41 protein-coding genes, 2 pseudogenes and 1 riboswitch (1 of these 44 cut by a window edge) are annotated in these 57,671 nt (G+C 43.3%); of the genes and pseudogenes, 18 read left to right on the top strand and 25 right to left on the bottom strand.

What is annotated here, in order from left to right:
- The 6 genes in view from CGC64_RS17865 to rseP are tightly spaced (at most 59 nt apart) and all read left to right on the top strand, a layout consistent with a single transcriptional unit that may run on beyond the window.
- On the top strand, nt 1–17 hold the end of the coding sequence (locus tag CGC64_RS17865; RefSeq protein ID WP_032855592.1) for a DUF4290 domain-containing protein. It extends 619 nt beyond the left edge of the window; the window shows 17 of its 636 coding nt (coding positions 620–636); its start codon lies beyond the left edge, outside the window; its stop codon occupies nt 15–17.
- Nucleotides 18–56: 39 nt separating this feature from the next.
- Nucleotides 57–1,361, top strand: a complete 1,305-nt coding sequence (gene murA, locus CGC64_RS17860) for a UDP-N-acetylglucosamine 1-carboxyvinyltransferase (RefSeq protein WP_005679607.1) — start codon at nt 57–59, stop codon at nt 1,359–1,361.
- A complete protein-coding gene (rimM, locus tag CGC64_RS17855; RefSeq protein WP_005679606.1) occupies nt 1,358–1,897 on the top strand; it encodes a ribosome maturation factor RimM in 540 nt (179 codons plus the stop codon). The genes murA and rimM overlap by 4 nt, the downstream gene beginning before the upstream one ends.
- Nucleotides 1,898–1,956: 59 nt before the next feature.
- Nucleotides 1,957–2,817 carry a M23 family metallopeptidase gene (locus CGC64_RS17850; protein ID WP_005679605.1) on the top strand — a complete coding sequence of 287 codons (861 nt, stop codon included), beginning with the start codon at nt 1,957–1,959 and terminating at the stop codon, nt 2,815–2,817.
- Nucleotides 2,818–2,819: 2 nt separating this feature from the next.
- Nucleotides 2,820–4,010 (top strand): 1-deoxy-D-xylulose-5-phosphate reductoisomerase, encoded by a 1,191-nt coding sequence (locus CGC64_RS17845; protein ID WP_032855590.1) that lies wholly within the window; start codon nt 2,820–2,822, stop codon nt 4,008–4,010.
- 30 nt (nt 4,011–4,040) lie between these two features.
- Nucleotides 4,041–5,396, top strand: coding sequence for an RIP metalloprotease RseP (gene rseP, locus CGC64_RS17840; protein ID WP_005679603.1), 1,356 nt, complete (start codon nt 4,041–4,043; stop codon nt 5,394–5,396).
- 255 nt (nt 5,397–5,651) lie between these two features.
- Here rseP and CGC64_RS17835 read toward each other — a convergent pair whose 3' ends face one another.
- Nucleotides 5,652–6,533 carry a hypothetical protein gene (locus CGC64_RS17835; protein ID WP_005679601.1) on the bottom strand — a complete coding sequence of 294 codons (882 nt, stop codon included), beginning with the start codon at nt 6,531–6,533 and terminating at the stop codon, nt 5,652–5,654.
- Between the two features lie 189 nt (nt 6,534–6,722).
- Here CGC64_RS17835 and CGC64_RS17830 point away from each other — a divergent pair, with 189 nt between their 5' ends.
- The 3 genes from CGC64_RS17830 (at nt 6,723) to CGC64_RS17820 (ending at nt 10,077) form a co-directional block, all read left to right on the top strand.
- Nucleotides 6,723–8,066: a DUF5690 family protein gene (locus CGC64_RS17830; RefSeq protein ID WP_005679600.1), complete on the top strand. Its 1,344-nt coding sequence runs from the start codon at nt 6,723–6,725 to the stop codon at nt 8,064–8,066.
- Nucleotides 8,067–8,109: 43 nt separating this feature from the next.
- Complete coding sequence (gene phnX / locus CGC64_RS17825) at nt 8,110–8,895, top strand: phosphonoacetaldehyde hydrolase (RefSeq protein WP_005679599.1); 786 nt, start codon at nt 8,110–8,112, stop codon at nt 8,893–8,895.
- 93 nt (nt 8,896–8,988) lie between these two features.
- Nucleotides 8,989–10,077 (top strand): 2-aminoethylphosphonate--pyruvate transaminase, encoded by a 1,089-nt coding sequence (locus tag CGC64_RS17820; protein WP_005679598.1) that lies wholly within the window; start codon nt 8,989–8,991, stop codon nt 10,075–10,077.
- A gap of 61 nt (nt 10,078–10,138) precedes the next feature.
- Here CGC64_RS17820 and CGC64_RS17815 read toward each other — a convergent pair whose 3' ends face one another.
- The 8 genes and pseudogenes from CGC64_RS17815 to CGC64_RS17780 all read right to left on the bottom strand — a co-directional run bounded on the left by CGC64_RS17815 (nt 10,139) and on the right by CGC64_RS17780 (nt 21,368).
- The gene (locus tag CGC64_RS17815; RefSeq protein WP_005679597.1) at nt 10,139–11,542 is read right to left on the bottom strand and encodes an MFS transporter; all 1,404 of its coding nucleotides are present in this window, start codon (nt 11,540–11,542) and stop codon (nt 10,139–10,141) included.
- Between the two features lie 162 nt (nt 11,543–11,704).
- On the bottom strand, nt 11,705–12,208 hold the full coding sequence (gene nrdG, locus CGC64_RS17810; protein ID WP_005679596.1) for an anaerobic ribonucleoside-triphosphate reductase activating protein: 504 nt from the start codon (nt 12,206–12,208) through the stop codon (nt 11,705–11,707).
- Nucleotides 12,209–12,256: 48 nt separating this feature from the next.
- Nucleotides 12,257–14,650 (bottom strand): anaerobic ribonucleoside triphosphate reductase, encoded by a 2,394-nt coding sequence (locus tag CGC64_RS17805; protein WP_005679595.1) that lies wholly within the window; start codon nt 14,648–14,650, stop codon nt 12,257–12,259.
- Nucleotides 14,651–14,684: 34 nt separating this feature from the next.
- A riboswitch (cobalamin riboswitch) is annotated at nt 14,685–14,871 on the bottom strand.
- Between the two features lie 248 nt (nt 14,872–15,119).
- A pseudogene (locus CGC64_RS17800) lies at nt 15,120–15,335 on the bottom strand (ribose-5-phosphate isomerase A); the annotation flags it as partial.
- Nucleotides 15,336–15,711: 376 nt separating this feature from the next.
- A complete protein-coding gene (trhA, locus tag CGC64_RS17795) occupies nt 15,712–16,362 on the bottom strand; it encodes a PAQR family membrane homeostasis protein TrhA (protein WP_005682790.1) in 651 nt (216 codons plus the stop codon).
- A 59-nt stretch (nt 16,363–16,421) separates the two neighbouring features.
- Nucleotides 16,422–18,296, bottom strand: coding sequence for a DUF3857 domain-containing protein (locus CGC64_RS17790; protein ID WP_032855588.1), 1,875 nt, complete (start codon nt 18,294–18,296; stop codon nt 16,422–16,424).
- Nucleotides 18,297–18,335: 39 nt separating this feature from the next.
- Entirely contained in the window at nt 18,336–20,369 is a 2,034-nt protein-coding gene (locus CGC64_RS17785; protein WP_032855584.1) for a DUF3857 domain-containing protein, read from the bottom strand.
- Between the two features lie 99 nt (nt 20,370–20,468).
- Nucleotides 20,469–21,368 (bottom strand): diaminopimelate dehydrogenase, encoded by a 900-nt coding sequence (locus CGC64_RS17780; RefSeq protein ID WP_005679550.1) that lies wholly within the window; start codon nt 21,366–21,368, stop codon nt 20,469–20,471.
- Between the two features lie 248 nt (nt 21,369–21,616).
- On the opposite strand from CGC64_RS17780, the gene ruvA reads away from it, so the two are divergent.
- Genes ruvA through CGC64_RS17760 form a run of 4 tightly spaced genes read left to right on the top strand, consistent with a single transcriptional unit; the run spans nt 21,617 to nt 25,026 of the window.
- Nucleotides 21,617–22,222: a Holliday junction branch migration protein RuvA gene (gene ruvA, locus CGC64_RS17775; RefSeq protein ID WP_005679549.1), complete on the top strand. Its 606-nt coding sequence runs from the start codon at nt 21,617–21,619 to the stop codon at nt 22,220–22,222.
- Complete coding sequence (locus CGC64_RS17770) at nt 22,219–23,208, top strand: DUF3843 family protein (protein WP_005679548.1); 990 nt, start codon at nt 22,219–22,221, stop codon at nt 23,206–23,208. Before ruvA ends, CGC64_RS17770 begins: the two co-directional genes overlap by 4 nt.
- Before the next feature lie 24 nt (nt 23,209–23,232).
- Nucleotides 23,233–23,370, top strand: a complete 138-nt coding sequence (locus CGC64_RS19010; protein ID WP_005682793.1) for a hypothetical protein — start codon at nt 23,233–23,235, stop codon at nt 23,368–23,370.
- Between the two features lie 12 nt (nt 23,371–23,382).
- The gene (locus CGC64_RS17760; protein ID WP_005679546.1) at nt 23,383–25,026 is read left to right on the top strand and encodes a beta-N-acetylhexosaminidase; all 1,644 of its coding nucleotides are present in this window, start codon (nt 23,383–23,385) and stop codon (nt 25,024–25,026) included.
- A 116-nt stretch (nt 25,027–25,142) separates the two neighbouring features.
- On the opposite strand, the gene CGC64_RS17755 is transcribed toward CGC64_RS17760, so the two are convergent.
- Nucleotides 25,143–25,982, bottom strand: a complete 840-nt coding sequence (locus tag CGC64_RS17755) for an outer membrane protein assembly factor BamD (protein WP_032838609.1) — start codon at nt 25,980–25,982, stop codon at nt 25,143–25,145.
- Between the two features lie 115 nt (nt 25,983–26,097).
- Between CGC64_RS17755 and CGC64_RS17750 the strand changes: the two genes are divergently transcribed.
- A complete protein-coding gene (locus CGC64_RS17750; protein WP_005679544.1) occupies nt 26,098–27,531 on the top strand; it encodes a CCA tRNA nucleotidyltransferase in 1,434 nt (477 codons plus the stop codon).
- A 116-nt stretch (nt 27,532–27,647) separates the two neighbouring features.
- On the opposite strand, the gene CGC64_RS17745 is transcribed toward CGC64_RS17750, so the two are convergent.
- The 4 genes from CGC64_RS17745 to gdhA form a co-directional block, all read right to left on the bottom strand.
- Nucleotides 27,648–29,174 carry an arylsulfatase gene (locus CGC64_RS17745; RefSeq protein WP_005679543.1) on the bottom strand — a complete coding sequence of 509 codons (1,527 nt, stop codon included), beginning with the start codon at nt 29,172–29,174 and terminating at the stop codon, nt 27,648–27,650.
- A 37-nt stretch (nt 29,175–29,211) separates the two neighbouring features.
- Nucleotides 29,212–30,774, bottom strand: a complete 1,563-nt coding sequence (locus CGC64_RS17740; RefSeq protein WP_005679542.1) for a sulfatase family protein — start codon at nt 30,772–30,774, stop codon at nt 29,212–29,214.
- Nucleotides 30,775–30,990: 216 nt separating this feature from the next.
- Nucleotides 30,991–32,154 (bottom strand): M24 family metallopeptidase, encoded by a 1,164-nt coding sequence (locus CGC64_RS17735; protein ID WP_005679541.1) that lies wholly within the window; start codon nt 32,152–32,154, stop codon nt 30,991–30,993.
- Nucleotides 32,155–32,388: 234 nt separating this feature from the next.
- Entirely contained in the window at nt 32,389–33,726 is a 1,338-nt protein-coding gene (gene gdhA, locus CGC64_RS17730) for an NADP-specific glutamate dehydrogenase (RefSeq protein ID WP_005679540.1), read from the bottom strand.
- Nucleotides 33,727–34,083: 357 nt separating this feature from the next.
- Between gdhA and CGC64_RS17725 the strand changes: the two genes are divergently transcribed.
- Nucleotides 34,084–37,053, top strand: coding sequence for a PEP/pyruvate-binding domain-containing protein (locus CGC64_RS17725; RefSeq protein WP_005679539.1), 2,970 nt, complete (start codon nt 34,084–34,086; stop codon nt 37,051–37,053).
- 29 nt (nt 37,054–37,082) lie between these two features.
- Here CGC64_RS17725 and CGC64_RS17720 read toward each other — a convergent pair whose 3' ends face one another.
- Nucleotides 37,083–37,928, bottom strand: a complete 846-nt coding sequence (locus tag CGC64_RS17720) for a helix-turn-helix domain-containing protein (protein ID WP_005679538.1) — start codon at nt 37,926–37,928, stop codon at nt 37,083–37,085.
- Between the two features lie 265 nt (nt 37,929–38,193).
- Between CGC64_RS17720 and CGC64_RS17715 the strand changes: the two genes are divergently transcribed.
- Together CGC64_RS17715 and CGC64_RS19210 are read left to right on the top strand one after the other, a co-directional pair.
- Complete coding sequence (locus CGC64_RS17715) at nt 38,194–39,786, top strand: PCMD domain-containing protein (protein WP_005679536.1); 1,593 nt, start codon at nt 38,194–38,196, stop codon at nt 39,784–39,786.
- 954 nt (nt 39,787–40,740) lie between these two features.
- A pseudogene (locus CGC64_RS19210) lies at nt 40,741–41,579 on the top strand (Rpn family recombination-promoting nuclease/putative transposase).
- Nucleotides 41,580–41,990: 411 nt separating this feature from the next.
- On the opposite strand, the gene CGC64_RS17695 reads toward CGC64_RS19210, so the two are convergent.
- The 9 genes from CGC64_RS17695 to CGC64_RS17655 all read right to left on the bottom strand — a co-directional run bounded on the left by CGC64_RS17695 (nt 41,991) and on the right by CGC64_RS17655 (nt 54,501).
- Complete coding sequence (locus CGC64_RS17695) at nt 41,991–42,773, bottom strand: porin family protein (RefSeq protein WP_005679532.1); 783 nt, start codon at nt 42,771–42,773, stop codon at nt 41,991–41,993.
- A 22-nt stretch (nt 42,774–42,795) separates the two neighbouring features.
- Nucleotides 42,796–43,962, bottom strand: coding sequence for a PCMD domain-containing protein (locus tag CGC64_RS17690; protein ID WP_022042252.1), 1,167 nt, complete (start codon nt 43,960–43,962; stop codon nt 42,796–42,798).
- A 354-nt stretch (nt 43,963–44,316) separates the two neighbouring features.
- Nucleotides 44,317–45,651: an NADP-specific glutamate dehydrogenase gene (locus tag CGC64_RS17685; RefSeq protein WP_005679530.1), complete on the bottom strand. Its 1,335-nt coding sequence runs from the start codon at nt 45,649–45,651 to the stop codon at nt 44,317–44,319.
- 164 nt (nt 45,652–45,815) lie between these two features.
- Nucleotides 45,816–45,992, bottom strand: coding sequence for a hypothetical protein (locus tag CGC64_RS17680; protein ID WP_005679529.1), 177 nt, complete (start codon nt 45,990–45,992; stop codon nt 45,816–45,818).
- Complete coding sequence (locus tag CGC64_RS17675; RefSeq protein WP_005679528.1) at nt 45,989–48,280, bottom strand: NADP-dependent malic enzyme; 2,292 nt, start codon at nt 48,278–48,280, stop codon at nt 45,989–45,991. Before CGC64_RS17675 ends, CGC64_RS17680 begins: the two co-directional genes overlap by 4 nt.
- Nucleotides 48,281–48,489: 209 nt before the next feature.
- A complete protein-coding gene (locus CGC64_RS17670) occupies nt 48,490–50,100 on the bottom strand; it encodes a hypothetical protein (RefSeq protein WP_005679527.1) in 1,611 nt (536 codons plus the stop codon).
- 3 nt (nt 50,101–50,103) lie between these two features.
- Entirely contained in the window at nt 50,104–51,138 is a 1,035-nt protein-coding gene (locus CGC64_RS17665; protein ID WP_005679526.1) for an HlyD family secretion protein, read from the bottom strand.
- 41 nt (nt 51,139–51,179) lie between these two features.
- Nucleotides 51,180–52,499, bottom strand: a complete 1,320-nt coding sequence (locus CGC64_RS17660; protein WP_005679525.1) for a TolC family protein — start codon at nt 52,497–52,499, stop codon at nt 51,180–51,182.
- Nucleotides 52,500–53,220: 721 nt separating this feature from the next.
- A complete protein-coding gene (locus CGC64_RS17655; RefSeq protein ID WP_005679524.1) occupies nt 53,221–54,501 on the bottom strand; it encodes an O-acetylhomoserine aminocarboxypropyltransferase/cysteine synthase family protein in 1,281 nt (426 codons plus the stop codon).
- A 128-nt stretch (nt 54,502–54,629) separates the two neighbouring features.
- Between CGC64_RS17655 and CGC64_RS17650 the strand changes: the two genes are divergently transcribed.
- Nucleotides 54,630–55,709, top strand: a complete 1,080-nt coding sequence (locus tag CGC64_RS17650) for an N-acetylmuramoyl-L-alanine amidase family protein (RefSeq protein WP_055173565.1) — start codon at nt 54,630–54,632, stop codon at nt 55,707–55,709.
- 325 nt (nt 55,710–56,034) lie between these two features.
- Here CGC64_RS17650 and CGC64_RS17645 read toward each other — a convergent pair whose 3' ends face one another.
- Complete coding sequence (locus CGC64_RS17645) at nt 56,035–57,654, bottom strand: RagB/SusD family nutrient uptake outer membrane protein (RefSeq protein ID WP_005679520.1); 1,620 nt, start codon at nt 57,652–57,654, stop codon at nt 56,035–56,037.
- Nucleotides 57,655–57,671: the final 17 nt, after the last annotated feature.

The following is a 57,671-nucleotide window of genomic DNA, read 5'->3' as shown; positions in this document are numbered from 1 at the left end:
ATAACCAGGACAGATAATTCTCTTTTTTGGAATCGTAAACAATTAAAATTCAATCAATGGCTTCATTTGTAATCGAAGGAGGACATCGGCTAAGCGGGGAAATTCATCCGCAAGGCGCCAAAAACGAAGTTTTGCAGATAATCTGCGCCACGTTGCTGACTGCCGAAGAAGTGACGGTGGACAACATACCTGACATCTTGGATGTCAACAACCTGATCCAGCTGATGCGGGAAATGGGTGTGACGGTTTCAAAGAAAGGCATTGACTCATATAGCTTTAAAGCAGAAAACGTCGATCTGGCTTACCTGGAAAGCGACGAATTTCTGAAGAAATGTTCCAGCCTCCGTGGCTCAGTGATGTTGATCGGCCCCATGGTTGCCCGTTTCGGAAAAGCGTTAATATCGAAACCGGGCGGAGATAAAATCGGCCGACGCCGTCTGGATACTCACTTTTTGGGCATTCAGAACTTGGGTGCGGACTTCCGTTATGACGAAGGACGCGGCATTTACGAAATCACCGCCGACAGGTTGCAAGGCAATTATATGCTGCTGGACGAAGCCTCCGTCACCGGAACGGCGAACATTGTAATGGCAGCCGTACTAGCCAAAGGAACTACCACTATTTACAACGCTGCCTGCGAGCCTTACCTGCAACAACTGTGCCGGATGCTGAACCGCATGGGTGCCCGGATCAGCGGTATAGCTTCCAACCTTCTGACGATTGAAGGCGTGGAAGAACTGCACGGTACACAGCACACCGTATTGCCCGATATGATTGAAGTCGGTAGCTTTATTGGTATGGCAGCGATGACCAAAAGCGAAATAACCATTAAAAACGTCTCCTACGAAAATCTGGGCATTATTCCCGAGAGTTTCCGTCGTCTGGGCATTAAGCTCGAGCAGAGGGGAGACGATATTTACGTTCCCGCACAGGAGGTCTACGAGATAGAATCTTTCATTGACGGCTCTATCATGACGATAGCCGACGCACCGTGGCCGGGACTGACTCCCGACTTGCTCAGCGTAATGCTTGTCGTTGCCACGCAAGCCAAAGGGAGCGTGCTTATTCATCAGAAGATGTTCGAAAGCCGTCTGTTCTTTGTGGACAAACTGATCGACATGGGTGCGCAGATCATTCTTTGCGACCCGCATCGTGCCGTAGTTATCGGACATAACCATGGGTTCAAGTTGCGCGGTGCGCGCCTCACCTCTCCGGATATCCGTGCCGGTATCGCCCTGCTGATAGCCGCCATGAGTGCGGAAGGAACTAGTACGATCAGTAATATCGAGCAGATAGACCGTGGTTATCAAAACATAGAAGGACGCCTGAACGCTATCGGAGCCAGAATTACTCGAATATGATAAAGAAAGAAGAAGTATATAAAATAGGACTATTCAACAAGCCGCACGGCATACACGGCGAGTTGCAGTTTACCTTCACGGACGATATTTTCGACCGGGTGGACTGTGATTATCTGGTATGCCTGCTCGACGGGATTTTCGTTCCTTTCTTTATGGAGGAATACCGTTTCCGTTCGGATTCCACCGCTTTGGTGAAGCTCGAAGGGGTGGACACGGCCGAACGTGCCCGTATGTTTACCAACGTCGAGGTTTACTTTCCGGTGAAGCATGCGGAAGAAGCCGGTGAAGGAGAATTGTCGTGGGAATTTTTTGTCGGTTTCCGTATGGAAGACGTGCACCACGGGATGTTGGGAGAAGTGGTAGATGTGGATACCGCCACGGTTAACACGCTTTTTATCGTTGAAAGAGAAGGGGAAGAATTGCTTGTTCCCGCGCAGGAAGAATTTATCCGGGGGATAGACCAGCAACAGAAACTCATCACAGTGGAACTTCCCGAAGGTTTGTTGAATTTGGACGAACTGGAGGAGGAAGAATAAGTAATCAGAATAAAGTTAAAGTACTAAAGCGTAATCGCTTATAATTTAGAATAAACGAAATGCCGAAGAAAAGACGAAGCAGAGCTTTCTGGAAAAATTTCAAGTTCAAGTATAAACTAACGGTTGTTAATGAGAATACACTTGAAGAAATTGTAGGGCTTCGTGTGTCAAAACTGAATGGCCTTTCGGTGCTGCTTAGTGTGCTGGCGGTGCTTTTCCTGATTGCGGCCTGCATCATTGCTTTCACCCCTTTGCAGAATTATCTTCCGGGATATATGAACAGTGAGGTCCGCACGCAGATTGTGGACAATGCCTTACGGGTAGACTCCCTGCAACAGATACTCAACAAGCAGAACCTCTACATTATGAATATTCAGGATATTTTCAGTGGAAAAGTGGCGATAGACAGCGTGCAGACGCTCGACTCGCTGACCGCCGCCCGTGAAGACACACTAATGGAACGCACGAAACGCGAAGAAGAATTCCGCCGTCAGTACGAAGAGAATGAAAAATATAACCTTACCACGGTCACTTCCCAACCGGATGTGAACGGACTGATTTTATATCGTCCCACACGCGGAATGGTTTCCGACCATTTCAATGCGGAAAAGAAACATTTTGGAACCGATATAGCCGCCAATCCCAATGAAAGTGTGTTGGCTACTATGGACGGAACGGTTATTCTAAGCACTTATACCGCCGAAACAGGCTATCTGATAGGTGTACAGCATAATCAGGATTTGATTTCGATTTACAAACATTGTGGTTCCCTGCTGAAGAAAGAGGGCGAACGTGTGAAAGGCGGCGAAGCCATTGCTTTGGTGGGCAATAGCGGCACACTTAGCACCGGTCCGCACCTGCATTTCGAACTTTGGTATAAGGGACATCCCATTAATCCGGAGAAATACATTGTATTTTAATGATGAGTATAGAGAATAATAAAAAGAAGAAACAAATAGCTATTCTGGGCTCTACCGGTTCTATCGGCACACAGGCATTGCAGGTGATTGAAGAACACCCGGACCTGTACGAGCCTTATGCCCTGACAGCCAACAACCGGGTGGACCTGTTGGTTGCGCAGGCAAGAAAATTCCAGCCGGAAGTCGTTGTGATTGCCAACGAAGCAAAGTATGCTGAACTGAAGGAAGCATTGAGCGACCTGCCTATTAAAGTGTATGCAGGTACTGATGCTATTTGCCAGATTGTGGAAGCCGGACCGATTGACATGGTGCTTACTGCCATGGTCGGATATGCCGGGTTGAAACCGACCATGAACGCTATCCGTGCCCGCAAGGCTATTGCTCTCGCCAATAAAGAGACGCTGGTCGTGGCGGGTGAGTTGATAAACCAGTTGGCACAGCAATACCGCACCCCGATTTTGCCGGTAGATTCTGAACACTCGGCCGTCTTTCAGTGTTTAGCGGGAGAAGTAGGCAATCCGATTGAAAAAGTGATTCTGACAGCTTCGGGCGGTCCTTTTCGCACGTATACGTTGGAACAACTGAAAACCGTGACCAAGACACAAGCCCTGAAACATCCTAATTGGGAAATGGGCGCAAAGATAACGATTGATTCTGCCTCCATGATGAACAAAGGCTTTGAAGTAATTGAAGCCAAGTGGTTGTTTGGCGTTCAGCCCGGCCAGATAGAAGTGGTCGTACATCCGCAGTCGGTCATTCATTCAATGGTCCAGTTTGAGGACGGTGCCGTGAAGGCGCAGCTCGGTATGCCGGATATGCGTTTGCCCATTCAGTACGCGTTCTCTTATCCCGACCGTATCAGCGCTTCTTTTGAACGGCTCGACTTTGCAAAATGTACCAACCTGACTTTCGAACAACCCGACACGAAGCGTTTCCGTAACCTCTCTCTGGCTTACGAAGCGATGTATCGGGGCGGAAATATGCCTTGTATTGTCAATGCTGCCAACGAGGTGGTGGTCGCCTCTTTCCTGAAAGACGGCATCAGCTTTCTCGGCATGAGTGATGTGATAGAGAAAACAATGGAGCAAGCCGCTTTCGTGGCGAATCCGAGTTATGAGGACTATGTAGCGACCGACGAAGAAGCAAGAAGAATCGCTTCCGAGCTTGTGCGCCGGCAAAATCCTCAGAAATAATTTGTAATTAGTAATTTGTAAATAATAAACATGGAAACATTTTTGATTCGTGCCCTGCAATTGATAATGAGCCTTTCGTTGCTCGTCATCATTCATGAAGGCGGGCATTTCTTATTTGCCCGTTTGTTCAAAGTGCGGGTGGAAAAATTCTGCTTATTCTTCGACCCTTGGTTCACTTTGTTCAAGTTCAAACCAAAGAAAAGCGAAACAGAATATGCTGTCGGGTGGTTGCCGTTGGGTGGCTATGTCAAGATAGCCGGTATGATTGACGAATCAATGGATACCGAACAGATGAAACAACCCGAACAGCCGTGGGAGTTCCGTTCCAAGCCGGCCTGGCAACGTCTGCTGATCATGGTGGGCGGTGTGTTGTTCAATTTCCTGTTGGCGTTGTTCATCTACTCAATGATTCTTTTCGCGTGGGGCGACCAATATATAAAAGTACAGGAAGCTCCCCTCGGTATGGATTTTAATGAAACAGCCAAGTCCGTAGGTTTCAAAGACGGAGACGTGTTGCTCTCTGCCGACGGTGTTCCTTTCGAACGTTATGACGGTGATATGTTGAGCCAGATTGCCGATGCACGCGAAGTCAGTGTGTTGCGTGACGGTGCAAAGGCTTCCGTTTATATTCCCGATGATATGATGCAACGTCTGTTGGCGGACAGTATCCGCTTCGCTTCTTTCCGTTTCCCGTATGTCGTAGACAGTGTAATGGTGAACTCGCCTGCCGCGCAAGCCGGTATCCAGCCGGGGGATAGTATTATCGCCTTGAATGGAACTCCGATTTCTTTCTCCGATTTCAAACAAGCCATGGCGGAGCGCAAAAAGAATGCTGCGACTCTCCTTAAAGACAGCATAGACCCCCGCTTCATCACCTTGGCTTATGTGCGTGGCGGCGTGACGGATACATTGAGTATGCGTGTCGATTCTGCCTATCTAATGGGAGTAACCGCCTGCCTTGTCACCGACCGCCTTCTTCCAATGGTGAAAAAGCAATATGCCTTCCTGGAGTCTTTCCCTGCAGGCGTCTCTCTTGGTGTGAAAACGCTGAAAGGCTATGTGGGCAATATGAAATACCTGTTCTCTAAAGAAGGAGCGAAGCAGTTGGGCGGTTTCGGAACGATCGGCAGTATCTTCCCGGCTACATGGGACTGGCACCAGTTCTGGTACATGACAGCTTTCCTGTCTATCATCCTTGCTTTCATGAATATTCTGCCTATCCCTGCGTTGGACGGTGGCCATGTTCTTTTCCTTATTTACGAGATGATAGCCCGCCGCAAACCGAGTGACAAGTTTATGGAGTATGCCCAGATGACCGGTATGATTTTACTTTTCGGTCTGCTTATTTGGGCAAACTTTAATGATATTTTGAGGTTTTTCTTCTAAACTCTACTCTGACAAGGTAGTTGTCAGATTGGCAATCTCATTAAAACGGGATGATCGGTATTTGGTGTGGATGTTAGCGCATGAGTATGCTGCATTGTGTTGATATTCAATGAAATGGAATACGTGATTCCTGTGATGCAAGAACGGCGTTTTAACATTGTGTTAAAACGCCGTTCTTGCATGCAGAAATGCCCTGGTCTGCATACAAGAAACGGCGTTTCCTCTTTTTCTTCCGTTTGTAATCAGTCATGACTGTTAAATTGTTAACATTTTCTTTTCCCGCTCCAAGTCAGTTTCGTCCAGTTTTGGGGAGGGAACAGTACACGTTTTGATGTAATCTCCTTCCCGGCAGGTATAATTATAATATGCCTCCAGTTCCGGTGTCAGTTCCGCTTTCGGGACCAGTTTGCTTTCCATTTCCAAGAAAGTCCGGATGTCCGTGCTGTCCGACTGTTTCACTAATACGATGCGTCGGGCAATGGGGTTGTGGTTATAGTCCAGACAAAGGTACAGCCCTTTCAGCATAGTGGGAAATTCGTAATGCGGCAGTTGCAGGTAAATGGTGACCAAAGCAAACTGGGGCAGATCCCGTTCGTTGAACATCAGGTATGAGTTTTGGTGATTACTGATAATTCCACTTCCCCAATGAACAGATTTATAAGCGTTTATCATGCCCATTTTCACATATTCACTGTTTTCGGAAGCGCAAATCATGTAAGGTTCGATTTTCAGGCTGTCCGTAGAGGAGGAGAGACTGTAACTGAGATAAGTGCCGCTGTAATTGAAAACATCTTGTACGGATTCTTTCATTTCCTTTTCCAGCAGCTTGATGAATGAGTTACCGCTGTCCGCTTCATTCTGTTGTTCCGGTTCCATTTCCTGCAGCAGTATTCTCATCGAGCTTACATTATTTAATAAGCGTTTTTTCGACACATTGTTCACTAGTGCCAGCGCGTCGTCCAATGCCTCGTCCGGTGTGCGGGTTTTCAGCAGGTCGATGTAGGCAGGCAGTACGCTGGAGTATAAGGCGGACAATACGCTTGGTGCCATATCTACACGGTCGGCAATTTCTTTCATCTTTACGCCATTGTTGCGCAGGTATTCTATTCTTTTGTAAATATCGGTCAGTTCATCCATGATTCTTGAGGTTGCAAATTGAATTTCGTTGCAAAGGAATGACTAATGTATTATGATTTTGTTGCATGAATATTACATTAATATTTCACTCTGTCCGAAAAGAAAAATATACGATATGATTCATTGAAATTCATTTTTTCACTCGTCCCGGTGTCCTACATTTGCACCGGAAACAAAAAATGACGCTATATGAATTTCAAAGAAAAACTGTCGCCTTCGGCTCAAAAAAAACTTTCTGATTTACTTTTTATCTTCTATGCGGGAGGTGCGGCGCTGTTGTCTTACTCACTGGTGTATGCGCTTCGCAAGCCATTCACCGCTGCTACATTCGACGGCATGGAACTGTTCGGCATGGATTATAAAGTGGCAACAAGCATCATTCAGATATTCGGGTACATGGTATCCAAGTTTATCGGAATCAAACTTATTTCTGAACTGAAGAGAGAGGGCCGCCTGAAATTCATTCTTGTCTCCATTGGGGTTGCCGAGCTCTCTTTAGTTCTTTTCGGATGTCTGCCTCGTCCGTTCAATGTGCTGGCGTTGTTCTTCAACGGGCTATCGTTGGGTTGTATGTGGGGCGTTATCTTCAGCTTCCTCGAAGGCCGGCGGGTGACGGACTTACTCGCTTCCCTTTTCGGGCTGAGTATTGCGGTGAGTAGTGGTACGGCAAAGTCGATCGGGCTTTTCGTAGTCGATATCTTGAATGTCAGCGAGTTTTGGATGCCTGCGTTGATTGGTGCGGTAGCGCTGCCTCTGTTGGCGGGGCTGGGATACATTCTCGACCACCTACCCAAGCCGACTGCCGAAGATAAAGCGTTGCGTGTGGAGCGTGTCACGTTGGACAGACAACAACGTTGGGAACTTTTCCGCAACTTTGCCCCTGTGCTGACGTTACTTTTCTTTGCCAATCTCTTTCTCACTGTCCTGCAAGATGTCAAGGAAGACTTTCTTGTGAAGATTATAGATGTGAATGCCGCCGGTCTTTCCTCTTGGGTATTTGCCAAAGTAGACGGTGTTGTGACGTTGATTATTCTGGCTGTTTTTGCCACTCTTGCATTAGTGAAAAGTCATATCAAAGTTCTTTCGACCTTGCTGACGCTGGTCATTGCAGGTGCGGTAACTCTCAGTTTCGTCGCTTTCAATTACGATAGCTTGCAACTTTCTCCGTTGGTGTGGTTGTTTATTCAGAGCCTTTGCCTCTACTTTTCCTATCTTAGTTTTCAGACAATTTTCTTCGACCGTTTTATAGCCTGTTTCCGGATTAGGGGAAATGTGGGTTTCTTCATCGCAATGGTTGATTCTATCGGCTATACGGGAACGGTATTGGTGTTGGTATTTAAAGAATGTTTCAATCCGAATCTGGACTGGCTCGAATTTTACAATACAATGGCGGGCACGGTGGGAATCGTTTGCTGTACGGCGTTTACAGTTTCCTTGTTCTACCTGATGCAGCGCTACCGGAAAGGCAAGCGGAAGGAAATACGTGAAAAGGCAACTTCTTGTCCGGTTCCTTCCCTTGCATCTTCTTATTGAAAAGATAAATCATAAATAAATTAATTATATATAGGAAACAAGAATGAAAAAGATTAAATGTGTAATTATGGATTGGGCCGGTACAGCCGTCGATTACGGATGTTTTGCCCCGGTGGCAGCTTTTATCGAAGCATTTGCCGAAAAAGGACTGATTATAGATGTGGTGCAGACCCGCAAACCAATGGGGTTACCAAAGATTCAGCATATTCGCGAGTTGCTGTCGATGCCCGAGGTGAATGAACAGTTTGCTACGCGTTATCAGCGTGCCTGGACGGAGGAAGATGTGGTGGAATTGAACCGTCTTTTTGAAAAACATCTGTTTGCCTCGCTCGAAAATTACACAGACCCTATTCCGGGCGTGATTCCGACACTGGAGAAACTGCGTGCCGAAGGTCTGAAAATTGGCTCTACTACCGGATATACCCGCGAAATGATGAATGTTGTTCTTCCTGCTGCGCAGGCAAAAGGGTATCGGGTGGATTACTGTGCTACTCCGAACTTACTTCCCGCCGGACGTCCGGCTCCTTACATGATTTTTGAAAACCTGATAAAGCTGGGTGTCGACAGTCTTGATGCCGTAGTAAAAGTTGGGGACACGATTGCCGACATCAAAGAGGGAGTCAACGCAAAGGTTTGCAGTGTGGGAGTTGTTCTCGGAAGTAACGAAATGGCTCTCACCGAGGCCGAAACAAAGGCCATGCCGGCTGCCGAACTTGAAGCTCGCATCGCTGATGTGAAGGAACGTATGTTTGCTGCAGGTGCCTCTTATGTGATTCTTTCCATGGAGGAACTGCCTGCATTGATCGAAAGAATGAACGCTGACAGATGATAAGCGGAACGGTAACCGCTTCTGTACTTTTTATAACAATATATCGCAAAGAAACTTTATTCCAGCACTGTGCTGGTAAAAAAATGTATCATTATGAAACCATATTTATTATTAACTCCCGGTCCTCTGACCACGTCTGAAACAGTAAAAGAAACCATGATGACTGACTGGTGTACATGGGACGAAGATTATAACCTCGGCATTGTTCAGGAATTGCGCAAAGATCTGGTGAGCATTGCCACAAAGAATATTAAAGATTATACTTCTGTACTTTTGCAGGGAAGCGGGACCTATTGCGTGGAAGCTGTACTTGGCGCCACTATCACTCCGAAAGACAAACTTCTGATTTGCAGCAACGGCGCTTACGGAGACCGCATGGGTAATATTGCCGAATATTATCACCTCGATTATGATATGCTCGCTTTTGAAGAAACAGAGCAGGTATCTGTGGAATATGTAGACGACTATTTGAGCAATAATTCCGATGTCACTCATGTGGCTTTTGTACATTGTGAAACGACTACGGGAATTTTGAACCCTATCAAAGAGTTGTCCCACATCGTCAAAATGCATGGCAAGAAACTGATTGTTGACTGCATGAGCAGCTTCGGAGGAATTCCGTTGGATGTAAATGAATTAGGAATTGACTTTCTTATCAGCAGTTCCAACAAATGTATTCAAGGCGTACCCGGATTCGGGTTTATCATTGCCCGCCGTTCGGAATTGATGCGTTGCAAGGGGGTGGCCCGCTCTCTTTCTCTGGACATCTACGACCAATGGGAAACTATGGAAAAAGGGCATGGAAAATGGCGCTTCACTTCTCCTACTCATGTAGTCCGCGCTTTCAAACAGGCGTTGGCCGAACTTCTCGAAGAAGGAGGGGTAGAAGCACGTTACCAGCGTTATTGCGAAAATCATCGTATATTAGTAGAAGGGATGCGTTCTCTCGGTTTCCAAACTTTGCTCGACGACGCTATTCAGTCACCGATTATCACTTCTTTCCTTTACCCGCATAAGGATTTTGACTTTAAGGCTTTCTATCTGGCACTGAAAAGCAAAGGGTTCGTCATCTATCCGGGCAAAATCTCAAAAGCCGACACTTTCCGTATCGGAAACATCGGTGACGTATATCCGGAGGATTTCTGCCGGCTGGTAGAGGTGATTCGTGAAACGGAATATTGATTTTTTTGCTGCGAGGCCGGTAGAAGGTCAGTAGTAGCCCACCTATCGTGCCGGCCTCAATTTATGAATTGTTTTTTAATGTAGAAGGTTGCGAAAGTCTCAAACTACTAACGATTGCCGCTACCACTGCAAATATGCTTCCTACTATCAGGCAGACCGCCGTGCTTTTACCTGGAATAACGAAACTGAAAAGTAATGCGACGAGCGTAGTTCCCGATGTCTGTCCCAACAGGCGTGCCATACCCAGCATTCCGCTTGCTCCTCCCGAACGTTTCGTCGGAGCAGAAGAAATAATTGTACTGTTGTTCGGTGTCTGAAAAAGCCCGAAACCTGCACCACATAGCATCAGCCGTAGGATTAAGCTGATATCGGAGGACTCGGCAGTCAGGCCGGACAGGGAGAAAAGCCCCACGGCAAACAGCACCATACCGACGCTTCCTAATATTCCCGGATGAATCCGTTCCACCAGGTATCCCGCCAAAGGAGCAGTGACGAGGGTCGCCAACGGCCACGGGGTTAGCAGGAGTCCTGTCATAACTTCACTGTGTCCCAAGGTGTTTTGCAGGAAAAAGGGTAAAGAAACCATTGCCGACATTTGCGCGATAAACGAACAAATGGAGGTCAGGATAGACAGTCGGAAAATAGGGATACGTAATAGGTCCAAGGGTAGTAACGGAGTGGCTTGGCTGAGTTGACGGCGCACGTAATAAGTACCCACCACCACGAGAACAATTAATTGGATGAAAAGAAAATCCATTTTTTCGTGATGTGCGAATCCGTCCAGCGTGTAAATCAGTAATCCGAAAGTAATAGCATTGGCTATGGCACTGATCGTATCGAACTTTCGTTTCGTGCGTTCTTCTTGTCTCGGTAAATGCTTCATACCCAGCACTAATGCCGTAATTCCCAAGGGTACGTTGATCGCGAACAGCCAGTGCCAACTGGCAATGGAAAGAATCCCGCTGGCTACGGAAGGTCCTGCGGCGGCAGAGATCGCTACTACCATGGCATTAATTCCCATTCCGCGTCCGAGCTGGCTTTTCGGATAAATATATCGTAACTGCGCCGTGTTCACACTTGTAATAGCCGAAGCGCTGAATCCTTGAAAAATGCGGGCGATCGTCAATGTCCAGAATGAATCGGACAGGGCGCAAATCAGTGAAGTGATACAGAATAACCCAATCCCCGAAAGATATACTTTTCGATAACCGATAATCTCCCCCAAAGCGGAAAAAGACAATAGAGAAACAACGATTGCCAACTGGTAACCGTTGATAATCCAGGTAGTCACGGCGGGGGAAGTCCCGAAATCGTGCGAAAGGGTGGGGAGTACGATGTTAATAATGTTAACGTCCAATACTGACATACAAAGAGCGAATCCGACGGAGATTACCGCCCAGATACGTCTGGGCATTGGTAGTCCGTCGGTTTCGTCCGTTGGAGCAGGATTTACTGATTGTATCATAAAAACTTATTCTTGTAGAATTTTCTTTTTTCTGTAAAAGTAAACAAAACAGCGCTTTACGTGTTTTCGTTTTCTTAAAAAAATAAGTTTTTTTAGTGCAGCCGGTGGTGCTGTCCGGGATGCCGGGGAGACTTTGTCTTTAGTGCCGGCAACCGTCTGTTTTTATGGTTGAAAACGGTCTGATAATTTTAGGATTCGTTGATTACTACTTCCACGAAATTCCAGATAAGGAGAGAAAAGATCCTGTTCGAAACGTCCGTCTACCAATACGTTTATATAAGGAAGAACCGCATTCAGTCGGGGTTGTTCCCGGATTTCTTCATACGTATATCCTGTGTAACACCATATATTCATTCCTGTTTCCTCTTTCACTCTTTTGACAAGCGCCAGAAATTCTTCCGGGTAGAACAAGGGATCCCCCCCGGAGAAAGTGACTCCATCCAGTAAAGGATTCGCTTTGATTTCCCGGATAATCGATTGTATCTTTTCTTCCGTAAGTTCTTCACCTGCGTTCGGATTCCAACTTTCCGGGTTATGACAACCGGGACAGTGATGGGAACATCCGGCAAGATAAATGGAATACCGTATCCCCTCACCGTCAACGATTGTTTCCGGATAAGTTCCTAACAAGCGGAGAGTTGAAAGTTGAGAGTCAAGAGTTGTCATTGTAAATTAGGATATGAAAATATAAGTAAAGTTCTCAACTCTCAATTTTTACAAGTGTTTTACGCGGTCTTTTTCTTCCGCCCGTTTAGCGGAGTTCCACGAACTTAAGTCACCTGTCAGGTAGCCGGTGATGCGGCGCATCCGGAGAATGCTTTCACTCTGGCATACGGGGCATTTGTCGAAAATCACCCCTTTGTAGCCGCAGTTATGGCAGGTGTCTACCGGATGATTGATAGAGCCGTAACCGATACCCTCGTCGTGCATCACCTTTACTATTTTGGCAATGGCACGTACATTTTTCTGTGCTTCTCCGTCCAGTTCCACATATGTGATGTGTCCGCCACGGGTAATAGCGTGGAAAGGAGCTTCGCATTTGATTTTTTCAACAATACTGATAGGCTCTTTCACGTCTACGTGGAATGAGTTGACATAATAGTCCCTGTCCGTTACTCCCGGAATTTTACCGAATTTCCGGCGGTCCATTTTGGTGAAACGTCCGGAAAGACCTTCGGCGGGAGTAGCCAGTACAGAATAGTTCAGGTTATATTTCGCTTTATATTCATCCGCTACCTTGTTCATTTCCGTTACGGCCTCGTACAATGTGTCCCATGCCTTTTGGCTATGCCCGTGGCCTTCTCCGTAGAGAGCAACCATTGCGTTGTGCCCGCCGATGAATCCGATTCCCAGCGTACCGCTACGCAGCACGTCACCTACCTGTTCGTTTGGGTTCAGTGTGCCGCCGCCTTTCCATACATCATTTCCCATCATAAAGGGGAACTGGCGTGCAAGGGCTGTACGCTGATATTGATAACGTTCGTAAAGCTGGTCGGCCACTAAAGTAGCCGTGTTACGTACCGATTCCATGAAAATCTCCTTTGCTTTCTGTTCGATAGCGTCTTTGTTGCGTTCGTCCTCTATCAGATTTTCAGCTTTGATACGAGCTTCGATAGCCAGTCGGGGCATATTTAGTGTTGTGAATGAAAGGTTGCCGCGTCCTAAAGACGATTTCTCTCCGGCTACGTTTTCAAACACACGAGTGCGGCAACCCATTGTTGCCAGCTCGTAAATATAACGTTTCGGGTCGTCTGCTTTCCATTTTTCGTTCTTGTTGAAAGGAGTATCGAGGAACATGAAATTTGGAAAAAGAGCTTTCGATGTCGTCTGGCAGGCTTTCAGCAGCAGGTCGAAATTAGGAGCTTCGTAAGTTGCTTTCATGGCCTCTTCGATGCTTTCCATTTTCATAGCCTTCTCATAGTCCTTTTCCGAATAAGAAACTCCGTCTTTCACTTTGAAGATCTGAATCGGGAATACGGGTACTTCACCACGGGTTCCCAACCCTTCAATCGTGGCCTTCAGTAGCTCCTCAATCACCATGCGGCCTTCAGCGGAAGTATCCGTGCCGTAGTTGATAGAGCTGAATACCACCTGGTTACCACCACGGGAATGCATCGTGTTCAGGTTGTGTATAAATCCTTCCATTGCCTGATGCGTATCTTTCCGTGTCTGTTGGTATGCCTTCTCTATGATGCGTGCCAAGTGCTCTTTGTCAATATTGATTTGCAGGGCTATCAGGGCGATGCGTAACGTTTCCCGTTCCCGTTCACCGGATTGGATAGACGGCAGATATTCTTTAATCAGTGTGCGGATCGCTTTTTCATCGGCCTGTATACCGTTTTCCATGGCCACATAGAAATTGATGAAAGAAGATAAATGCTTGCGGAATGACTTGGCCACACCCTTTGCCATGAAAAAGTCGAAGGCGGGAATTGCCTGTCCGCCGTGCTGCTCGTTCTGGTTTGTCTGGAAGATGATCGTAGCCAGAGTTGCATAACTTTGAATGCTTTGTGGGGTGCGGATACTGCCGTTTTTGGTACGGAAACCGCGTTCGAACAAATCATCCATGTCATATTGGATACAAGTCGTCGTTTTTGTCGGATAATAATCCAAGTCATGAATATGAATGTCTCCCAGTTGGTGAGCTTCGGCAAAACGCTTCGGCAACAGGTATTTATAAGTATAATCTTTGGTTACTTCCGATGCAAACGTCATCATCTGTCCGGCAGGTGTATGGCTGCTCATATTGGCGTTGCTTAGGTTTACATCGTTCTTGTCGATAGCGACAATACCATCCATGACGTGCTTCATCTGGGTTTTCTTGTCTCGTTCCGTATTCCGCCATTCACGGTAGATGATGTACTTTTTGGCGACCTCCGGCCGTACCTTCATCAATGCTTTTTCTACTAAGTCCTGGATTTCCTCTACGGTAATCGTAGGGGTGGCAAACTGGCTGATTACATTCATCGTGATATCAGCAATTAATTGCTGTTCATCCTGAATGCCTGTCGCACTGAATGCCTTGCTGATTGCATTCTTAATCTTGCTGATAGAGAAATCTTCTCTTTTACCATCACGTTTGATGATACAAATTTCCGCGTAGTTCATAACTTTAACTCCCGAAAGTGTTAGACATTAATAATATGGTTGATTTGTTCCGGCAGGTCTTCTGACTTATCTCTCCCTCGCAACGCCTTCCCACATCAGCCGATGCAGTGACATAGTGTGCGGATTCACAGAGAATTACAGCAGCGGGTACTGTCGCCGATTTGCACAGCGTTCCCTCATTGACTAAACCTCTTTTTAGTTCCGAAACCGGATACAAAGATAAGTGATAATCTAATATCCCGGTTACCTTTTAACATTAAATTTCGGGAAACTTTTCTTTCTTACTGATACAGAAACTTTTCCGTTTTGGAAAACTTTTTTCTGAATTTAACTCGTGAAGTGTTCTCTTTTTGCCTGTTTCTTTTCTCGAAACCGGACATGATTCGGTGTGTTTTCCTTTATTTGGGCTGCAAAGGTGCGAAATTATTTTCTTATGTTCCGTACAAAAATAAAAAATATCTTCTTTGTCTTATTCTGCCGTTATTATTTCTACATCATATCCGATGAACAGCTCGCTCTCAATCGCTCCGGTGATTGCCTTCACTTGTTCCTCCAAAGAAGAGTCAATGTAATGAAAACGAGTATCAGGGATAAAGTTGCCGTTTTCGGTAAGAACCGGTCCATCTTTCGCCATGGTCGCAATTTCGCATGCTATACGTTCTTTCGCTTCCCGGTTGATAATTGAATCCGACCATTGCAGATTCTTTATCAGATGATTTTTCCCGGTTCATGATCTTACATTCTCGATGATTTTAAATATGTATAACAACCGGATGAGGATGTTTGGTTCAATCTTGCTTTTTGATAATCGAATAACTGTCTTCTGCCTTTTTAGTTAATTTTTAAATTTAATTCCGTTAATTGTTAACGGTTACCTGTATTCTATTAAACCATGTTATAAGATGCCCTACTTTGCCTTGAAAATTTGGAGATATGCAGAAAGTCCGTATCTTTGCAATGTGTTTTTCATAGTATTAGATTTAAGGTTAACAAAAAAGATTGGCTGTCTGGGATAGATAGCCTTTTTTTTGTCTGTATGTCTACAATCGTTATGTCTCCCTCTATAATATCAGCCAGATAGCTATGATGTGCCCGATACTTCCTCCCAAGCAGAACAGATGAAAGGTGGCGTGCATATAAGGCTTGCGCAATGAATAGAATACGGCACCTGTAATATAAGATACGCCTCCTCCTATCAGCCACCAGAAAGCCGGGGTGGCATTCAGCAATGCCAGATGATCCATTAAAGGCTTCATAGCGACCAAAATACTGGCTCCCATGGCCACATAACAGCACGTTTCCAGATTACTGTGTTCTTTCAGCTTTTTGAAACTCAAAATGAAACCGGCGATAGCCGACAGCCAGACGAAGGCGAAAATACCCCAGCCCCAACCGCCTGCCTGACGCAAAACGAGTAATGTGAAGGGTGTGTATGTGCCCGCTATGTGAAGATAAATGGCTCCGTGGTCGAATTTGCGGAGTAGCTCTTTCGTTTTGCCCGGACGCGTACCGTGATACCACGTAGAACTGATATAGGATGAAAGCATTCCTGTCAAATAAACAGAAATACAAGCCACTGCCCATTGCGGTTCGGCATTTTCGGTTGCTTTCACTAGCAGGAAGTAACCTGCGATAACTCCAAGCAGTATGCCTGCTCCGTGACTGAGCGTGTTTGCCCATTCTTCTCCGTTGCTGTATCTTTTGTTTTTCAATGTTTCTTACGTACTTTGTTGAAGTTACAAAGATACTTTATTTTCTGTAAGTAGTCATCTTATTCTTTTTTTAATATGATTTTTCCATTGTACTGTTCCGCCACTTGTTTACGGAAATCGAGGAAAGCGGTATATTCGCCGGGCTTGTATACCCCTTTACGCATAAACAGTTGATGAACAATATATATCTTATTGTCTTTTGTATAGATACTGGAATGAAAGTTCCCGAATTTACTTTTTAGATCGATTGGTTTGGGAAGTCCTTCCACGATATATCCGTCAGGTAGTTTGATGCAGATACTATCAGTGTCCGAATACCCGTAGTTAATATGGATAGGATATTTCCGGCTGATGGCACGAGGTACACTGAATCCTTTTTTAAATATGTTAGTCGGGATGAACAGCCGGTTTCCTGTTTTGTAACCGTATTGCTGGCTGCTTGCCGTATAACTGAAAGTGATAGATGGATTCGCTTCCTTACATTCTTTGATTTGCAGGCGAAGGATGTCGGCTTGCGAGAGGTTGAGGGTCGAACGGATGTGGTCTTTCTGTTTGTTAGGTTCCAAATAAACGATTCCTGCCTCATTTTCGTACTGGAATAATCGGGATATTTCGTTCACTTCTATTTGTGTTTCTGCCGTAGGCGATAGGGTGATAGTAGCTATGATGTGCTGTGTGTTCAATGAATCGGGATACGTGGGCAGACGATGTATGCTGCCACCGGCGGGTTCGATAAGCAATGCGTCATGTCCGGCAATGCCTTGGTGGATATAGCCGAAGGGAAGCGATGGATCGGTACATTCCAGCCACAGAGTGTCCTTGGGGAGAGGTACTTGCAGAATGACGTGATTCATCTGGTTGGCGTTGGAGAAATCAGGCAACAGGCGTTCGTTGGTAGTGCTTATCACCGTATAAGTAGAAGGTATGCCTATTTCTTTCAGCATGGCACGGGTGTAATTGGAAAGTCCTTTACAATCGCCAAATCCGGTGCGGCAGACATCGGATGCTGCGATAGGCTGCAATCCTCCGATACCTAGCTGTATACTGACGTAGCGGGTAGTTTTTGCCAGATAGTCATAAATTGCCTTTACTTTTTCGCGGTCGGTAGAGCAGTGAGCAGTCAGTCCGTGCAACTTGTTGCGGAAAGGTTCGGTGAGTTCGTCGCGTCCGTCGAGTAGTTTGTATTGCCATTCTCCGTATTTTTGCCAAGTACTCATGTCCCCTTCCGATTTGTCATATTTGAAAGCGGAAGGAGCGAAATAAATCCGTGGAAACAATTTTGCGAAATCGGGACCGAACGGCTCTTTCTGTATCGGCAGCAGTTTCGAAGCGGTAACTTCAATCACTTGCTGCCCGTCCGTACCGGTCGACTTTGTCACTTGGATATTTTTTCCTCCAGTGTTTAGCTCGCGGTACCTGCATTCTTGTCCGGCAGGCAATTCGATCCGGTATGTCGCTTGTTCCACTCCTTGCTGAAAGTCTGTTTGCGGAAGGAAGGACTGGTAGCCGATAAGCCCGTTATTACATTTTATTTCCCATTCATATTTTACGGTGAAGGGGAAAGAGGGGAAGTTACATTCGTAATAATAGGCATAGTCATCTGTGCTTAACGAGGAACTATATTCGCTCTTTTGCAGTTCCGATTTTTTTATCTTTCGGACGCTTTGACCGGATGCGTTAAGTATTTCTCCCGAGAACTTCTGTAAGGAACGGAACATATCGCATTCACAGACGAAGTGTGCAGCATTCAGTCCTTTACGGTTAAGAATGAGAATCGTGCGGCTTTCTTTTTCGATAGATTGCGTCATTGATTTGCAGAGGACTTCCGTCCGCGAATCCGTTATAATAGAAGTGGCGTCTTTTGAAAGGTCTTGTGCCTGTACAGACATGATAGAACCGAGGTAGAGACCGAATAATAATCCGATGATTTTCATTGCTGATTTTTTCATTATCAGAATATTGAATGATTTTTCTTATATTTTTTTGAGTACTATCAACGTGTGATTCTTCTCAATGATTTTTGTCCACATATCTTGCAGTTGTTTATAATGTTCAGGAAGGAATATATATTCTTTGAGGTGGAATCTGTAGCTGACCAGGATCGTATTCCCTTGTTTTTGAATCATATATCTGCATTGCAGATGATCCCCCTCTGCTCGGATAAATTGCGATTGGGGTAGTTCTTCCACTTCATAGCCTTCGGGAAGGGCCAATTTGCATAATAATGTGAATTTATACGGATATGGAAATTCGACAGGAAGCACTCGGTCGGTCTGAATAAATGGATTGGTCTCCAGTTGTGGGAAAAGCATCGGATTGATGTAGAGGTGATCACCTACCTGTTCGGTTTGTATGGTGAAGTCGAGTTCCTCTTTTATCGTACCCGGATCGTTTTCCGTATGTTCCACTTTTAGGTTGGTGACGGTTAGCCTGTCTTTCGGGGTAATTTCGGTTGTCGGGTCTGGAACGATACTGTCTTGTTCTTGTTGTCTCTTTTTCTGGTATTCCACCGCTTCCTGTCCGTGCAAGACTGTACTGCGGTGTCCTTTAATTAGGTTACCTTCTAATTTAGCTTTAATGTTCATAAAGCTTGTGTTTTCTGTGAGCATCATTAAGTCTACCCATTTGTTCTCCTCCTTTTCTGTTGGCGAAAGTATGCGTGCTTGGTTAACAGACAAGTCGGGCGGCAGAATGTTAAGAGAAGGAATATCCATAGAACTGTCCAAAAAGACGTATTTTTCTTTGTCCGTATCGTAAACGGCGATAACGAAGGTATTAAGCTTTTGCAGAGACGGGAAATTATGAGGCAACATTCCTGCTGAACGGCGGCTTAAAACAACAGGGTAGGCTTTCAGCCCGAAGTCTTTAAGGATGCTGATTAGGATAAAATTCAGATCAGCATTGCTGCCGCTTCCTTTTTGAATTACTTTTTCGAGGTCTTTGCTATAAAGATTATATCTTCCGTTCCAAGCCAGTTTCTTTTTTAGCAGACGGAATGAGTGGATGATTCTTTCCTCAAAATTCATTTTGCTGGTGAAAATCTCTTTGGTCTCCGGGCGGAACGGGTTGATGAAAGAGAGGAACACGCCGAATTGTGTATTCTCCGGCTTAATCAGTTGTTTATCTACATCTTCCCATTTCTGGCTATATGGTTCGTATTCTTTGCCGGGGAAGTTGGTACCTTGTAGGTCAAAACTTATTTGTACTTTATAATCTTCCGGACACCAGCAATAGGGTTCGTCCTGACGGATAGCTGGGAGGTTCTGAGAAATGAATGTCGTTTCTTGTGCCAGGATAGTGAAATCTTTGTTGATTCCTGCCGTTCCACCTTCACGTGCCGTTGCGTGAAGGGCAGATTCTTTTTGTTTCATTTGTATGTAGTCTTTTCCCCGAAGTTCGATGTTGTAGATGAATACATTGGGAATTGTGATTTTGTATTGGTTGTATAGCATGGGCAGTTCTTCTTGCATCATCCAGTTATCTATGTGGATGAAGTAGTCGGAGTAGAGCTTGTAGTGATATTCGATAATAGTCCCCTCCTTGACAGCGGGTAGGGAGAATTTAAGAATTTTGTATCGGTTGTCAATCCGTTCGAAAGATATGGATTCGCGTTTCATAGGTGTTTTTACACATTTCCCGTTTTCCATGTTATAAGAGCAACCTTCTACTTCGCTGGCCCTTTCTTCTCCTTCCTCTTTATCCGTAGGGGCATAAAACGGGACAGAAACATCGGCGTATGCCGTTCCCTGTGGCTTCAGGATTTTTATGCGTATCCAGTGTTCTGTTATCAGTTGAAAACCATCGTGGTAGGTAAAGTTGCTCTGCCCCTGGTGGAACAGATAGAGGGCTGTGGCAGTAGTATCCGGAGTATAAGTGGTGAACAAGAGTTCTTCTTTGGAGGGTTTACCGTATTTCAGACTGGGAGTGATTACTGTTGCGGCTTGTTGCGGGTAAATGGGTGACAAAAGCTGTAACAGGAGTGTAAATAGAATGAATAGCTTTTTCATAATCTTGTGCGTGTTTTTAGTATTCGGACAAAGATAAAAAAAATAGAGAAAGATTAACAGTCTTTCTCTATTTTTTTTATCTGTTATGCGGATCATGTTTTATACCAGATGTCCGATCCATTCTTCGCGGTCACCCGGAAGGAGGTCGATCACCGGAATTTCCACCATTGTGTAGCAACCCGGTTGCTGCTTCATGGAAGCACGTGCTACGCATACCAGTACTTGTGCAGTCAGTGCAGGGTTGTTGATGCGCATATTAAATTCAAATAGCTGATTCTGGGTTTTGCCCGATACGCCTTTGCGGGTGAGGTTTACTCCGTGTCCCATGTCGAGAAGGGCGTCCACGCTCGGAACCTGTTTCACGTGTGTTTCGTCATTCACGAAATAAGGATCTGCTTTGATAGCTGCGGATACTTCTTCAAATTTGTATCCGTCTTTCAGCTCGATATATACCATGCGACGGTGGATTCCCGTACCCGTAGGGATAGTCATAGACAGGGCGGCTTTCACTCCGTCAATGGCTTTCACGGCTACTGTATGTCCCATACTCATTCCCGGACCGAAGTTGGTATAAGTGATCCCTTTCGGAGCAATGGCTTCGAGCATAGTACGTACGATAGAGTCGCTTCCCGGGTCCCAGCCTGCGGAGATGATAGATACGGCTTTGTGTTCTTTGGCCGTAGCATCCAGTGTGCGTCGTAAGTCAACGATACCGGTGTGGATGTCGAAGCTGTCTACGGTGTTGATTCCCATAGCCAGATATTCTTTTGCATATTTCTCAACGCTGCGGGTCGGAGTACAAAGGATGGCAACTTCTACGTCTTCCAACTCTTTTATATCCTTTACAACTGCATAATTTGCCAACTCTTCCGGTTTATTCTCGGCTCCTGCACGACGAACTACTCCGGCTATTTCGAAATCTGGTGCGGCTTGAAGCGCCTCAAGTACATAATGACCAATGTTGCCATAACCAACGATGGCAGCTCTTACTTTTTTCATCCTTTTATTGGTTTTAGTGAACAAATTTCTTTCTTTTGCTTGCAAAAATAAACATTTTACTAGTAGCTTTGGTTCGTTAGCTTAATTATTTTTAATTTTTTCACTAGTAATGAATATATTTGTTGCGAACGTCAAACTAGATGAACAAAAATAACGTAATTCTTTAATTAGTATGCTATCATCTCATTGAAAAAACTCTGTGTCCTCTATGTCCTCTGTGGTGAAATTGTTTTATCTTTGTTCCCATTATGATAGAATATGTTAGAGGCGAGCTTGCCGAACTCAGTCCGGCAACCGCAGTGATAGACTGTAATGGGGTGGGGTATGCCGCCAATATATCTCTGAATACCTATTCGGCTATTCAGGGGAAGAAAACTTGTAAATTATTTATTTATGAAGCTATCCGTGAAGACGCTTACGTGCTTTACGGATTTGCCGACAAACAGGAACGGGAGATTTTTCTATTATTGATTTCTGTGTCGGGGATTGGAGGAAATACGGCACGAATGATTCTTTCTGCTCTTTCTCCATCAGAGTTGGTCAGTGTAATCAGTGCTGAAAACGCGAATCTCCTGAAGACGGTGAAAGGTATCGGGCTGAAAACTGCACAGCGTCTCATTGTCGAACTGAAAGATAAGATAAAGACGGTAGGAATGGCTGCCGTAGGCGGAACAACATCCGCCGGAATGTTGTTGCAGTCTGCCAATGCCGAAGTGCAGGAAGAAGCGGTGGCTGCGTTGACAATGTTGGGTTTTGCTGCCGCACCTTCGCAGAAGGTTGTTCTGGCTGTTTTAAAGGAAGAACCGGAAGCCCCGGTAGAAAAGGTGATTAAACTGGCTTTGAAGAGATTATGAAGCAACGGAAAATTTATATGAAAACATGGCTGGAGGCTCATCGTCGTGTAAAGGTGGTAGCTACGGACCAGTGGTATCTTGATTTTGTCAATGAATTACTGCCTTTGGTGGCAGAATCTAGTTTATACTGGGAGACTGCGGAGGAAGATCAACAGCAGGTTGCTTTAATACTAGCTTTGTATTTGGAAGACTGTGTGGCTGACGGGGGAAACTGGAGACAATTTATCCGTTGGCATCAGAAAAGTTACGGACGTTACCTTCCTTTTTATTCGTTGACGGACGAATATCTGCCTGACGAGATAAATCGTGAGGATGTCGCTTTTCTTTTGTGGGCTGTCAATTCTCCGGTAGGTGACTCTTTCGATGGAGTGGAAAATCCGTTGGATGAAGATTTGTTGAAGTTTGCGGATGTAATCTATAACCGTTTGGATGCTGTTTTTGAAGAGGCTCTTATCAGTGAGAATCTGGCTGTGGACTGGATAATGGAAACGGAATTGATGCAGAGAAAACGGAAGCCGTTGCCTGCTGCCGTACCCGGTGAAAAGTTACCTACGAATGTCGAACGCTTTTTGGAGGCAAGCAAGGGAGAGGCATTAATGTTCTTTGATTCTTATGAGGCATTGAAAGTCTTTTTTGTGCAAGCACTGAAATGGGAGGACGAAGAGGATTCTCTTTTACCTGATTTGAAGGAGTTTGATAACTTTGTGTTATATGCCAATCCGAAAGGTCTGTTGATAGGGCCGGATGTTGCTTCTTATTTTGCAGATAAGCATAATCCGCTTTATAGTGCTGAAGAAGCGGAGGAGGAAGCGTACGAACTGTTTTGTGAAGAAGGCTTGTGTCCATTCGATTTGTTGAAATATGCTATGGAACATGACTTATTGCCGGAGGCCCAGTTCCCGTTTGAGAATGGAAAGGCTCTGCTTCACGAGAATTGGGATTTTGTGGCCCGTTGGTACTTGGGAGAGTATTACGAAGGGGAGTAAATTAGTATAAATACCGAGAAGAGTATGGTAATCAAAAAAAGTAATAATCCCTTTGCCGGAAAGGCAAAACCCGGAGTCGGAAAGAAAAAAACTTCGGGAAAAAGAGTCGGGAAGTCGAAACAGGAAAAGGCTAATAATCAGTTGAACAGAAGGGTGAAATAAAATAATTCTAATATGAAAAACAAGTATCTTTTATCTTTATTATGGGTGATAGTAAGCGGATTTGGAATCTTGATGGCACAAGAAATAGCTATCATTCCGCAACCGGCTCATTTGATCGTGAAAAATGAAAGTTTTAAATTCGGTAAGCAGCTCAAAGTCTGTATCGCTTCTTATCGGGGTGATAGCGTTACTCTTGTTTTCGATTCATTTAAAGATGATTTCCAAAAGGCTACGGGCATAAAAGTTACGTCTGTGCGTAGTGAGGCTAAGGCTGGAATCGTTTTAAGTGTGAATCAAACGCTTGCACCGGAGGCTTATAAGTTGGATGTTTCGCCAAAACAGATTCGTATTGAAGCTGCGCGCCCTGCCGGGTTTTATTATGCACTTCAAACATTGAAGCAGTTAATCTCCCGTCATGTAATGGCAGGGGTGGCAGTAGGCGGCCGGCAGGAGTGGAGTATTCCGACCGTAGAAATAGAAGATGTTCCCCGTTTCGAATGGAGGGGCTTTATGCTGGACGAGGGCAGGCACTTTTTCGGAAAAGATGAGGTAAAACGGGTGATTGATATCATGTCTACTTATAAAATGAATCGTTTTCATTGGCATTTGACTGAAGATCAGGGCTGGAGAATAGAAATAAAGAAGTATCCCAAGTTGACGGAAGTAGGTGCTTGGCGGAATAGCAAAGTTTTGGCGTATGGCGATGTGAAAACGGACGGGCAGCGTTATGGAGGATTTTATACCCAGAATGACATCAAAGAAATTGTAGCTTACGCCAAAACTAAATTTGTGGAGATTATTCCTGAAATAGATATCCCCGGACATTCCCAGGCTGCTGTTGCCGCTTATCCGGAGTTTCTGGCTTGTGATCCTGAAAATATGCATGAGGTGTGGCTACGGCAAGGCATTTCGACGGATGTTATCAATGTAGCTAATCCTCAAGCCATGCAATTTGCCAGGGATGTAATTGATGAACTTATCGACCTGTTTCCATTCCGTTATATTCACTTGGGCGGTGATGAATGTCCTACTAATAAATGGCAGAAAAACGAAGAGTGTCAGTCCTTACTAAAAGAAATGGGCTCTACTAATTTTAGAGATTTACAGATTTATTTCTATAAACAACTAAAAGATTATATGGCCACGAAACCTGCCAACCAACAACGACGACTGGTGTTTTGGAATGAAGTACTCCACGGAAATACTGCGCTCCTAGGTAATGACATCACCATTATGGCATGGATAGGGGCTGATGCTGCGGCTCAAAATGCAGCAAAACAAGGTATGAGTACAATTTTAAGCCCACAAATTCCTTATTATATAAACAGGAGGCAATCTGATCTCCCTACGGAACCTATGTCGCAGGGACATGGTACCGAGACGGTGGAAGCCGTTTATAATTATCAGCCGATGAAGGGAGTGGAGGCAGACTTGCAACCTTATTATAGCGGTGTGCAGGCTAACTTTTGGACTGAATGGGTGGTTGATTCTTCTGTACTTGAATATCTGATGTTACCTCGTCTTGCGGCTGTTGCGGAAGCCGGATGGACTCCACAGGAGAAAAGGGATTATGTAAGTTTTAAGGAACGGATTCGTAAGGATGCCGTATTGTATGATCTCAAAGGGTGGAATTACGGCAAACATATAATGAAGTGATTTGCCTGGTATTTTTAAGTATGTGTTCTTAAAAATGAAATAAGGAGGAGCCGGAGATTTTTATTATCCTCCGGCTCCTCCTTATTTTAGAATTACAGTTTATGATAGGCTGTTGACTATTGCTCTGTTGCAGTTTCCTGTGCTTTCCGTTCTTTCTTTTTATTGATGAACTCGATTTTCAGATTCGCAGCTTCCTGTTCTTTCTTGATTTGCTGCATTGCCGAAAGGATCTGTGATAATTGGTAGATATTTGCTGCTGCCTGACGGTCAGTGGGGCTCATGGTCGTTTTGTAAATACGGTCGCCGAGATATTCAATCCGGATATTCTTGTCTTTATTGAGATTCAGAAATTCGATTACGCTTCCGTCTTCTCCGAGTTTATAGTCCGCTTTTTCTATCTTTTCGTTCATATCAACTGTCTCATAACTGTCCTTGGATGTAGGAGTTTCTGCAAAACTACCGTCAGGAGCAATTACTTTGACACCGACATGATGAATGTTATTGCTGCCACAATAAATAGAAGTCATACTCATGATACCTTGTTCATTTACCTGAAAGCGTAGATATGAACGGTGCAGATTCTTTTCAACGGTTTGGGTAGGCCACAGATAATTTCCTATTTGCTGGTACTCCGCATCTTTCTCCAGCGTGAATTTATCTTTGATTGCATCAAATTCCTGTTGTTTTACTTGCAGGGCACTGTCCAGATACGCAAGTGTTTTTTGTTGTGCTTTCGTCTCAACATCCAGCATTAGTTCCTGACCGGCTTTACGCGCTTCGAATGCTTTCGGATACAAAATTTTGATACTGTCGATTTGAGATTTTGCTTCTTCGTAGTCGCCACGTTCATAAGCGGCTTTAGCAATCACCAGTTTCTCGTTCGCTTTTTTTTCAATGCTATTTCCGCAAGCTGTCAGCACTAATGTGCCGCAAAAGAGGTAAATCAGTTTTTTTATCATACTGTATATATTTTATTGTTCATCATCCTTCGTTTACTTTATTAGCGACAAAAATACAAATATATCCCTTATTTTTGTAATTTTGCCCCCTCAAAACTTATAACTAAAAGGAATGATAGAGTTGACTCAAGAGGAATTGAAGCAGCATTTCAGCGAACCAATCTTCGGACAAATAGCCGAAACTGCCGATGCACTGGGCTTAGAGTGCTATGTGGTAGGTGGTTACGTTCGTGATATTTTTCTGCAACGTCCCTCTAAAGATATAGATGTAGTAGTTGTAGGCAGTGGAATTGCTATGGCAGAAGCACTTGGAAAACGTCTGGGACGTGGTGCTCATGTCTCTGTTTTCAAGAATTTCGGAACGGCACAAGTAAAATATAAAGGCACGGAAGTAGAATTTGTAGGAGCCCGCAAAGAGTCATATCATCGGGATTCACGAAAACCTATCGTGGAAGACGGAACACTGGAAGATGATCAGAACCGTCGTGATTTTACGATTAATGCTCTTGCCGTTTGCCTGAATAAAGCACGTTTTGGGGAACTGGTAGATCCGTTTGGCGGTATGGAAGATATGAAGGAGAAGACGATTCGTACTCCTCTTGATCCAGATATTACGTTTAGTGATGATCCGTTACGTATGATGCGCTGTATCCGTTTCGCTACGCAACTGAATTTTTACATTGATGATGACACTTTTGAATCGCTTTGCCGTAATAGGGAACGGATCAACATCATATCCCGTGAGCGTATTGCAGATGAATTGAATAAGATAATTCTTTCGCCTGTTCCTTCAAAGGGCTTTATTGACTTGGAGCGTAGTGGGTTGTTGTCGTTAATCTTTCCCGAACTGGCTGCTTTGCAGGGGGTAGAAACACGGAATGGCCGTTCGCATAAGGATAACTTTTATCATACGTTGGAAGTACTTGATAATATCAGCAAGAAAACGGATAATCTTTGGCTGCGTTGGGCTGCCTTGTTGCATGATATTGCCAAACCTGCCACTAAACGTTGGGAACCAAAAGCTGGCTGGACGTTCCATAACCATAATTTCATCGGTGAAAAAATGGTTCCGAATATTTTCCGTAAGATGAAGTTGCCGATGAATGAGAAGATGAAGTATGTACAGAAAATGGTTAGTCTGCACATGAGACCAATCGTGATTGCGGATGACGTGGTGACAGATTCGGCTGTTCGTCGTCTGCTTTTTGAGGCGGGAGATGATATTGATGATTTGATGACTTTGTGTGAAGCGGATATTACTTCAAAGAATATGGAGCGTAAGCAACGTTTCTTGAATAATTTCCAGTTGGTTCGTCAGAAATTGAAAGACTTGGAGGAGAAAGACCGGATTCGTAATTTTCAGCCTCCGGTAAGTGGGGAGGAAATCATGGAAACCTTCGGTTTGCAGCCTTGCCGTGAAGTCGGGGCTTTGAAAAGTGCGATTAAAGATGCTATATTGGATGGAGTTATCCCGAATGAATATGAGGCCGCTCATGCCTTTATGTTGGAAAGAGCTGCGAAAATGGGATTGAAACCACTTGACTAATTGGCGGTTGTTTTTACTATTTATATAAGTCTAAATCTGTATAAACAAGAAAACAGTGAACACTGTATGGAGTAGATTCATTAAGTGTTCACTGTTTTCTTGTTTTGTTGATCCGGTTACTGCTTAGGCAGTGTCACAGAAAAATATGGGTTAGGTATGCGTTGTTCAAATATAACTTTTTTCAACTTTTCTACGATATCCGGATGTTGGAGTGCTACATCGTTGTCTTCGTGAATATCTGTCTTTAGGTTATATAGGAACGGCTTTCCTTTTTTAACGATTAATTTCCAATCATCCATGCGCACTGCTATCTGGTTGGTTTCGTTAAATTCCCAATACAGGAAGTCATGTTGTTTCTGTTTTTTCTTGCCAAGCAAGGTCGGTGCGAAAGAAATTCCGTCGAAATAGTCAACTTCTTTTTCTTTATTACGGTATTTCTTTTCATAATTTTTGATGCCGGCCACATCACAGAAAGTAGGCATTAAATCATAGAAAGCGCAGATGTGGTCATTGACTTTGCCTGCCGGTACGTGTCCCGGCCAACGGGCAATGAATGGAATGCGAATTCCTCCCTCGTGGCATTGGCGTTTCAGTCCGCGCAATTTTCCGTCTCTACCGAAGAAAGTAGGGTCGGCTCCTCCTTCTTCGTGAGGCCCGTTGTCGCTGGAGAAGATAACTAATGTGTTTTCATCCAATCCTTTTTCTTTCAATTTCTTCAAAACTTCCCCTACATAATAGTCCAGGCGGGTAATCATGGCGGCAAATTGAGCGTGTGTATGGGTGATAGCATTGTATCTTGAACCTTCGCTTCCTTTGTAAACCTTATCCGGATCGAATTTTGCTTTATACTCGTTTAAGATCGAATCTTCCGGTTGCACCAGTTCTGCGTGAGGCAAAGTGTAGGTAAATATGCCGAAGAAAGGCTGTTTGGTATCCTGTTGGTCCAGCCATTCCATTGCTTTCTCGTGAATCATGTCGGCAGAATATTGCGAGCGTTTCTGATATTCAGGACCGTACATCGGGTATTTGATGTTTTCGTCCATTACTATACGTACTACTCCTGTATCGCCCAGAGCTTTACTATATCGGTTTAAGAAATTAGGGTAGTAGAGGTGAGCTTGGAATTGGCAAATGTAACCATAATATTCATCTATGCCGCGTTTGTCCGGAGTAGAGCAAGATCCTTCGTAACCTCCGGCCCATTTACCGAACATACCGGTGGTATATCCGTTGTCTTTCATAATTTCCGGTAGGATAACGTGATCCGGATCATAAGGATGTTGTCCCACTACCGAATATTCTTTGTTGTTTCCGTACATGATAATGGGTGAATTTCCCCAATACTCTTTGTTTCCGCGTACTTCACAGTGACCTGTATGTTGTCCTGTCATAAATGAAGCTCTGGAAGGTGCGCTGACCGGGCTGCCTGCATACGCTTGTGTGAAGCGCATTCCTTCGCTTGCCATAGCGTCTATATGGGGAGTGCGTATGAATGGCTGGCCGTAGCATCCTAAGTCGCCATATCCCATGTCGTCACAGAGGATAAATATAATGTTGGGTTTGGAATCCTTTTTCTGTCCGTTGGCGGAGAGAGTGGAAAGGAGTAATGTGCCGCTTATTAATGATATAGATTTGTAATTCATAATGTTACGTAATTAAATGTTGTATGGGTTGTTTAAATTATTTGCCGATAAGGTCTTTTCCTTCGCGTACACCCTGAAGGATAGTTTGTAGCTCTGCCACTTTTTCTGGCATTTGAGAAGCATAATTAGTTACTTCTTTCACTTCTTCCATTTTATACAGTTGCGGTTCTTTTGAGTTACCGGTTTCGATTTTCGGTCCCCACTGGATCATTTTCGGTCCCCCATTCGGTTCGATATATTTCCAATCTTTTGTGCGGACAGATAGTGTATGATTGGAAGCTTGTTCGATTACCCACGGACGGTCTTTCTTTTCTTTGCCTAGCCAGCTTCCCAGGAAGTTGTAACTATCAGGTGCAGTGCCTTTGGGCATAACAGCTCCGGTCAGAGAAGCCAGTGAAGCTAACCAATCGACCTGAGAAACCAACAAATCCGATGTTTTACCTTTTTTCACTTCTTTCGGCCAGCTTAAGATAGCCGGGATACGGGTCCCTCCTTCAAATGCACTATATTTATTACCTCTTAATGGTCCTGCAGGGCTGTGTCCGTTAAGGAGTTCTTCCGCCTTATCATCATATCCGTCGTCAACTACCGGGCCGTTGTCACTTGAAAGAATAATTAATGTGTTTTCTCTCAAGCCTAGTTTTTCAAGTGTATTCAGAATTTCACCGACACAATAGTCGAATTGTACAATGGCGTCACCTCTCAGTCCCATTGGGTTCTTTCCTCTAAAACGGTCATGGGGGAAACGAGGAACGTGTACATCATTTGTTGCAAAATAAAGGAAGAAAGGTTTATCCTTATTTTCTTCAATAAACTGAATGGCATGTGTTGTCAGAGAGTCAGCAATGTTTTCGTCTTTCCAAAGAGCTTTACCTCCACCTTTCATAAAGCCGATGCGGGAAATGCCATTGACGATAGACATATCGTGTCCGTGACTAGGTTTCAGGTTATAAAGCATTTCCGGATTGCTCTTTCCGGTAGGTTCACCTTCAAAATTTCTTTGATAGCTTACTTCGATAGGTGCACTAGGATCGTAGTTGGCTACTTTCCCGTTTTCAATGTATACGCAAGGTACACGGTCAGCGGTAGCTGCCATAATGTAATGGTAGTCAAATCCTAAGTCTCCCAATGCACATGGCAGTGGAGCGTTCCAATCTTGTGTACCGGCTTTGTCTCCTAATCCCAAGTGCCATTTTCCGATAGCTCCGGTAGCATAACCGGTACTTTTGAACATATCCGCCATGGTATATTGTTCGGGACGGATAATCATGCCGGCATTTCCGGCAGCTACGTCTGTTCCTTTTTTGCGCCAAGCATATTCTCCTGTCAGCATGGAATAACGGGAAGGGGTACTGGTTGCAGCGGTGGCGTGGGCATTAGTAAAGCGAATACCTGATTTTGCTAATCTGTTGACATTGGGAGTTTGTACGTTTTTAGCTCCGTAACATTCCAAATCTCCATAACCGAGATCGTCGGCATAGATAAACACAACGTTGGGTGTTTTTGCTTTTTCGGGGGTGGTTTGTTTGGGGGCTTTGTCTGCGGCTGTGGCCACACAGGCAGCAGAAGATAAAAGGGTAAAAAGCAAAGGTTGTTTCATTGTTTTATTAAATTTATATTGATTAAGGTGTTTAATTTTTTATTGTCCATGTGTTTTTAAGACGCTAATATAGTATATTTAATCATTGAAAGCAACTTTATTCTCATTCTTTAAAAAAAATAGAGAGTAAAGTTGCTTTATATTAATACCCCGGAAGTTGTTTTTTGGCATTAATTGATATATCCCGGATTTGTCAGCATATTTTTTGAATATAAACTATTTCAATTCAATAATTTCTTCGTTACAGTTCGTCAGTTTTTCTATTCTTTCGTTCGTTACTACCCAAGAGTTTTCTATTCCTACCGGACCTATACCCGGAAGAACGATTTTAGGCTCAAGAGCAAAGACCATTCCCGGTTCCAGTTCTTGTTTCATGCGGGGAGCTAAGACGGGTGCCTCGTTGATTTCGAGTCCGATACCGTGACCGATAAATTTGGCCTGCTGTTGCGTGCCCATAAATTTATCTGCAAATCCGGCAGCAGTCACCATTTCTATGGCAGTGTTGTAAAGGGTTTCGCAAGGAATACCCGGCTTGGCGATAGAAGCGATTTTTTCCTGAATATCCAGGCAGACCTGATGAGCAGCATATGCTTCCTCCGGTAATTTCCCAATAGAGAATACACGGCTCATGTCACCCATGTATCCATTGAAGTTGCCGCCTAAGTCAATCATTACACTCTGGCCTTCTTTCAGTGGGGTTTTATTCGCCCCTCCCGGCAGGGCAGGGTCGAGGCCTTGGCCACCTAAAGCAAAGTCGTATGGAGAGGGGTATCCGGCATTGTCTCCGGTCAGCACGCTACCCATGAAGATTTCCATGCTACGTCCGAAAACGCGGAAGATTCCCAAATTGCCTTGCAGACGCATCAGACGTTCGATTTCGATAGAAAATTCGATGTCCGTCATGCCGGGGCGGTATACGCTGGGGATTTGTTCGTAGGCTTTGGCGTGAGCAATGCCCGAACGACGGAACATTTCAATTTCAATGGCAGTTTTTACACTACGTGCCTGGCGGATTAACGGAGTGCCGTTGACTACTTCCGTTTCAGGAAACAAGCTTGCCAACCGGCAATATTCCGAGTAAGGGAGTTCGTCACCTTCCAACATTAACTTGGCAGGCATGGGCAATCCTTTTTCTTTTAGCAAATCTACAATTTGTTCTGGTTTGCGGATTGAGAATGAATGTTCTCCTGTGATATTGTTGGGACGTTTAAAAAACAGTAAAGCAGGTGAGTGTAGTGGGAGATAGAGATAACCACTGACTACGCAACCATACGTGTAAATTAAATTAGCATTACAAGTAATAAGTGCGGCGTCAATGCCCTGTAACGCCATCAGACTGCGAATCTTATCGCGGCGAAGTTTTAATTCGGGTTGTAGCATTTTATATTTGTTACATGATTAATAATTACACAATTGCTAATAGTAAATCATTAATTGTGAGTTGTTTACTGTGAACAACAAATTCATAATCTATTATTTACCTTATTATGCCACAAAGATAATTAATTCCATTGAAAATAATGTTAATCTCAAAAAAATAGCGCTACCCGCGTCCTGTCACAGGAGGCGAGTAGCGCAAAACCACAAATACAAATACAACTAAACAAAGTCTTTTTAAATAACGCCTTGCCCCATCATTGCGTGAGCTACTTTCATAAATCCGGCAATATTAGCACCCTTCACATAATTGATATATCCGTCGGGTTCTGTGCCGTATTTCACGCATTGGGCATGGATGCCGTGCATGATCGCATGAAGCTTTTCATCTACTTCGGCAGCGCTCCAGCTCAGGTGCATTGCGTTTTGAGACATTTCCAGGCCGGAAGTGGCAACACCGCCGGCATTGACTGCCTTACCCGGAGCATACATCGTTTTATGTTCGATAAATAAATCGATTGCTTCGGGAGTACATCCCATGTTAGAAATTTCTCCGACACAAAGTACGTCATTTTTTATGAGATTTTGTGCATCTTCTCCATTTAATTCGTTTTGAGTTGCGCATGGAAGTGCAATGTCTGCTTTTACTTCCCATGGGCGTTTGCTTTCTACGAATGTAGCATTCGGATATTGTTCAGCGTAAGGAGCTACAATGTCATTACCCGAAGAACGCAACTCGAGCATATAGTCTATCTTTTCGCCGCTGATTCCGTCCGGGTCGTAGATGTATCCATCCGGGCCCGAGATTGTGATAACTTTTGCACCCAACTCGGTAGCTTTCGTAGCTGCTCCCCAGGCTACATTACCAAAACCGGAGATGGCAACAGTCTTACCTTTAATATCAATTCCTTTTGTCTGCAACATTTGATTGACAAAATATAAACCACCGAAACCGGTAGCTTCGGGACGAATCAGCGAACCGCCAAATTCCAGTCCTTTACCGGTAAATGTTCCGGTAAATTCGCGGGTCAGCTTTTTGTACATACCGAACATATAACCTACTTCACGTCCGCCCACGCCAATGTCACCGGCAGGCACATCCATATCCGGACCTAAATGGCGCCACAATTCCAACATAAATGCCTGGCAGAAACGCATAATTTCAGCATCGCTCTTTCCACGTGGAGAGAAGTCCGAACCACCTTTACCTCCGCCCATAGGCAGGGTAGTCAGCGCGTTTTTGAACGTCTGTTCGAATCCGAGGAATTTAAGGATGGAAAGATTGACCGAAGCATGGAAACGAATACCACCTTTGTACGGACCAATCGCATTGTTGAATTGTACGCGATAGCCGAGATTTGTTTGAACTTCTCCTTTATCGTCTACCCAAGTGACACGGAAAGTAAAAATACGGTCTGGTTCTACCAATCTTTCGATGATTTTGGCTTTTTCAAATTCAGGATGTTGATTGTAGATGTCTTCGATAGAAAGAAGTACTTCCTTCACTGCTTGAAGATATTCAGACTCACCGGGATGTTTTGCTTCCAAAGAGGACATGATTTTCTGGATGTTCATAATAGTATGTTTTTAAAAAGGTTGTTCTGATAAAATGTCAACTAACTATACTGCAAATATAGGAAAAGTTTTCAAATGTGATTGATTTTATGACTATATTTTGATTAAATAATGATAAAATGATAGAGTTGGGGATACTAGCTAAGGAGCTTATAGTATTCGCACATTAATAATGCTACTTTTTTCATGTGAATAAAAAAATTGAGGATAAACTTAATGTTACAAATCTACAAAATAATAAGAGATAAGCAAGTAAACTTTATAAAGAAGATGATAGAAAATGAGATTTAAAAAATTAACTTTGCAAACCGGATTTTGGAAACATGATGATTTGGAATAAGAAAGGAGAATAATTTTATGCTCAGTAAATATAAATTAAACCAGCTTTACTTCAAAGATACGCAGTTCGCCAACCTGATGACCAGGCGGATTTTCAACGTGTTGTTAATAGCCAACCCTTATGACGCTTTCATGTTGGAAGATGACGGACGTATTGATGAAAAGATATTCAATGAATACACCTCTTTGTCCTTGCGTTATCCGCCGCGTTTCTCACAAGTATCTACGGAGGAAGAGGCTTTGACGCAATTAGAGAATATGTCGTTCGACCTGGTGATTTGTATGCCGAGTACGGGTGATAATGACAGTTTCGACATCGGCCGTCACATTAAAGAGAAATATGAGCATATTCCTATTGTCATTCTGACTCCTTTCAGCCATGGTATTACAAAGAGGATTATCAACGAAGATCTGAGTGCGTTCGAATACGTATTCTGCTGGCTGGGTAATACGGATTTGTTGGTTTCTATCATTAAGTTAATGGAGGATAAGATGAATCTGGAACATGATGTGCAGGAAGTCGGTGTACAGTTGATTCTTTTGGTGGAAGACGGTATCCGTTTCTATTCCTCCATTCTTCCCAACTTGTATAAATTCGTGCTAAAGCAAAGCCAGGAATTTTCTACCGAGGCGTTGAATGCGCATCAGCGTACACTCCGTATGCGTGGACGTCCTAAAATCGTTCTGGCACGCACGTATCAAGAGGCAATGGAGGTCTATCGTAAATATCAGAACAATATATTAGGTGTTATCACAGACGTACGTTTCCCGAAGGTGGAGCGTGGCGAAAAAGACGGTCTGGCGGGTATTAAGTTATGCGCTGAGATACGTAAGAATGATCCGTTTGTACCGTTGATTATCCAGTCTTCCGAATCAGAGAACGCTTCGTATGCAGCAAAGTATGGCGCTAGTTTTATCGACAAGAACTCCAAGAAAATGGACGTCGACCTGCGGCGTATCGTTTCTGATAACTTTGGTTTCGGCGACTTTGTGTTCCGTAATCCGGAGACAGGGGAGGAGATTGCCCGTGTACGTAATCTGAAAGAATTGCAGAATATCCTGTTCGCTGTGCCTGCCGAGTCTTTCTTGTATCATATTAGCCGGAATCATGTGTCACGCTGGCTTTATTCACGCGCCATGTTCCCGGTGGCAGAGTTTTTGAAACCTATTACATGGAGCAGCCTTCAGGACGTGGATGCGCATCGCCGGATTATCTTTGAAGCGATTGTGAAATACCGTAAAATGAAGAATCAGGGAGTGGTTGCCGTCTTTAAACGTGACCGTTTCGACCGTTATTCCAACTTTGCCCGTATCGGTGACGGTTCGTTGGGAGGAAAGGGACGCGGTTTGGCTTTTATAGATAATATGGTGAAACGTTATCCCGAATTTGAAGAGTTTGAGAATGCCCGTGTTGCCATTCCTAAGACAGTGGTGCTTTGTACGGACGTATTCGATGAATTTATGGACATTAACAATCTGTATCAGATTGCGCTTTCGGATGCGGATGATGATACGATATTGCGATATTTCCTGAAAGCAAAATTGCCGGACAGACTGGTAGAGGACTTTTTTACTTTCTTTGATGTGGTGAAATCGCCTATTGCTATCCGTTCTTCTTCTTTGTTGGAAGATTCTCACTATCAGCCGTTTGCCGGAATCTATAACACTTATATGATTCCTTATCTGGACGATCGGTATGAAATGTTGCGTATGCTTTCCGATGCAATCAAAGGCGTTTATGCTTCTGTTTATTTTCGGGATAGTAAAGCCTATATGCAGGCTACATCGAATGTGATCGATCAGGAAAAAATGGCCGTTATTTTGCAGGAAGTAGTCGGCAATCAGTATGGTGACCGTTATTATCCATCCATGTCCGGTGTGGCTCGTTCGCTGAATTATTATCCGTTGGGTGATGAAAAAGCGGAGGAAGGAACCGTCAATCTGGCACTGGGATTGGGAAAATATATTGTAGACGGCGGTATGACGCTTCGTTTCTCTCCTTATCACCCCAATCAGGTGTTACAGACCAGCGAAATGGAAATAGCTCTGAAAGAAACCCAGACCCGCTTCTATGCCTTGGATTTGAAGAATGCAGGGCATGATTTCTCTATCGATGATGGCTTCAATTTGTTGAAACTTCATGTGAAAGAGGCGGAAAACGATGGAGCTTTGCGGTATATTGCTTCTACATACGATCCTTACGATCAGGTTATCCGTGACGGTTTGTATCCGGGCGGACGCAAGGTGATTACGTTTGCAAACATTCTGCAACATGATGTATTCCCGTTGCCTCGGATTCTTCAATTAGTGCTGAAGTATGGCGAACAGGAAATGCGCCGTCCGGTTGAAATTGAGTTTGCGGCTACCATGAGTCGCGAACAGGATAAGACAGGCACATTTTATTTGTTACAGATCCGGCCGATTGTGGATAGTAAGGAAATGTTGGACGAAGATTTGAATGAGATACGGGATGAGGACGTTATCCTTCGTTCTTATAATTCGTTGGGACATGGCATTATGAACGAAATTCACGATATTGTCTATGTAAAGACTGAGGGTTACAGTGCTTCGAACAATCAGGCTATTGCTTGGGAAATAGAAAAAATCAACCGGCAGTTCCTGAATGAAGGTAAGAATTATGTACTTGTCGGTCCGGGACGTTGGGGAAGCAGCGATACATGGTTGGGTATTCCGGTGAAATGGCCGCATATTTCTGCTGCCCGTGTGATAGTGGAAGCCGGTTTGACTAATTACCGCGTAGATCCGAGTCAAGGCACACACTTCTTCCAGAACCTGACTTCTTTCGGAGTAGGCTATTTCACTATCAACGCTTTTATGAATGACGGTGTTTACGATCAGGATTTCCTTAATGCCCAACCGGCGGTAGACGAAACGAAATTCTTGCGTCATGTCCGTTTTGAGAAGCCGATGATAGTCAAGATGGACGGAAAGAAAAAACTGGGTGTCGTTTTAAGGCCGGAAGATTAATTGATTCTGTTAATTAAGACCGATGTTGTTTATCCGCTATTCCTATATGCTAATGGACTCATGCCAACATATCGTTTGAAGTATTTGCCGAAGAATGATGTGTTGGCGAAATTGAGTGAGTTGGAAATTTCCTGGATGGGGATATTGGTCGATTTCAGTTGTGATTTGGCATCCATAATTACCATGTGTGAGATGATTTCGACACAGGTGTTTCCTGTCACTTTCTTTACAGTAGTACAGAGGTGAATATTTGATATTTTGAGTTTCTCGGCATACCATGCTACATTGCGCGTCTTATTGTAATTTTGTATCACCAGTTGAGTGAAGTTTTTGTAGATTAACTCGCTTTTAGACGAATACTCTTTCGTGTTTTGTAGCTGGTTGTTATACATGGCAGCTATTCCGGTATGTATATTATTATACAAGTGCGGAGTAATTCCTTTGCGGGTTGATTCGTCGAAAAAATCATATAGCTTTATCAAGAATTGAAAGTATTCTGCCAGTAGTTTGGCTCCTTCCGGCTTTAATGAAATAACCGGTCGACCTATCGTTATAAATAGGGTGTTGATAGCCGAAGGAAGTAAATTGGCTTGCTCTATGTATTTTGATGAGAAGCCTCCGAAATAAAGTATCGGTTCTCCATTGACACTGTGTATCTGAAGAATACTTCCGGGCATAATTGTAACGAAGTCATTAGCCCGTACTGTTATGCGATTTAGATTGACCGAGGCTTCGATTTCTCCCTCCATGCATAGCACGAATATTTCCGATTTCAGTCGGCAAGGAAAGTTGGTATACAAGCTAAGCAATGCCTTGTTTACTCCTGTACCTATGAGCCATTCTTCGGGTAAATCTATTTTGGGTAGTTCTTTCATTTCTCACACTTTTTACTTTATACAAAGATATATGGATTATGATTAATGGGCTGTTTTTCTTTTCAAAAATTATAATTTTGACTCGTAAAACGGTATCTTATAAGATATTTTAGGCGCTTTTCTTTAAAAATAGAACAGAAACAAGAAAAATAGACCTTGCAGGTGTGTGAAAATAATAGTTACTTTGCGCCTGTGAAATTTTGGCATTTGTGTGCGATGGGAATATCACGCATTTGCTTTTATTAATTAAAAAGAGAATTTAGAAATGAACAAGAGATTATTTTATTATCTGTTTGCTGTATTGTGTACAGTGACATTGTTTACATCTTGTAGTGATGACGATGGTGATGATACTCCGACAGTTATTCCTATTGAGCAAGAGATAGCAGGTGATTATAAAGGGACAATGGATGTATATTATGTTGGCGTGCCAGATCCAATAGCTTCCGGTTTATCCCAAAAAGTCTATGTAACTAAGGCTTCTGATACTGCTGTTAAATTAGAATTGAGAGATTTTGTTTTCTTTTTAGGTAGTGAGGAACTTAATCTTGGTACTATTGCTGTGGAAAACTGTCCTGTAACGGTAGAAGGTACTTCTTATAAGTTTTCTGGTAATCAAAAGATGACTCTTTTAGTAGGAGACTGTGATGTAGCGGTTTCCGGTACTATTGGTAGTGGAAATCTTGCAATGATTGTCGACGTTAAAGTTGGTGGTGGAACATTGCAGGTTAAGGTTGATTATAAGGGAACTAAGTTGGCTGGAACAGAAAGTACTGAGGCTAAAATTTTGAGTTTTACTTTTGATAAATCTGTTGAAGCTAATGCTGTCGTTTTTTCAGAACCAATAGTCAATGAAGAAGACGGGACTATTGTTTTTGAGGTTTTAAAAGATGTAACAACAGATGATTTGAAGAAATTGGTGCCTACTATTGAAGTTTCTGCTAAAGCAACTGTAACACCTGCAAGTGGTGCAACTGTGGATTTTTCTTCAAATAAGGCTATTTTTACTGTCGTAGCTGAAGATGGAAGTTCTAAAATTTATACGGCTTCTATTTCAGGACGTGCTTTTGTAGTTAGTTATGATTTTGAAGAGTGGGATCCTGTTACACATAAACCGATGTTGGGGAATGAGGAAACCTTTACTACTCCAACAGGATGGTGTACAAGTAATTATGGCATAGTAGAAATGGGAATGTTTAAACCTATGTTAGGAGTAAGTGGTTGGTTAGTTACTGAAGAAAGTGAAGGTCATAATGGTAAGAGTGCATTACTTAGAACTATAAATTCCAAAGGTGGTGTTGGAGGTTTGATACCTACAATAACAACAGGCTCTCTATTTCTAGGGACATGGAGTACTAATGCGGGTAATACTCTGAATAGTACAAAATTTGGTAATCAATTTAATAATTCTTTAGGAAGACCAGTTGCAGTAAAGGGATGGTATAAATATGAATCAGGTAAGGATTTCTATACATGTGAATCAGATGCAACTGATAAAGCTACCATAGATGTATCTAAAGGTGAATATGCTGATCAATATTCTATAAAGGTATCTTTATATACTACAGAAGAATATGATGAGACTGGTTTTTCAGATTATCTGACAGGAGAATCTGGTGATAATAATTTTTATACTTCTAGTCGTGTTGTAGCAAAAGGAGGAGTTGAAGGAGGAAGTACTGACGGACAATGGAAAGAATTTACTATAACTTTAGATTATGGTGACGCAGAGTTTGATATAAATCAGAAATATCGTTTTGCTATTGTTTGTTCATCTAGTAAAGAAGGAGATAAATTTTGGGGAGCTCCAGAGAGTAAATTATGGGTAGATGATATAGAAGTAATATATAAAAAATAAATCAATTCATATCTTATAAAAAAAGCCGGAATGTAGAATGCATTCCGGCTTTTTTTATAAGATAATGTGTACCCTATCGGCACGGCTTTTTCATTTAAGCTTTGAATTAGTCGTTCGATTCCCCCATCCATGCCAATGCGGCATGAGAGGAATTCCCGTTATTGATAATCACTGATTTACGAATATCTCAAATCTGAATTTTTCTCCTTTTTGAGCCAGAAAATGCAACACGTTAGTGAAGCTTACTGATAGCCCCTTATTATCTCAGCCGTGCATGAATAGTCTGCTTTTCTTCTGAAATACTTGACAAACGACTTTTTATTTTGTATCTTTGAAAAAATAAAAGTGATAAACAGTATGAGAAATATAAGAACAATAGATACATAAATAACATTCCGACTGATATATTTTAGTATCAGGATAGATATGATATAGGGTAATAGTCTAACGATTATTGCCCTATTTTGTTTATATTTTTACTTTAAACATTTAATCCATTTCCGAAAAACGGGAAAAATAGTTTTTAATAAATTCGGATACCGTTTATAATAAACTATCCAAAAGTTTATTATAAACAGAAATCAAGTTTATTAATAGCGGAATAGCTGGTTGTAAAAATAGAGAAAACTGTATTATAGAATAGAGGAGCATCGAAAAGTGCATTCGTTTACGAAGTAATATAAGATAACATTTTTCATTTCTTCCAAATATGCAGATAATTCAAACCATCAACACAAGGAGATAGTATCCCGTCAAAAATGAACGATAAGAAGAAACACCTAAGGCGGTGTTTCCGCATCGCTGCGCAGTAGGATTTTTACTACAATAACAAGCGATGAACAATATTTCTTAAATGAAAAAGCCGTGCCCTATCGGGGCAAATATCTCCTTTCTTCTCTTTTATTAGAAAAATAAACTTTATTTTTGTATGTCTAAAAAAGAAATAATGAGATTATGAAATACTTAGATCCAAAGGCGGACTTGACTTTTAAACGTGTATTTGGTGAGCATCCCGATTTAGTGATGAGCTTGCTTAACGCCTTGCTTCCCATTTCTGTCGGTCAGGAGATTACTGATATTGAATATCTTCCTGCCGAAATTGTGCCGGATAATCCATTGCGTAAAAACAGCATTGTGGACGTGCGTTGCAAGGATAAGTTCGGAAGGCAGTAGTTTATTGCTGAGATGCAGATGATCTGGTCTCTGGAATTCAAGCAGCGTGTATTGCTCAATGCTTCCAAAGCATACGTACGCCAAATCAATTCGGGCGAGTAATATGAACTGCTTCAACCTGTGTATTCGCTCAATCTAGTGAACGAAATGTTTGAATCTGAATTACCGGTTTTCTATCACTATTATCGTCTGGTTCATGAAGAGAATACCGATAGAGTGATTGATGGCCTGCATTTGATATTCGTAGAACTACCCAAGTTCAGCCCGCATACATATAGTGAAAAGAAGATGCAAGTGTTGTGGTTACGCTATCTGACCGAAATCAACGAAAACACTCGCGAAGTGCCCGAAGATTTGATAGATAATCCGGAAGTGAAAAAAGCTATTAATGCATTGGAGGAATCAGCTTTTACCGATGCGCAACTGCTGGGATATGAAAATTTTTGGGACATTATCAGCGTGGAAAAGACGTTGTATAACAGTGCGGAACGCAGAGGATTGAAAAAAGTATCGAGCAAGAGAAGTTTGAAGTTGCCCGAAAAATGAAGTCGGACGGATTAGCGGTTGATTTCATATCCAAATACACAGGACTGTCTCTTGATGAAATCAAAGAGTTATAGGCTGCAAAAGCAATGTTGCAAACTATTATAGCATTTCATTCGTCTCCGTACGGTAATGAGTGAAATTATAAATATATTCCTTTCCTACTGAATAATTTTTTCTGTTGGAGGTTTTCTTTTGTTAAATTAAATATAGCTTCCTTTCGCTTGAAAACTAAACTAAAAAGAGGCTGTCTCAAAATAGAATTGCTAAAGCAAAAATCTTATAGATTGAAACTTAAAAGTAAAAAATCTCCTGGTTTTAGCCATATCATTAAGATAGATGAAAGCTAAAACAGGAGATTTTTATATCGTAACTTATAGATTATAAGTAAGTCTATCCAATTTTTCTATTTTGAGACAGCCTCTTTTTGTATACTCTCTTAAAATAATATTTCGGTTTTACATAGGAGATTCCCTGTGTACTTATCTTTAGAATGCATATCCAAATCCTATATTCAAATAAATAGGATACATAGCAAACGAAATTGTAGTAAAGTCTTTCTTGAAAATATCGTTTAGTCCCCATGTTAGGTCAGCGTACACATTTAGGTGTTTATAGGCTTTCCACTCTCCGCCTAGCTGTAATCCCCATTGAAATTTGCGTAGACTGCTAGAGAAATCATAAGTTGCTATATTATCACCCTCGAAATTAACGCGGCTACCAGTAGCATCCGGGGAGCGGAGATGGCCCTCGTAAACATGTCCAGAGAAATCACCATCCATCATATATGATAGATAAGGCCCCGCAACCAATTTCCAGCGATCACTGATTTTGTAGTTGGCTAATATGGGTATTGTCAAAAGAGACATTTTGACTTTAGTCTTGACTCCTCCTGTCCAAAGTCCTTCTACTTTTCCGCCTATGTCGTTGAATATTTCCATACCATAGTTTTTCACTAGAGCCTCGGTAGTCATGTTTTTGTTAGCAAGACGTACTCCTAAACTAACTCCCCATTTCTTTTGGACATCTATCCATTTTGTTACATTACCTTCCAGAGTAATAGCAAGTCCGGGAGAATAGCTTTCGATGCTTCTGATTTCTTCGGGAAGGGGAAGAGGAGATGTCCCACCGATATTTACACCTGCTTTGAATTGATAGTCTAGTCCATGAAGAGAAGACCATAGTAGTCCTTTGTGTTCGGACGATTGTGCATTGATTTGGCTGATACTGCAAAAAAGGATAACAATACTAGCCAATATATATTTATTCATATATAAATTACTTTTTAAGTTATTATTCGTTGTCTTCTTTACACTGAATAGTTACCTCGTCTATCCACAAAGTACTTCCTACTGAACCTTTAAATTCTGCTCCATTTATGCTGGAAGAGAATACAACAGCGAGTTTGTATTTACCTTCCTTGAGAGCTGATTCATCTATTGCTTTTTTATATTCAAAAGGTAATTCAAACTGTTTCCACTCACTCGTCTTTTCTATTGACGGAATTCTTGCAAGAGCTATAATCTTATTGGAATTTAGGGAATTATATCCATCAAGGAAATCTTCCACATCGTCAGCTTCGTATAAGACGGCATATATATCACCTTTATCCTTTCCTTCCATTGAAGGATCTATTATAGGCTTTCGGTTTTCATCAGTGCCCGAAATATAAACAGTGCCAGGTTGAAATTTATAATATCCTTTTAATGTTTTTGGATGTTTGAAAAATGGGAATCCGAATTTTGTAGCAGCTTTGGCATCTCTTAATGCATCTTTTACTATGAATGTACCGATGAAAAGGTTACCTGCTGCAATTGGCATCTTAACTTTTTCGCCAAAATCTCCTGTACTCTTTGTCTCTAGTCGAATACCTTTACCTATATAACCTTCAGTTTGTAAAGTTGGGTAATCAAAGGGGGACTTTGCCATACCGGTAAGTTTGAAGCCCGGATTTCCACTCGCCCATTGGAGCGTTTCTCCTTGTTGCTGATTAAATTCATAAAGTTCATGGTAATCGGAACTTCCATCTACTAAGTTTTCGAAATGGAAATTTGTAGGAAGTTCAGATTTGATTACAGTAATGGTATAGACAGCTTCAGTTGTTTCACTTTCAGATGTAACTCTGAACTTACGTTGATACTGTTCCAATGTTTGTTCTGGAGTAATGGGGATCTGTGAAGTAGAAAAGTCATATTTGGGAGGAGCATCATTTGCTATTGCATTAACAGGTTCTATACTAGCTCCGTCTGGTAATGTGAATTTAATTTCTAATGCAGATAAGTCTGTAGACTTAGATACATAAATAGAAGCTGTTTTACTACTAGGGTTAATAGTGGATAATTGGATGTTAGTACCGCTGCATCCGTCTATAGCTGCTTCGACATTCAAAGCTTCATCTTGGATGCAGGAAACCATTGTCAGACATAAGACTATTCCGGCTGATACATTTCTTAGTTTCATCTGTTTATTCAGAATTAATGGATTATTCGTATGCAAAGGTAGATAAAAGAGTTGAATATCAATTGACATTGAATGTTAAAAGAAAAAATGGGGTTGTGAGAATGATATGGCAACTCCCGTTCTGTATGCTGGATTTGTTTTATAACATGTATGTCGCTGTTTGATGAACAATTCGAAATTTTTCATGGAGTCTCTGTATTATATCGGGAAAATCCTGTCATTTCCCATATAACCGTTCAGTTCGTAACCTTTTACGGAACCATACTTTGAGACTGTATAAAAAAACTCCCGCTTTTCCCTTAGGAAAGCGGGAGTTTTTAATAAACTATAGCTTACTTATATCTTATGGGCTGATTATACGATACCTTGTGCCATCATTGCTTTTGCAACCTTCATAAATCCGGCTACGTTAGCACCTTTCACATAGTTTACATATCCGTCGGCTTCAGTACCATACTGAACGCAAGCTTCGTGGATATTCTTCATAATGCTTTTCAGTTTCTCGTCAACTTCTTCTGCACTCCAACTCAGTTTGATAGAGTTCTGAGTCATTTCAAGACCTGATACAGATACACCACCAGCATTAGCCGCTTTACCTGGAGCATAAAGAATCTTAGCATCCTGAAATACTTTGATTGCTTCCGGAGTAGAAGGCATGTTGGCACCTTCGGAAACTGCAATTACACCGTTGGCAACCAATGTCTTGGCATCGTCGCCGTTAAGTTCGTTCTGAGTGGCAGAAGGCAGGGCGATATCTGCTTTTTCGCCCCAAGGACGAGCTCCTTCTACATATTTGCAACCATATTTCTCTGCATATTCGCGGATACGACCACGGTAGAGGTTTTTCAGTTCCATGATATAATCCAGCTTTTCGCGGTCGATACCATCCGGATCATAGATGTAACCGTCAGAGTCGGACATGGTCAGCACTTTGCCACCCAGTTCAAGAACTTTTTCTGCTGTGTATTGAGCAACGTTACCGGAACCGGAAATCAGGCAAGTCTTGCCTTTCAAGTCAGTACCCTTAGTTTTCAGCATTTCCATTAAGAAATAGATGTTACCGTAACCGGTAGCTTCCGGGCGAATCAATGAACCACCAAATTCGCGTCCTTTACCGGTAAATGTTCCGGTGAATTCATGAGTCAGTTTCTTGTACATACCAAACATGAAACCTACTTCACGACCACCAACACCGATGTCACCGGCAGGAACGTCAGTCTCAGGACCCACGTGACGCCATAATTCAAGCATGAAAGCCTGTACGAAACGCATTACTTCCATATTTGACTTACCGCGCGGAGAGAAGTCGGAACCACCTTTACCGCCACCCATAGGCAGGGTAGTCAGTGAGTTTTTGAATGTTTGTTCAAAGGCAAGGAACTTCAAGATAGAAAGGTTTACAGATGCATGGAAACGGATACCGCCTTTGTACGGGCCAATCGCGTTGTTATGCTGAACACGGTAACCCATGTTCGTCTGAATGTTACCTTTGTCGTCCATCCAAGTCACGCGGAACTGATATACTCTATCAGGAATACACAGACGTTCGATCAAGTTTACTTTATCAAACTCCGGGTGTTTGTTGTATTCTTCTTCAATCGTAGAAAGTACTTCTTCTACTGCTTGATGATACTCCGGTTCATTGGGAAATCTTCTTTTCAGATCGTCTAATACCTTTGCTGCATTCATAATCTTTTTTTCTTTTATTGGTTGTTTAAAATTCGATTATCTATTTCTCTTATGCGGTTGCAAAAGTAAAGATAAAAATTGAACTAGCAAACATTTTATAAAGAAAAATGCGATAAAACATCAAATTTGATATTTTATCGCATTAAAAGCAGAAAAAAAGATATTTATTTATTCTTTTTGATCGACTTATAGACAGGAATAAAGACTAATGCTGCCGAAATGACAAGCATTACTACTGTCATTCCGTCAATTCGTTCGGCTTTTGTAAGAACCAAATAGCAAAGAGCCAGCCAAAGTAGACTGATACAAACTATTTGTGATTTTGATAACGGCCTTCTCATTTGCTTTCCTTTTTCTTCTTGTCTACGATAGCATCAATCACGGCTACGGCGGTGATATTGACGATGTCGCGAACAGAGCTTTCGAAGTCGGTGAAATGGATAGGTTTGTTCAATCCCATTTGGATGGGCCCGATAAATTCTGTGTCAGGGTCCATTGCTTGCAGCAATTTGTATCCGGCATTTGCAGAACTCAAGTTCGGGAAAATCAGTGTGTTCACATCTTTACCTTTCAGGCGGGTGAACGGATACTTGGTGTCGCGCAACTCACGGTTCATGGCAAAGTTGACCTGCATTTCACCGTCGATAGCCAGTTCGGGATATTCTTCCTGCATATATGACACCGCTTCGTGCACTTTGACAGGGCTACCTGCGGTGTCGGCGCCGAAGTTGGAGTATGACAACATCGAAATGACCGGTGTATGATTGAAGAAGCGGACTGTTTTGTCAGACAGTTTGGCGATATCAATCAATGTGTTTGTATCCGGGTGGCGGTTAATCAATGTATCTGCCAGGAAGTAAGTGCCTTTCTTGGAGTTCAGGATATGCATGGTTCCGAAATGTTTGAATCCCGGTTGGATGCCGATTACTTCTTTGGCAACTTTGATCGTGTTGCTATATCTCGTATAAAGTCCCGTGATAAACGCGTCGGCATCTCCAGTTTCAACCATCATCATACCGAAATAGTTGCGTTCGAACATCTTGTCGTTGGCTTCTTCGTAAGTAAAGCCTTCGCGTGAACGTTTCTCTGCCAGAATGCGTGCATAACGTTCGCGGCGTTCCGATTCGTCCGGGTGGCGGAGGTTGACGATTTCGATACCTTCGAGGCTGAGGTCGAGTTCTTCCGCCAGTTTGCCGATTGCTTCGTCGTTTCCTAATAAGATAGGATGGCAGATACCTTCGGCTTTCGCTTCAACGGCGGCTTTCAGCATATTCGGGTGAATGCCTTCGGCAAACACTACACGTTGCGGGTGGCGGCGGGCGGTGTCATACAGTTGGCGGGTCAGTTTGGATTCATATCCCATAAGTTCGCGCAAGTGTACGCAATAAGCGTCCCAATCCTTGATATCGGTACGTGCCACTCCGCTTTCCATAGCAGCTCTTGCCACGGCACAGGAAACTTCGGTGATGAGGCGTGGGTCTACCGGTTTCGGGATGAAATATTCCGGCCCGAAAGAAAGATTGTTCACGTGGTATGCTGCATTCACGATGTCGGGTACAGGCTGTTTTGCCAGATTGGCAATAGCGTGTACGGCGGCGATTTTCATTTCTTCGTTGATCGCCTTGGCATGCGTATCCAGAGCACCGCGGAAGATGTACGGGAAACCGATTACATTGTTAATCTGGTTCGGATAGTCGGAACGTCCGGTTGCCATTAATACGTCAGGGCGTGCTGCCATAGCGTCTTCGTAAGAGATTTCCGGTGTCGGGTTTGCCAGTGCAAATACGATAGGCATTGGAGCCATGCTGCGCACCATGTCCTGACTCAGCACATTTCCTTTTGATAGTCCGAGGAATACATCTGCACCTTTGATTGCTTCTTCCAATGTATGGATATCCGTGCGGTCGGTTGCAAAATATCTTTTCTGTTCGTTCAGGTCGGTACGCGCCTTGCTGATTACGCCTTTACTGTCCAGCATGACGATGTTTTCGAGACGTGCGCCCAGTGATACATATAATTTAGTACAAGATACGGCAGAGGCACCTGCACCGTTCACGACGATTTTTACATCTTCGATTTTCTTTCCAGCCACTTGCAGGGCATTCACCAGCCCGGCACTGGAGATGATAGCCGTTCCGTGTTGGTCGTCGTGCATGACGGGAATGTCCAGTTCTTCTTTCAGGCGGCGTTCGATTTCGAAACATTCGGGAGCTTTGATGTCTTCCAGGTTGATGCCGCCGAAAGTAGGAGCGATAGCTTTCACTGCTGCAATGAATTTTTCCGGATCTTTCTCATCCACTTCAATATCGAACACGTCGATACCTGCATAAATTTTGAAAAGCAGTCCTTTACCTTCCATTACGGGTTTGCCGCTCAATGCGCCTATGTCACCCAGTCCGAGCACAGCTGTACCATTGGAGATAACGGCAACAAGATTGCCTTTAGCTGTATATTTATACGCATCTTGCGGATTCTTCTCTATTTCAAGACAAGGCTCTGCCACACCGGGAGAGTATGCAAGTGATAAGTCGGTTTGTGTACTGTAAGGTTTGGTAGGAACTACCTCGATCTTACCGGGTTTGCCCTGTGAGTGATAGAGCAAAGCGGCTTCTTTGGTTATTTTAGCCATGGTATCTGTATTTTTTATTAATAAGTTATCATTTGGCTGCAAATGTAGGAATAAAAGTTTGAATCTGTCGTCTTTCGGAGATAATTTCTATTAATTTTATAGCAAAATGACTAAAATAATGAGTCGATATGTAGTTTGACTGTAATTGTGTCCTGTTTCTGAAAGAAGCACGGTTGATACTTAAACAGCCGTGCTTCTAATTCTATTACTTATTCTTTTTCGGATGGTGTATGTGTGGTGCGCCAAAATGTATTTTTTACATCACGTGCCACTTCTTTCCAGCTTGGCATGCTTTTCAACGAACGGCGCACCGGGAAATCATAAAGCAGCAACAGCAGGAATAAGAAGATACAGGCATAAGCCACCCAGCCATAAATCTGCTTGATGCTCACTTCCATCATCTGACTGATAAACTCTTCCATGTAATGGCCGAGATTGAACGGACTGCTGCTGAATGATACATGGTCGATTGCCGCCCCGTAGCGTGCCAGGTTATCAGGAACGTAATAAGCCAGTCCTTGTGCATAGATCGCGCAACCCAATACACCGCCGACTACCATGTGAAGCATATTGAATACACTTAACGATTGGAAAAAATGTTGGAAAGTCATGATTTCTTCCAGGCAGACCATAAAGGTGGCGCTTAATACCGCATAGGCGAATCCCCGGCATATTGTCGGAAGATAAAGCTGTGAGATGTGAATATCAGTAGAGATTGTCAGATAGAACCCTATCAGATAACCGATAAGCCCTAAGAAACCGACAATGATAAGACGTACATAATTATAGTGTTTGATATGCATCCACCAATAAGAGAATACGCAGCCGATTACTATACCGATAATAGCAAACCACGCCAATTGCACGCTTATCAGCTCCTCATACTTCATCACTTCCTCATAAAAAACTTCTTCCAATACATGCTCGGTTGCCAGAAATGCTTCCACTAGTGTGATTAGTCCCAATAAAGGTAAGAGGTAGCGGTAACTCCACATTTTAGGCTCTAAGAACGGGTGACGGATAGTCAGCATGCGCCAGATGCAAAAAAACAGGGTTATCAGGATAGCTACCGACAACTGACGGATAACCGGACTGTTCCACCAGTCATACCAGTCACCGTAGTTGAAGAGGAAAGCTATCTCGGCCAGCAATGCCGCCCATAACGCTGCCCCCAGCCAGTCAATGCCGAACAACGGAAACTTGCGCATAAACCGGAAATGCTTTACGCAAATGGTCTGTATCAACAGGACTATTATCATCAATCCTGCAATGAAAAGATTCATATATGTCCAGTGATAATGATACATCAGATAAGTCGTTATCAGGTCGGACAACTGGATGCTTCCCAAGACGACGATGTGAAGCCAGGGAAAGAAAACGGTAAAATCCCGTTTGGGCGTCATCCACAACTGAATGTTGGACATACATTCAAAGGTTCCCTGGATTTTGCACATGCCTTCGATGAAACATATCAACCACAATAGCGGAAGGAAAGTAATATGCGGAGCAATCAGGTTACAGACCAATACCCCCAATGCAGCCGATGTGAGCAACGTCTTATTTGTAAAACGGAACTTCATGCGGAACAGCAAGGGGAAGTAGATAGCCATACCTGCGAGATTGGCGTACATACACATCAATATATCCTCACGCATCAACGCCATTCCCCCGATCATCTGGTTCAATGCTCCCAAATAGACCCCGCCCGAAAGTTGGAAAGTAATGGCAATGAACAGATAAATCCACGGTTGTATCTTCCGCGGTACGAAGCTACGGAACATGGGCATCACGAAAGGGCCATTTAAAACAGGTGCTCCCATACGTTAATATTTCACCTCACATTCTACATTGAAACCGGCACGCAAGCGTTTTAAATCTTCCGGCTTGTTTCCTTTCAGGCTGATGCGGACGGGGATTCGTTGTTCTACCTTTACAAAGTTCCCGGTTGCATTGTCCTGCGGAATCATTGAGAAAGCCGCTCCCGTAGCATCGGAAATGGATTCGACGATGCCTTTGAAAGTGACGCCCGGCACTGCATCTGCTGTCATTTCCACATCTGCGCCTTCTCTGATATTGGAAAGCTGGGTTTCACGATAATTGGCGATTACCCATAAATCGCTGCTGTCTACAATATCCACCATGGTCTGTCCCGGTTGAACCAACTGACCCTCCAGAATCTCTTTCTTTCCTGTGGTACCGTCACACGGGGCGATGATAACCGTATAGGAAAGATTCAGACGGGCAAGCTCTAAAGCTGCTTTTGCCAGGCGGACACCTGCTTCGTTCTGTCCTAGGCGATGTGTCTGTTCGCTTTTCACTAAAGACGTAGATTGTTTGGCACGCGATACCTGTTCGTAACGGGCTTTGGCTGTTTCATAAGCTGTGTGCACATTATCATATTGTTGCTTCGTCACAGCATCTTCCTGCAATAACTTTTCAAAACGGTTCAGTTCACGTTGGGCATTTTCCATTTGTACACGTACTTCTTCAATACTTGCGTCACTTACGCTCAGGTTGTTTTGGGTAGTGGCAATGCCTATGGTCGTTGCCTGCCGTCCCGCAGTGGCATTGGCCAAATCCGCTTCCGCCTGTGCTACACGAAGACGGAATTCCGCATCTTCAATAATAACGAGCGTATCACCTTTTCGTACCTGCTGATATTCTTCAAAGCATATCTTCTTGATAAATCCCGGTACACGGGTATTAATAGGTGTGATATGTTGTTTCACCTGTGCATTGTCGGTATATTCGATGTTTCCCAAATGAATGAACCGGGAACAAACATAAGTGGCACCACCAATGAGAAAACAAAGAATCAGAATGTTGTATATAATCTTTTGAGTCTTTCTAGCTATCATAATCTGTTCTATTTAAAAGGGTATGAATAATTGATTTTCAATTAAAGAGTATGTGTGATATATTTCATTTTATAGAAACTGTAAACCACGTTGATACGTGCGTTGACCAGACCGAGGTCTGCACTTAATTTCATGTTGCTGGCATCGAGCATGTCGGTAAGTAATGCAAGGTCATTCTTATAGCGATTACTGGTTACGTCGTAATTCTGATTGGCAAGCTCCACGCTTTTCTCTTGTGTGCGAAGGTCGGTAAATGAGGTCAGGAAATTGACATAATTGGCTTGGACGCCGTTCTCTATCTGTTCTTGCGCTAGTGAATATTCTTCCTGTGCCTTACGCATATTCAGTTTTGCCTGGCGTACTTTCTTGTTGTTCTTGAACAGTGATGAAAGATTGTATTTGATTCCTACCCCTACATACCAGTAATTGAAGTTATTATCCAGCACGGGGACTTCAATAGTGATAGGCCCGTCCAGATGCTCACCGGCTACGAGAGCTATTTTCGGAAGAAGTTCCGAGCGTTCCAGTTTGACTTTCTGTTCGCTCATCTTCATTGCCAGTTGTGCTTGCTGCAAACCGACATTGCTCTGCGAAGCCAGTAGTTGCCAGTCGTTTTCCGCCAGAGCCTTCACTTCTTCGTCCAGTAGGGTGGAGTCGGGGATGATTTCCGTTCCGGCAGGAAGATGCAGCGTAGTCACCAGTTGGTGATTCATTATTTTGCATGCATCTTGTACTTTGGCTAATTGCAGTTTCAATGTCTCTTTTTGTAACTCATAACGGGTGATGTCATTTTTCAGAGCTGTTCCTTGTGTGCGTCGGGCTTCCATATTGCGAATCACCTGTTCTGTCAAATCGAGGTTCTTCTGCAACACTTGTACCTGGTTATTCAACTTATATAAATCCAGGTAGTAGCCGGTCAGAAGAAAACGTATCTCCTGCCGGTTCTTCTGCCAGTCCAGCGCAGCCATTTGCTGACTGAGTTCTGCTAAAGTAATACTGCTGCTGATAGCACCGCCTGCATAAATGACCTGTTGTGCTTCCAGCGCAAAGTTATTACCAAAATGAGGCATTGGAATGTTCTGCCCGTTCTTGAAGTCACGGTCCCACAGATACCCGTCACCCAAATAACTGAAAGAGAGCGATGCGCTGATGTCCGGCAAACGTTGTGACTTGGCAGCTTTCAAAGCCTCATCGGTAACTTCCTTCTCGGTTTTATACGTTTGAATACTCTGACTGTTCTCGTCTGCCAGACGGAACATCTCGTTAATGCCCAAAACTTTCCTGGTAAGTGTTTGGGCAAATGAACCCTGACTACATAGTACTACGCATAGCGGTACTATGAGCCATCTTTTTTTGCTCATAAAATAAAAAAGAAATTTAGTTGATAATGATAAATATATGTTCCTATATCATGCCGCCTCCAAAGAAGGGAAGCCGGCATTTCGCATCGTGGCGAGTAGTTCTTATAGAAATAATCAAATCTGCACTGCTACACCCCAACCGTGGAAGTCATGCATTTTGTTCTCGTAGCGAATGGAAATTTGATAATACTTTAGTTTCATCTTGATACTTGCTTTTCTAATTCGGTTTGCAAAATTATGGAAAAAAACAGGTAAGTTGTGACCTTGTATATACGGAAATATAATGTTTTTTAACGATTTCTGTTCGGAGATTCATGTAGGAGACACGGATAAAAGATCTAAGAGATACAGGTGGAATATATTCCCTGTATCATCATTTCGGTAGATCGGAGCAGTACTTATTTCCTGCTTGTCGAAATAACGGTAACACTTATCATAAACAAGTGGCGAACTGCTTCACCGAGATTCAGATTCGAAACAGGAGATAAGGTTTTTCTCAAAGTATTCTCACTATGATGAGAAAAAAATCTCATCATAGTGAGAACTTTTTCTCATAGTAATAAGTGTTTTTTCTCATAAGGGTGAGAATACTTCCTTGTCAGAGCATACTGGAACGGCATATTTTATTGCAATTTATTGTAAGGATAATAAAAAGAGACTGAACTCAAAACGGAATTGAGCCAGTCTCTTCTTTATGATGTAATACTGTAATAATCAGTTTTTATGCATTCAGCGCCTGTTCGATATCTGCGATAATATCATCCGCATTTTCGATACCTACCGACAGACGAATCAAGTCCGGGCGTACCCCTGCTTCCATAAGCTGTTCGTCCGACAACTGGCGGTGAGTATGGCTTGCCGGGTGAAGCACACAGCTACGTGCATCTGCTACGTGAGTGACGATAGCTATGAATTCCAGTGAATCCATAAACTTGATAGATACGTCACGTCCGCCTTTTAGACCGAAGGAGATAACTCCGCAAGAACCGTTCGGCATATATTTCTGTGCTAAAGCGTAATATTTATTATCCGGCAGTCCGCAGTAGTTTACCCAAGCTACTTTCTCGTTCTTGGACAGATATTCGGCGACTTTCTGTGCGTTGCCGCAATGTTGAGGCATGCGTAAGTGAAGCGTTTCAAGTCCCAGGTTCAGTAAGAATGCGTTTTGGGGGCTTTGGATGCTGCCGAGGTCACGCATTAACTGTGCAGTGGCTTTAGTGATATAAGCACCTTTGCCGAAAGCTTTTGTGTAAGTCAGCCCGTGATAAGATTCGTCCGGCGTGCAAAGTCCGGGGAATTTATCGGCATGAGCGTCCCAGTCGAAGTTACCGCTATCTACGATACAACCGCCTACGCTGGTAGCGTGTCCGTCCATGTATTTGGTAGTGGAGTGAACAACGATATCTGCTCCCCATTCGAACGGGCGGCAGTTAATCGGAGTCGGGAAAGTATTGTCAACAATCAAAGGGACACCGTGGCTGTGCGCGATACGGGCAAACTTCTCAATATCCAGCACTTCGAGGGAAGGATTGGAAATTGTTTCACCGAACAATGCTTTCGTATTCGGACGGAAAGCTGCGGAAATTTCTTCTTCGCCGGCATCCGGATTGACGAAAGTAACCTCAATACCGAGTTTTTTCATTGTCACTCCGAACAGGTTGAAAGTACCACCATAGATAGCGGAAGAACAAACGAAATGGTCACCTGCCTGGCAAATATTGAAGATAGCGTAGAAGTTGGCAGCCTGACCGCTGGAAGTCAGCATGGCGGCCACACCACCTTCGAGGGCGGCAATCTTAGCGGCCACAGCGTCATTCGTCGGGTTCTGCAGGCGGGTATAGAAATAACCGCTGTCTTCCAAATCGAAAAGACGTGCCATTTGCTCGCTGGTATCGTATTTGAAAGTTGTACTTTGATAGATGGGCAATACGCGTGGTTCGCCCTTTTTAGGCGTCCACCCTGCCTGTACGCACAGGGTTTCGGGCTTGAATTGTTTTGCCATAATGTTATCGGGTTTTAATGATTTATTTCAAAAAATGTTTTAATGGCGCAAAAGTAGGGAAAATAATTGTATTTTTGCCCTGTTTATGAGTGAAATGATACTCACGTGAAGGAGATAATTGTGTAGATATGAAAAATAAACTCTATATTCTTTTATTCTTAATTTTTCTTTTCTCGGGTACGGCACTTTGGGCGCAGCAGAGGGCTACTCCGAAGTCGGGAGAAGGCATCTCGTCTTTTCTGTTGAGGCACAACCGTTCTCCGAAGAAGTACTACGATGACTTTATCGAACTGAACAAGAAGAAACTGGGAAAGAATAATGTGCTGAAAGTGGGCGTGACTTATGTCATTCCGCCGGTAAAGAAATCATCGGGAACTTCTGCTGGGAATACAGAGGCTAAAAATACAACAGCTAAAGGTACAGGAACCCAGCAGAGGTCTTCCAAAGCTAAAACGACTAAAATAGGAACCACTATCAAAGAACCTTTGTTCGGAAAGGAACTGGCAAATGTCAAAGTCACTTCCAACCGCCTTGCAGGTGCTTGCTTTTATGTCGTCAGCGGACATGGCGGACCCGATCCCGGAGCTATCGGACGGGTAGGGAAGCACGAACTTCACGAAGACGAATATGCTTACGACATCGCTCTTCGCCTGGCACGTAACCTGATGCAGGAAGGGGCGGAAGTTCATATCATCATTCAAGATGCCAAAGACGGTATTCGAGACGATTCGTACCTGTCGAACAGCAAACGGGAGACTTGCATGGGCGATGTGATCCCGTTGAATCAGGTACAACGTCTTCAGCAACGTTGTAACAAGATAAATGCCCTTTACCAGAAAGACCGTAAGAATTATTCCTACTGCCGGGCAATCTTCATCCATGTAGACAGCCGTAGCAAGGGAAAGCAGACTGATGTTTTTTTCTATCATTCAAACAAAAAAGCGGTTAGCAAGCGCTTGGCGAATAATATGAAAGACACATTCGAATCAAAGTACGGAAAGCACCAGCCGAACCGGGGATTCTCCGGAACTGTGAGCGGACGCAATTTGTATGTGCTTTCGCATACTACTCCCGCTTCTGTTTTCGTGGAGCTGGGCAATATCCAAAACTCTTTTGACCAGCGCCGTCTGGTGATAAATTCCAATCGTCAAGCATTGGCAAAATGGCTAATGGAGGGCTTTCTGAAAGATTATAAAGAGAAAAAATAAATATAAAACATCTTTTTCGTGAACAAAACCGAAATAGGAATGTTTTATATATGCAAATCGCCTGATGACTACTTGTAGGTATGCGAGTATATATGAGTCGGTGAATATGCCTCCCCGGCATAACAGGTAGATTGCATAGTAGTTTTGTCGTGTTTTATTTTGTGTTTGTGTTGTGACGGTGCTGCGATGTGAATCGGGGTACCGTTTTTATGTATGTGACAGAAAGAAATTGTAAATGGCTGCATTAAAAAAAGAATAAGCACGAAACCATAATTTATTCCGGCTTCGTGCTCACTCTTTACTTATATACTGCAATCAGGCAGTACTATTTCCATTCGCTGTGCTGTTCCAACATCGGGTTTGTATCAATCTCACTTTGCGGAATAGGCCATACCAAATCTTGTGCTCCACGTAGATTATTGCGTTCGACTGCTCCGAAGCCATAGAATGACTTGTCTTCCTGCATACGTTTCTGAGCATTCTCAAAATCTTTCCAGCGATAAAGGTCGGCAAAGCGTAAATCTTCGAAGGCCAGTTCCACACGGCGCTCATGGCGTACAATGGCGCGTAGTTCATCTTGTTCCAGATTAGTTCCTTCTACCTCTTCTACAGCAGGCATACCTACGCGGTCGCGGACTTCATTGATATACTTGGTAATTTCCGCTTGGGAGTAACCGCCTTTTTCAATCATAGCTTCAGAGAGTGACAATAGTACCTCTGCATAGCGGATGACATAGAAATCTAAGCTACCGTCATATTCGTTTGCCGTATTTTCGGGAGTAAACCATTTACGGATACAGCATGTGGAGCTGGCAGGTAAGTTGTTAGTGTACAACTTTCCGTTCCATTCCATTCCCGGAAGCATCAATGTTGCCTTCATACGAGGGTCGCGGTTCTCATAACGTCCCATATCCGGATTCTCTTTTGTATGAGCTCCTTTGTCAAGGCTACCCTTAAATAAAGGAGACTTGTCAATAGGTAATCCATCCGTGCAATAAAAATCATCGCATAAATTCATTGATCCTTCGATGGCATTCATCGGAGCAGACCAGCAAACTCCAAAGCAATTACCTTCACCCAGTCCCGGGCCTTTGTAGTGAACACTCAGTAATACTTCACCAGCTGTTTCATTGGCTTCCTTGAATAAGTCTGCAAAGTTAGCTGCCGGGTCGCTGCCGTCTCCCGATTTGAAAAGTTGTATTTTACCAACAACGTTTTTGTAGGCATTTATAGCCTCGTCCCAATGCTGGTTGAAAAGGGCTATCCGTCCCATAATAGCGTAGGCCGCTTCTTGAGTCAGACGTCCTGTCTGTGCTTTTCCTATCACGGGGATCTTAGGAATCCATATTTTCAGATCTTCCAACAAAGAAGAGATAATCTGGCTGCGCTCCGTTTTGGGTGCTTGGGCTTCTGACAGAGTGAGAGGTTTTGTCAGATAGGGTACATCGCGGAAAACAGAAGTCAGATTGCAATACATCAGGGCGCGCAATGCTATTGCTTCAGCTTTGTATGCTTCTATTTTTTCTTGTTCCATTGGTATGCGTTCTACGTTTTCCACTAACATATTGCATCGCTTGATAACTTCATAATTGGCGTTCCAGTACATTGAAAAACATTCATCGGTGGTAGCCGAGGTACATTGTGAAATGGAACTACCTAGCATCCAGTTACCCCATGTGTGGTCACCATTGTCTGTGCTGGTTTCGCGTCCCAGAAATCCGAATTTCCAGCCGTCAATGTTGTCGTCATATAAGTTTTGGCTTTGCATGGCGTCGTAGCAAGCGGTCAGTGCCATCAATGCATCCGATTCGGTTTGCCAATAGGTCGTTTGGGAAGGCTGGTTCGGAGAATCTGTCTGTAGAAAACTGTCCGAACATGCGCTGGCAGATAATAACATTCCGGATAATAGTAAAACTCTGCATATATTTTTTGTATTCTTAATCATAATATTTGTCCTCCTTG

The sequence above is a fragment of the Bacteroides caccae genome, from assembly GCF_002222615.2.
GTDB classification, from domain to species: Bacteria; Bacteroidota; Bacteroidia; order Bacteroidales; family Bacteroidaceae; genus Bacteroides; species Bacteroides caccae.
The sequence above is the reverse complement of the archived record's forward strand: the minus strand, read 5'-3'. Positions and strand labels throughout refer to the sequence as shown.

Coding starts and splice junctions, on each gene's coding strand:
- CGC64_RS17725 (WP_005679539.1), top strand. CDS start 34,084: ATGCTCAGTAAATATAAATTAAACCAGCTTTACTTCAAAGATACGCAG.
- CGC64_RS17835 (WP_005679601.1), bottom strand. CDS start 6,533: ATGGATGAACTGACCGATATTTACAAAAGAATAGAATACCTGCGCAAC.
- CGC64_RS17780 (WP_005679550.1), bottom strand. CDS start 21,368: ATGAAAAAAGTAAGAGCTGCCATCGTTGGTTATGGCAACATTGGTCAT.
- CGC64_RS17815 (WP_005679597.1), bottom strand. CDS start 11,542: ATGATACAATCAGTAAATCCTGCTCCAACGGACGAAACCGACGGACTA.
- CGC64_RS17845 (WP_032855590.1), top strand. CDS start 2,820: ATGAGTATAGAGAATAATAAAAAGAAGAAACAAATAGCTATTCTGGGC.
- gdhA (WP_005679540.1), bottom strand. CDS start 33,726: ATGAACATCCAGAAAATCATGTCCTCTTTGGAAGCAAAACATCCCGGT.
- CGC64_RS17850 (WP_005679605.1), top strand. CDS start 1,957: ATGCCGAAGAAAAGACGAAGCAGAGCTTTCTGGAAAAATTTCAAGTTC.
- rimM (WP_005679606.1), top strand. CDS start 1,358: ATGATAAAGAAAGAAGAAGTATATAAAATAGGACTATTCAACAAGCCG.
- CGC64_RS17645 (WP_005679520.1), bottom strand. CDS start 57,654: ATGATTAAGAATACAAAAAATATATGCAGAGTTTTACTATTATCCGGA.
- nrdG (WP_005679596.1), bottom strand. CDS start 12,208: ATGACAACTCTTGACTCTCAACTTTCAACTCTCCGCTTGTTAGGAACT.
- CGC64_RS17670 (WP_005679527.1), bottom strand. CDS start 50,100: ATGGGAGCACCTGTTTTAAATGGCCCTTTCGTGATGCCCATGTTCCGT.
- CGC64_RS17655 (WP_005679524.1), bottom strand. CDS start 54,501: ATGGCAAAACAATTCAAGCCCGAAACCCTGTGCGTACAGGCAGGGTGG.
- CGC64_RS17695 (WP_005679532.1), bottom strand. CDS start 42,773: ATGAATAAATATATATTGGCTAGTATTGTTATCCTTTTTTGCAGTATC.
- rseP (WP_005679603.1), top strand. CDS start 4,041: ATGGAAACATTTTTGATTCGTGCCCTGCAATTGATAATGAGCCTTTCG.
- CGC64_RS17720 (WP_005679538.1), bottom strand. CDS start 37,928: ATGAAAGAACTACCCAAAATAGATTTACCCGAAGAATGGCTCATAGGT.
- CGC64_RS17745 (WP_005679543.1), bottom strand. CDS start 29,174: ATGAATTACAAATCTATATCATTAATAAGCGGCACATTACTCCTTTCC.
- CGC64_RS17680 (WP_005679529.1), bottom strand. CDS start 45,992: ATGAGAAGGCCGTTATCAAAATCACAAATAGTTTGTATCAGTCTACTT.
- CGC64_RS17675 (WP_005679528.1), bottom strand. CDS start 48,280: ATGGCTAAAATAACCAAAGAAGCCGCTTTGCTCTATCACTCACAGGGC.
- CGC64_RS17690 (WP_022042252.1), bottom strand. CDS start 43,962: ATGAAACTAAGAAATGTATCAGCCGGAATAGTCTTATGTCTGACAATG.
- CGC64_RS17750 (WP_005679544.1), top strand. CDS start 26,098: ATGATAGAGTTGACTCAAGAGGAATTGAAGCAGCATTTCAGCGAACCA.
- CGC64_RS17820 (WP_005679598.1), top strand. CDS start 8,989: ATGAAACCATATTTATTATTAACTCCCGGTCCTCTGACCACGTCTGAA.
- CGC64_RS17685 (WP_005679530.1), bottom strand. CDS start 45,651: ATGAATGCAGCAAAGGTATTAGACGATCTGAAAAGAAGATTTCCCAAT.
- CGC64_RS17770 (WP_005679548.1), top strand. CDS start 22,219: ATGAAGCAACGGAAAATTTATATGAAAACATGGCTGGAGGCTCATCGT.
- CGC64_RS17660 (WP_005679525.1), bottom strand. CDS start 52,499: ATGAGCAAAAAAAGATGGCTCATAGTACCGCTATGCGTAGTACTATGT.
- CGC64_RS17790 (WP_032855588.1), bottom strand. CDS start 18,296: ATGAAAATCATCGGATTATTATTCGGTCTCTACCTCGGTTCTATCATG.
- CGC64_RS17740 (WP_005679542.1), bottom strand. CDS start 30,774: ATGAAACAACCTTTGCTTTTTACCCTTTTATCTTCTGCTGCCTGTGTG.
- CGC64_RS19010 (WP_005682793.1), top strand. CDS start 23,233: ATGGTAATCAAAAAAAGTAATAATCCCTTTGCCGGAAAGGCAAAACCC.
- CGC64_RS17650 (WP_055173565.1), top strand. CDS start 54,630: ATGAAAAATAAACTCTATATTCTTTTATTCTTAATTTTTCTTTTCTCG.
- CGC64_RS17830 (WP_005679600.1), top strand. CDS start 6,723: ATGAATTTCAAAGAAAAACTGTCGCCTTCGGCTCAAAAAAAACTTTCT.
- CGC64_RS17805 (WP_005679595.1), bottom strand. CDS start 14,650: ATGAACTACGCGGAAATTTGTATCATCAAACGTGATGGTAAAAGAGAA.
- CGC64_RS17735 (WP_005679541.1), bottom strand. CDS start 32,154: ATGCTACAACCCGAATTAAAACTTCGCCGCGATAAGATTCGCAGTCTG.
- CGC64_RS17715 (WP_005679536.1), top strand. CDS start 38,194: ATGAACAAGAGATTATTTTATTATCTGTTTGCTGTATTGTGTACAGTG.
- CGC64_RS17665 (WP_005679526.1), bottom strand. CDS start 51,138: ATGATAGCTAGAAAGACTCAAAAGATTATATACAACATTCTGATTCTT.
- CGC64_RS17785 (WP_032855584.1), bottom strand. CDS start 20,369: ATGAAAAAGCTATTCATTCTATTTACACTCCTGTTACAGCTTTTGTCA.
- murA (WP_005679607.1), top strand. CDS start 57: ATGGCTTCATTTGTAATCGAAGGAGGACATCGGCTAAGCGGGGAAATT.
- phnX (WP_005679599.1), top strand. CDS start 8,110: ATGAAAAAGATTAAATGTGTAATTATGGATTGGGCCGGTACAGCCGTC.
- ruvA (WP_005679549.1), top strand. CDS start 21,617: ATGATAGAATATGTTAGAGGCGAGCTTGCCGAACTCAGTCCGGCAACC.
- CGC64_RS17760 (WP_005679546.1), top strand. CDS start 23,383: ATGAAAAACAAGTATCTTTTATCTTTATTATGGGTGATAGTAAGCGGA.